The sequence below is a fragment of the Plantibacter sp. Mn2098 genome (assembly GCF_049319745.1).
GTDB lineage: Bacteria > Actinomycetota > Actinomycetes > Actinomycetales > Microbacteriaceae > Plantibacter.
Genome location: NZ_JBMOUH010000004.1, coordinates 288,358 through 333,728 on the forward strand (window position 1 = coordinate 288,358; position 45,371 = coordinate 333,728).

General features: G+C 68.9%; 36 protein-coding genes (1 of these 36 running past the window's edge). 20 read left to right on the forward strand and 16 right to left on the reverse strand.

The annotated features are described in order from the left end of the window. The 4 genes in view from ACL9RL_RS08585 to ACL9RL_RS08600 are tightly spaced (at most 1 nt apart) and all read left to right on the forward strand, a layout consistent with a single transcriptional unit that may run on beyond the window. A protein-coding gene (locus ACL9RL_RS08585) for a cysteine hydrolase family protein (RefSeq protein WP_422779810.1) crosses the window boundary here: on the forward strand, nucleotides 1-274 show its 3' end. Its footprint begins 455 nt before the window's first position; the window shows 274 of its 729 coding nt (coding positions 456-729); the start codon falls outside the window, past its left edge; its stop codon occupies nucleotides 272-274. Then, nucleotides 271-1,605: an NtaA/DmoA family FMN-dependent monooxygenase gene (locus tag ACL9RL_RS08590; RefSeq protein ID WP_422779811.1), complete on the forward strand. Its 1,335-nt coding sequence runs from the start codon at nucleotides 271-273 to the stop codon at nucleotides 1,603-1,605. Before ACL9RL_RS08585 ends, ACL9RL_RS08590 begins: the two co-directional genes overlap by 4 nt. Before the next feature lies 1 nt (nucleotide 1,606). Then, a complete protein-coding gene (locus tag ACL9RL_RS08595) occupies nucleotides 1,607-3,556 on the forward strand; it encodes an MFS transporter (protein WP_422779812.1) in 1,950 nt (649 codons plus the stop codon). Further along, nucleotides 3,553-4,083, forward strand: a complete 531-nt coding sequence (locus tag ACL9RL_RS08600) for a flavin reductase family protein (protein WP_422779813.1) — start codon at nucleotides 3,553-3,555, stop codon at nucleotides 4,081-4,083. The genes ACL9RL_RS08595 and ACL9RL_RS08600 overlap by 4 nt, the downstream gene beginning before the upstream one ends. A gap of 775 nt (nucleotides 4,084-4,858) precedes the next feature. On the opposite strand, the gene ACL9RL_RS08605 is transcribed toward ACL9RL_RS08600, so the two are convergent. Then, entirely contained in the window at nucleotides 4,859-5,737 is an 879-nt protein-coding gene (locus ACL9RL_RS08605) for an isocitrate lyase/PEP mutase family protein (RefSeq protein WP_422779814.1), read from the reverse strand. Between the two features lie 160 nt (nucleotides 5,738-5,897). Here ACL9RL_RS08605 and ACL9RL_RS08610 point away from each other — a divergent pair, with 160 nt between their 5' ends. Beyond that, the gene (locus ACL9RL_RS08610; protein WP_422779815.1) at nucleotides 5,898-6,536 is read left to right on the forward strand and encodes a hypothetical protein; all 639 of its coding nucleotides are present in this window, start codon (nucleotides 5,898-5,900) and stop codon (nucleotides 6,534-6,536) included. A gap of 168 nt (nucleotides 6,537-6,704) precedes the next feature. Here the strand turns inward: ACL9RL_RS08610 and ACL9RL_RS08615 are convergent, their stop codons facing one another. The 13 genes from ACL9RL_RS08615 to ACL9RL_RS08675 form a co-directional block, all read right to left on the reverse strand. Continuing rightward, complete coding sequence (locus tag ACL9RL_RS08615; RefSeq protein WP_422779856.1) at nucleotides 6,705-7,919, reverse strand: amidohydrolase family protein; 1,215 nt, start codon at nucleotides 7,917-7,919, stop codon at nucleotides 6,705-6,707. Nucleotides 7,920-8,014: 95 nt separating this feature from the next. Then, nucleotides 8,015-9,397, reverse strand: coding sequence for a formimidoylglutamate deiminase (locus tag ACL9RL_RS08620; protein ID WP_422779816.1), 1,383 nt, complete (start codon nucleotides 9,395-9,397; stop codon nucleotides 8,015-8,017). Beyond that, nucleotides 9,394-10,620 carry an allantoate amidohydrolase gene (locus ACL9RL_RS08625; RefSeq protein WP_422779817.1) on the reverse strand — a complete coding sequence of 409 codons (1,227 nt, stop codon included), beginning with the start codon at nucleotides 10,618-10,620 and terminating at the stop codon, nucleotides 9,394-9,396. The genes ACL9RL_RS08620 and ACL9RL_RS08625 overlap by 4 nt, the downstream gene beginning before the upstream one ends. Before the next feature lie 2 nt (nucleotides 10,621-10,622). Next, nucleotides 10,623-11,462: an enoyl-CoA hydratase-related protein gene (locus ACL9RL_RS08630; RefSeq protein ID WP_422779818.1), complete on the reverse strand. Its 840-nt coding sequence runs from the start codon at nucleotides 11,460-11,462 to the stop codon at nucleotides 10,623-10,625. Further along, a complete protein-coding gene (locus ACL9RL_RS08635) occupies nucleotides 11,459-12,382 on the reverse strand; it encodes a 3-hydroxyacyl-CoA dehydrogenase family protein (protein ID WP_422779819.1) in 924 nt (307 codons plus the stop codon). The genes ACL9RL_RS08630 and ACL9RL_RS08635 overlap by 4 nt, the downstream gene beginning before the upstream one ends. Then, the gene (locus ACL9RL_RS08640; RefSeq protein WP_422779820.1) at nucleotides 12,382-13,665 is read right to left on the reverse strand and encodes a CaiB/BaiF CoA transferase family protein; all 1,284 of its coding nucleotides are present in this window, start codon (nucleotides 13,663-13,665) and stop codon (nucleotides 12,382-12,384) included. The genes ACL9RL_RS08635 and ACL9RL_RS08640 overlap by 1 nt, the downstream gene beginning before the upstream one ends. Then, nucleotides 13,658-15,202, reverse strand: a complete 1,545-nt coding sequence (locus tag ACL9RL_RS08645) for an HAL/PAL/TAL family ammonia-lyase (protein WP_422779821.1) — start codon at nucleotides 15,200-15,202, stop codon at nucleotides 13,658-13,660. Before ACL9RL_RS08645 ends, ACL9RL_RS08640 begins: the two co-directional genes overlap by 8 nt. Before the next feature lie 2 nt (nucleotides 15,203-15,204). Beyond that, nucleotides 15,205-16,956, reverse strand: coding sequence for a urocanate hydratase (hutU, locus tag ACL9RL_RS08650; RefSeq protein ID WP_422779822.1), 1,752 nt, complete (start codon nucleotides 16,954-16,956; stop codon nucleotides 15,205-15,207). Between the two features lie 247 nt (nucleotides 16,957-17,203). After that, nucleotides 17,204-18,166 carry an ABC transporter substrate-binding protein gene (locus ACL9RL_RS08655; RefSeq protein WP_422779823.1) on the reverse strand — a complete coding sequence of 321 codons (963 nt, stop codon included), beginning with the start codon at nucleotides 18,164-18,166 and terminating at the stop codon, nucleotides 17,204-17,206. A 252-nt stretch (nucleotides 18,167-18,418) separates the two neighbouring features. Further along, complete coding sequence (locus ACL9RL_RS08660; RefSeq protein ID WP_422779824.1) at nucleotides 18,419-19,153, reverse strand: ABC transporter permease; 735 nt, start codon at nucleotides 19,151-19,153, stop codon at nucleotides 18,419-18,421. Next, complete coding sequence (locus ACL9RL_RS08665; RefSeq protein WP_422779825.1) at nucleotides 19,150-19,800, reverse strand: ABC transporter permease; 651 nt, start codon at nucleotides 19,798-19,800, stop codon at nucleotides 19,150-19,152. Before ACL9RL_RS08665 ends, ACL9RL_RS08660 begins: the two co-directional genes overlap by 4 nt. Continuing rightward, nucleotides 19,797-20,963 (reverse strand): ABC transporter ATP-binding protein, encoded by a 1,167-nt coding sequence (locus ACL9RL_RS08670; protein ID WP_422779826.1) that lies wholly within the window; start codon nucleotides 20,961-20,963, stop codon nucleotides 19,797-19,799. Before ACL9RL_RS08670 ends, ACL9RL_RS08665 begins: the two co-directional genes overlap by 4 nt. After that, on the reverse strand, nucleotides 20,960-21,736 hold the full coding sequence (locus ACL9RL_RS08675; protein ID WP_422779827.1) for an IclR family transcriptional regulator: 777 nt from the start codon (nucleotides 21,734-21,736) through the stop codon (nucleotides 20,960-20,962). The genes ACL9RL_RS08670 and ACL9RL_RS08675 overlap by 4 nt, the downstream gene beginning before the upstream one ends. Nucleotides 21,737-21,861: 125 nt before the next feature. On the opposite strand from ACL9RL_RS08675, the gene ACL9RL_RS08680 reads away from it, so the two are divergent. Further along, nucleotides 21,862-22,644, forward strand: a complete 783-nt coding sequence (locus ACL9RL_RS08680) for a HutD family protein (RefSeq protein WP_422779828.1) — start codon at nucleotides 21,862-21,864, stop codon at nucleotides 22,642-22,644. 230 nt (nucleotides 22,645-22,874) lie between these two features. Here ACL9RL_RS08680 and ACL9RL_RS08685 read toward each other — a convergent pair whose 3' ends face one another. After that, on the reverse strand, nucleotides 22,875-23,150 hold the full coding sequence (locus tag ACL9RL_RS08685) for a hypothetical protein (RefSeq protein WP_422779829.1): 276 nt from the start codon (nucleotides 23,148-23,150) through the stop codon (nucleotides 22,875-22,877). Between the two features lie 318 nt (nucleotides 23,151-23,468). Here ACL9RL_RS08685 and ACL9RL_RS08690 point away from each other — a divergent pair, with 318 nt between their 5' ends. The 8 genes from ACL9RL_RS08690 (at nucleotide 23,469) to ACL9RL_RS08725 (ending at nucleotide 37,597) form a co-directional block, all read left to right on the forward strand. Further along, nucleotides 23,469-24,938 (forward strand): ROK family transcriptional regulator, encoded by a 1,470-nt coding sequence (locus tag ACL9RL_RS08690; protein ID WP_422779830.1) that lies wholly within the window; start codon nucleotides 23,469-23,471, stop codon nucleotides 24,936-24,938. 578 nt (nucleotides 24,939-25,516) lie between these two features. After that, nucleotides 25,517-31,843: a ThuA domain-containing protein gene (locus tag ACL9RL_RS08695; RefSeq protein WP_422779831.1), complete on the forward strand. Its 6,327-nt coding sequence runs from the start codon at nucleotides 25,517-25,519 to the stop codon at nucleotides 31,841-31,843. A 276-nt stretch (nucleotides 31,844-32,119) separates the two neighbouring features. Continuing rightward, nucleotides 32,120-33,001 (forward strand): hypothetical protein, encoded by an 882-nt coding sequence (locus tag ACL9RL_RS08700; RefSeq protein WP_422779832.1) that lies wholly within the window; start codon nucleotides 32,120-32,122, stop codon nucleotides 32,999-33,001. Nucleotides 33,002-33,256: 255 nt separating this feature from the next. Beyond that, the gene (gene hemE / locus ACL9RL_RS08705) at nucleotides 33,257-34,387 is read left to right on the forward strand and encodes a uroporphyrinogen decarboxylase (RefSeq protein ID WP_422779833.1); all 1,131 of its coding nucleotides are present in this window, start codon (nucleotides 33,257-33,259) and stop codon (nucleotides 34,385-34,387) included. Next, a complete protein-coding gene (locus tag ACL9RL_RS08710) occupies nucleotides 34,372-36,063 on the forward strand; it encodes a protoporphyrinogen/coproporphyrinogen oxidase (protein WP_422779834.1) in 1,692 nt (563 codons plus the stop codon). The genes hemE and ACL9RL_RS08710 overlap by 16 nt, the downstream gene beginning before the upstream one ends. Nucleotides 36,064-36,481: 418 nt before the next feature. Then, nucleotides 36,482-36,925: a hypothetical protein gene (locus ACL9RL_RS08715; protein WP_422779835.1), complete on the forward strand. Its 444-nt coding sequence runs from the start codon at nucleotides 36,482-36,484 to the stop codon at nucleotides 36,923-36,925. Nucleotides 36,926-36,942: 17 nt separating this feature from the next. Further along, nucleotides 36,943-37,365, forward strand: coding sequence for a phage holin family protein (locus ACL9RL_RS08720; RefSeq protein WP_422779836.1), 423 nt, complete (start codon nucleotides 36,943-36,945; stop codon nucleotides 37,363-37,365). Continuing rightward, the gene (locus ACL9RL_RS08725; protein WP_422779837.1) at nucleotides 37,355-37,597 is read left to right on the forward strand and encodes a DUF3618 domain-containing protein; all 243 of its coding nucleotides are present in this window, start codon (nucleotides 37,355-37,357) and stop codon (nucleotides 37,595-37,597) included. Before ACL9RL_RS08720 ends, ACL9RL_RS08725 begins: the two co-directional genes overlap by 11 nt. A 163-nt stretch (nucleotides 37,598-37,760) precedes the next feature. Here the strand turns inward: ACL9RL_RS08725 and ACL9RL_RS08730 are convergent, their stop codons facing one another. Continuing rightward, a complete protein-coding gene (locus ACL9RL_RS08730; protein WP_422779838.1) occupies nucleotides 37,761-38,342 on the reverse strand; it encodes a GNAT family N-acetyltransferase in 582 nt (193 codons plus the stop codon). Between the two features lie 193 nt (nucleotides 38,343-38,535). Between ACL9RL_RS08730 and hemQ the strand changes: the two genes are divergently transcribed. From hemQ to hemL, 6 genes are all read left to right on the forward strand, one after another. Continuing rightward, nucleotides 38,536-39,270 carry a hydrogen peroxide-dependent heme synthase gene (gene hemQ / locus ACL9RL_RS08735; protein WP_422779839.1) on the forward strand — a complete coding sequence of 245 codons (735 nt, stop codon included), beginning with the start codon at nucleotides 38,536-38,538 and terminating at the stop codon, nucleotides 39,268-39,270. Continuing rightward, nucleotides 39,270-40,544, forward strand: coding sequence for a ferrochelatase (locus tag ACL9RL_RS08740; protein ID WP_422779840.1), 1,275 nt, complete (start codon nucleotides 39,270-39,272; stop codon nucleotides 40,542-40,544). Before hemQ ends, ACL9RL_RS08740 begins: the two co-directional genes overlap by 1 nt. Next, a complete protein-coding gene (gene hemC / locus ACL9RL_RS08745) occupies nucleotides 40,541-41,560 on the forward strand; it encodes a hydroxymethylbilane synthase (protein WP_422779841.1) in 1,020 nt (339 codons plus the stop codon). The genes ACL9RL_RS08740 and hemC overlap by 4 nt, the downstream gene beginning before the upstream one ends. Continuing rightward, nucleotides 41,560-42,363: a uroporphyrinogen-III synthase gene (locus tag ACL9RL_RS08750; protein WP_422779842.1), complete on the forward strand. Its 804-nt coding sequence runs from the start codon at nucleotides 41,560-41,562 to the stop codon at nucleotides 42,361-42,363. Before hemC ends, ACL9RL_RS08750 begins: the two co-directional genes overlap by 1 nt. Nucleotides 42,364-42,700: 337 nt before the next feature. Beyond that, nucleotides 42,701-43,771, forward strand: a complete 1,071-nt coding sequence (hemB, locus tag ACL9RL_RS08755) for a porphobilinogen synthase (RefSeq protein ID WP_422779857.1) — start codon at nucleotides 42,701-42,703, stop codon at nucleotides 43,769-43,771. Further along, nucleotides 43,768-45,165 carry a glutamate-1-semialdehyde 2,1-aminomutase gene (gene hemL, locus ACL9RL_RS08760; RefSeq protein WP_422779843.1) on the forward strand — a complete coding sequence of 466 codons (1,398 nt, stop codon included), beginning with the start codon at nucleotides 43,768-43,770 and terminating at the stop codon, nucleotides 45,163-45,165. The genes hemB and hemL overlap by 4 nt, the downstream gene beginning before the upstream one ends. The last annotated feature ends 206 nt before the right edge of the window (nucleotides 45,166-45,371 follow it).

Below are 45,371 nucleotides of genomic sequence, written 5' to 3' on the forward strand. Positions count from 1 at the left end.
GGTCGTCGGGCTCACGTCGGAGTGCTGCGTCTTCGCAACGGCACAGGACGCCATGCAACTGGATTGGCCGGTCGTCATCCCGCGCGATGCGACGGCCGCCTACGACCTCGACGTCAACGATGCGGCGCTCGTGCAGTTGGAACTCAACATCGCGGTCCTGTCCGACACCGCGGAGGTCGTCGGACTGTGGGAGCAGGCGGTGGCGGCCGGTGCGGTCAGTGCGGTCAGTGAGTCCAGTGCGGTCGAACTCGCCGGGGCAGAGGTCGGCGCATGAGCGGCATCCACCTCGCCTACGACCTCTCCTTCACCCACACCGAGGGCCGATGGAACCAGCCGGGCGCATGGGTCGGCAGCGACTTCCCCGACGTCAAGATGTTCCTCGAACTCGCCCGCACGGCGGAGCGTGCCGGTGTCGACATGCTGTTCTTCGGCGACGGCTCCGGCATCCCGAGCACTTGGCGGGGCAGCATCGAGCCCGCCGTGGAGTGGGGCATCCAATGGCCGAGGCAGGACATGTCGCCGATCATCGCCGCGATGTCCACCGTCACCGATCACATCGGATTCGGGCTGACGTACTCCTCGACGTTTATGCACCCCTTCTATGTGGCGCGGCTGCTCAACTCCCTCGACCACGTGTCCGGCGGTCGCATCGCGTTCAACGTCGTCGCCTCCAGCCGCGGGGCCGACGCCGCGAACTACGGCTACGCGCAGCTGGCGGACCACGACCAGCGGTACGAGCGCATGGAGGAGTTCATCGCCGTGTGCCGTGCGCTGTGGGACTCGGTGAGCCCCGACGCGATCGAACGGGACCGGGCCACCGGCCGGTTCGCCGACCCGGCCAAGGTCCACCCCATCGACCACACCGGCGAGTTCTTCACGGTGAAGGGGCCGCTGTCCGCTGTGCCCAGCCCGCAGCACCACCCAGTCGTTGTGCAGGCGGGGAACTCGCCCCGCGGCGTCGCGGCGTCTGCGACGTTCGCAGACCTCGTGTTCGGGTTCGGCGGGAGTCTCGCCGGGCAGCAACGGCACCGGGCGATGCTCGACGCCGCGCTCGTCGACGAGGGGCGCGACCCTGCCGCTGTCGGCATCCTCTGGGCGACCCAGGTCATCGTCGGCCGGACCGCGGCGGAGGCGATCACGCGCCGGGACACCGTCCTCGACTTCTGGACGCACGAGGCCGTCGGCACGATGCTCTCCCACAACGCCGGCTACGACTTCTCGACCCTCCCGGAATCGTTCCGCTTGGGTGAGCTGCGGGAGGAGATCATCGCGGCCAATGCGAGTCCGGCCGGGTTCATCGGCGCGCTCGTCACGGAGTTGGGCGCCGACACCGTCATCACCCGCGACGAATTCTTCGAGCACGGCTTCCTCGCTGCGAGTGGGCTCGACCACACCGTCATCGGCGATGCAGCGACCGTCGCGGAGACCCTGGAACAGAACCACGCCGACACCGGTGCGCGCGGCGGATTTATGCTCTCGTCGCCGCTCGCGATGCCGAGCGCGTACGCCGAGCTGAGTGAATTGCTCGTCCCTGAGCTGCGCCGCCGCGGGGCACTCGCACCGCGTTACCCGGGGTCAACGCTCCGGGAGAACCTGGCGGTGTGAGGTGACTGTCGACGGTTCCGGCGCGGGAGACGGGACCAGGCGGGACTGGTTCGCACTCGCGAGCCTGTGCCTCGGGTTCTTTATGCTGCTGCTCGACAGCACGATCACCTCCGTCGCCCTCCCCGCCATGATCGCCGACCTCCGCACAACGGAGACCATCGCGATCTGGGTCAACAGCGGCTACCTCATCGCCTACGCCGTCCCGCTGCTCATCGCCGGGCGGCTCGGCGACCGATTCGGGCATCGCCGGGTGTATCTCGTCGGTCTGGCGATGTTCACGATCGCGTCCGTGCTCTGCGCGTTCGCGCCATCGGTCGGGTTCCTGATCGGCTGGCGGGTGGCGCAGGGCATCGGCGCCGCACTCATGACCCCGCAGTGCCTGACCATCATCCGATCCCTGTTCCGGGCGCCGCGGTTGGCCGTCGCGCTCGGGGTGTGGGGAGCCGTCGGCGGTGCCGCCACGGTCGCCGGGCCCCTGCTCGGCGGGCTGCTCGTGGAGGTGTCCGGCTGGCCGGCGATCTTCCTCGTGAACCTGCCCATCGGCATCGTCGCATTCATCGCGGTGCTGCTGCTGGTGCCGGTCTCCGTGCGCCGGGCCGCCCGGATCTCCCTGTGGGCGATGATCGTGAGCGCCGTCGGGCTGCTCGCGGTCGTCCTCGGGATCCAGGGGGTCGATGCAGCGTCCGCCGCCGTCCTCGGGGTGCCCCGTTGGGTGCTCGTCGCGTCGGGCGTTGTGCTCGTCATCGGGGTCGTCCTGCTGCAGCGGCGGTCCGCGGACGCAGCGCTCGTGCCCGTTCGCCTGTTCGCGGGGCGGACGTTCGTCGCCGCGTCCGCAGGGGCCGCTGCGGCATCGTTCTGCGTCGGTTCTGCACCCGTTCCGCTCATGCTGTACCTGCAGGACGGGCGCGGCGTATCGGCGCTGACCGCGTCGCTGCTGATGGTGCCGATGGGGGCCGTGTGCCTCATCGCGGCGCCCGTGTCCGCGCGGCTCAACAACACGATCGGGCCGCGGATCGTCGCCGTGATCGGGGCACTCGCCTTGATCGTGTCGATCGGCGGAACCGCGGCGCTCGTCGCCCTGGGGGCGCCGCTGGCTGCGCTCGCCGCGAGCTTCGCGCTGTTCGGCATCGCGAACTCCTTCATCTGGTCGCCGTTCTCGATCGCCGCCGTCACGACCGTGCCCGGGGAACTCGTCGGCGCCGCGTCCGGGGTGTTCAACACGATGAAGCAGTTCGGCGCCGTGCTCGGCAGTGCTGCGACCGCCGTGGTGCTCGTCGCGACGTCGCCCTCGGTCGCGTTGGCGGTGTTGGCGGCGGCCGGGGTGTTCAGTCTCATCGCGGCGTCGATGCTGCGGTTCCCGGTGGCATCGTCGGTTGTTGTGCCGGCTGGGGCTGGGGCTGGGGCTGGGGCTGCCGCTGCGGCTGCGGCTGCGGCTGAGGCTGGGGCCGTGCCGTCTGTTGCCGTGCGGTCTGTCGCAGTGCCCGCCGTGCGGTTGTCCGGGACCATCGTCCACGGTGTCGGGGCGGGGCGCGGGTTCGGCTACCCCACCGCGAACCTGCGGTTCGCAGAGCATCCTGTCCTGCCGGTCGATGGCGTCTATCTCGGCTGGTTCCGGGCGGAGGCCTGGGTCGACGCGAAGGCCGCGCTCGTCTCCATCGGCTTCAACGACACGTTCGAAGGGCGCGAACACACGGTCGAGATCCACGTGCTCGACTTCCAGGGCGACCTCTACGGGCAACGCGTCGAGGTGACGACGGGGGAGTGCCTGCGACCGCAGCGGCGGTTCGCCGACGCCGACGAACTCATCACGGCGATGCGGGCGGACGAGAGCGCGGCGAGGGTGCTCATCGCATCGGCTGTCGGATCAGGTTTCGGGGCATCGGCAGGGCCAGCAATCGGGTCGGCTGTCGGATCAGGTTTCACTTCAGGATCGGGAAGGACCGACACATGACGATCACGCAGGAGTTCAGTTCTGAGCCGGAGGTCGTGCGGGCGGCATTCGCCGGGTTCCCGTCGGGGGTCGCGGCGCTCGCTGCGACGATCGACGGTGAGCCGTTCGTGATGGTGACGTCGTCGCTGTCGGTCGGGGTGTCGTTCGATCCGCCGATGGTGTCGTTCGCGGCGCAACGGACGTCGACGACGTGGCCCGTCCTCGCATCGGCGGACGTGATCGGCGTCTCCGTGCTCGGGACGGATCATGCCCAGAAGACGCGGCAGCTGGCATCGCGGGACAGGCAGCGGCGGTTCGACGGCGTCGAGACGGTGCAGGCGCCGTCCGGTGCGATCTTCCTGGGCGGGTCGCCCGTGTGGCTCGAGTGCACGATCGAACACAGCTATCCGGCCGGCGATCACGACCTCATCGTGTTGCGCGTCCGGTCGATCGTCAGCACCGACGCATCCGCGCCCCTCGTCTGGCATCAGCAGCGGCTGGTGCCTGTGCCGGTGCCCGTCGCTGTCTCGGCGCCACCCACCTCGTAACAGCTGTCCACAATTCCGGAACTCCTGGGCAGGAATGCGCATGGTCAGCCCGGAATGCGCTTGCGCGTCCGGATTCGGCCCAACAGTTCCGGAATTGTGCACACGCCACTGCGGCTCGGAGTTGCGAGATCCAGCCTGTGCACTTCGGTTCGCGATGCTGCGAACGTGTGAGACTGGGGGTGACGGAGCATTCAGGGCGTCAGGTCTGACCCTGTTCCCGGGCAAGAAAAAGGCCCAGATATGGAGTCTGGGCCTTCTTGCCTCCGGTTGAGGAAGCTTGGGAATCACGTACGGATTTCCCGGTGAAACTACCGGAAGCCTACGTGCTCGACTCCCCCAACGCAATACCAGATGGTCGTGGTCCGCCTTATGGTCGCCCACGGTACCGCTGTGATCGTCGTGGCAGACGAGCAGTGCACCAAGCGGAATCAGCCTTTCTGTCGCCTGACGTGACGAAAGGGGAACCCAATGGCACGCTGTGTCCATTGCGGTGCCGGATCTCACGCACGATTTGTGGTTGGGCTGGTCATCACGGTGACCGCGCACATCGCTATCGCGTTTGTGAAATTCCTGGTACTCGGGGCGTGAGCGCTCCGTGGGAGCCGCAGCCCCCTGCCCTCGGGTCGCGGCTCCCGGCCTCGGTCGCCGGCCGCCTCGTGTCCACAATTCCGGAACTCCTGCGCCGGAATGCGCATGGTCAGCCCGGAATGCGCTTGCGCGTCCGGATTCGGCCCAACAGTTCCGGAATTGATGGGACACGACCGGACCGGACGGATCAGCTCAGGAGGGAGTTGAGTTGGGCGTAGCTGAGCGACGGAGGTGTGGGGACTCCGGTCGCCGGAGCGATGGGGGAGGCCGGGAGGATGGGCGAGGCCGCGGTGTCTAGGGAGGCCGCAGCGATGGGGGAAGCTGCGGCGAGCATCGCGGCGGCCTGATCTGCGACGAGGCTGTAGGCGGCCTCCGCGATGGACGACCCCGCGCTGATGCGACTCGCGCCGGCCGCAGCGAGCTCCGGAACCGACAGTGTGCCCGGCCCGAATGCGACGTTCACCGGCACCCCGGCCTCGCCCGCGAGCGCGCGGATCGCGTCCGCCCGCAGCGCCCCGAGCACGAACACCCCGCTCGCGCCGGCCGCCGTGTAGGCGAGCGCACGGTCGACGGTCTCGGCCAGCCACCCTTCATCGCCGACCACCGCGAGACGGTGCGTGTCGATGCGCGCGTTGATGAACAGCGGAAGCCCCGCGTCATCGGCGGCCGTCCGCGCCGCCCTCAGCCGCTCGACCTGCTCCGCGACCGGTCGCATCGAGTCCTCGATGTTGACCCCGACCACTCCGGCGGCGATGAACCGTCCGACCGACTCCCCGACGACAGCCGGGTCGTCGCCGAAGCCGCGCTCGATGTCGGCCGTCACCGGCAGATCGACCGATCTCACGATCCGTGCAACCGCATCCGTCGCGAGATCGCGAGGCACGCCCTCGCCGTCGTGGAAGCCGAGCGACCAGGCGACGCCGGCGCTCGTCGTCGCGATCGCGCGGGCGCCAGCAGCGGCGACGACCCTGGCCGATGCGACATCCCACGCGTTCGGGAGGAGCACCGGGGTTCCGGAGACGTGGAGGTCGGCGAATGCGAGTGCGAGGGCGGCTTGGTTGCTCATCCGACAAGTGGATCACATGTGTCGAGGGCGGGGCATCCGTCTTGCGGCGGGGATGCGGCGGGAAGTCGAGAGGGTGCGCCCGGCGCGACGACCGCCTAGAGTCGGGGCAACGATCGACGCCGGGGCCGAGATGCGTCGACGAGGACGGGAGGGTCCGATGATGGCGACGGATGCAGTGAACAAGTACTGGTTATGGGGCGGCGGGCTGCTCGTCGGCTCGGCCGTAGTGAGCTTCGCCCCGACGTCGTTCCTGCCCTGGCTGGGGTATCTCGGGCAGCTCGCGCTCGTGGTGGGTGTGCTGCTCTTCGCGTTCGGCGGGGGCGTCTCACGGAACCTGTTCCACGGCGGGCGCCTGGGGACGGTGTCGCTCGTGCTGTATGCGGCGTGGGAGGTCGTGACGACGGTCATCCGGGAGATTCCGATTGGTACCGTCGCCGACAACACTCCAGGTGTGGTGTTCGGGACGGTGCAGAGCTTCGTCACGATCGCGATCAGCATCATCCTGGTCGTCCAGATCGGGCGGGCGGAGCATCTGCCGAAGCCGTGGCGATGGGCGCCGTTGTGGGCGATCGTTGCGCAGACCGCCGTCGGGTTGCTCACGTACACGGTGATCGGTTCCGCGCCGGCGAACGGCCCGGCCTTCCAGGCGGTGATCGCGTTGTCCGCCATCGTCGGCGCTGCGGTGCCGATCTTCCTCGGGATCCTCGGGATCGTGTTGGCATGGTCATGGCCGTCATCGGCATCGTCAGTCTCGTCTCCGTCGTCGGCCTCGACTTCGGCCGCGGCCAACTCCGCCTGAGCGGCATCCCCGCCTCCCAGCGCGGCTTCCAGAATTCAGGAACTTTCGCACGATTCAGGACGATCTGCGCCGATACGGGTCGACATCGTCCTGAATTCGCGAGAACTTCCTGAATTCTGGAGGAGGGGAGGGAGAGGGGAAGGAGAGGAGGGGAGAGGGGAGAGCGGGTCAGCGGAGGCGGCGGCCGGCGCGCCAGACGGCGTGGGTGAGCGGGACGCCGGGGCGATAGGCGAGATGCGTCGCGGAGGGGGCGTCGAGGACGTGGAGATCGGCTCGATGGCCGACGACGAGCGAACCGACAGCACCGTCACCGGACTCGCGACCCAGTGCGAGCGCACCGCCGTACGTCGCCGCCCGGACCGCCTCGCTGACGCTCAGGCCCATCTGCAGGACGGCCGTCGCGATGCAGAACGCCATCGACGTCGTGTACGAGGTGCCCGGGTTGCAGTTGGACGCGATCGCGAGCTGCACCCCGGCATCGAGCAGCCGCCGCGCCGGCGCGAGCGGCGCCCGGGTCGAGAGATCGCACGCCGGGAGGACTGTCGCGACGGTGCCGCGAGCAGGACCAGAGCCGGGAGCAGGACCAGTGCCGGGAGACACCGCTGCGTGGACGGCGCTGTCGCCGGGACCCGACCAGCCGGACCAGCTGGCGGCGAGGGCATCGAGGTCGGCGTCGTCGACGTAGTTGCAGTGGTCGACGCTCGCCGCACCGAACTCGACGGCCAGACGGATGCCCGGCCCGTGCCCCAGCTGATTGCCGTGCACGCGCAGTCCGAGGCCCGCATCGCGACTCGCCTCGAGCACTCGGCGGGACTGCGCGGCGTCGAAGGCCCCACGCTCGCAGAACACGTCGGCCCATCCGGCGTGCGGCGCGACGGCCGCGAGCATCGGCCCGCACACGAGATCGACGTACGCGTCCGCATCCATGCCGTCCGGCACGAGGTGCGCACCCAGGAACGTGACCTCGTCCACTAGTCCGGCCGCGATGACGGCACTGCGCCGTTCGTCCTCGACGGTGAGCCCGTACCCGGTCTTCGTCTCCAGGAACGTGGTGCCCTGCGACACCGCCTCCCGCACCCGCGCCTCGACGAGCGCCGTCAGCTGGGCGTCGTCCGCGAGTCGTGTGGCCCCGGTCGTTACCGCGATGCCGCCGGCCGCGTAGCTCTCACCGGCCATCCGCGCCTCGAATTCGGCGGTCCGGTCACCGGCGAACACCAGGTGGCTGTGCGAGTCCACCCAGCCGGGGAGCAGCGCGCGCCCCTCGATGTCGGTGCGAACGTCGGCAGCCGGGGCGTCGCCCGCCTGACCGATCCAGACGATCCGATCGCCCTCGACGACGAGCGCCGCATCGCGCAGGACGCGCTGTTCGGCGTCCTGCGTCATCAGCTCGCCGATGCCTGTGATGAGCTCGGTCCCGGCGCTCCCGGCGGTCCCGGCGGTCCCGGCCTCAGCCGCAGTGCCAGTGGTGCTGTCGTTCGTCACAGTGACTCCATTCCCGATGCGAGGAGGTCCGACGGCGCGCCGAGGCCCGTGTGCACACCGTTCCGTGCCCTCACGATGCCACCGATGACGACCGTCCGCACATCGCTCGCCGTCGCGGTCAGCGCGAGCTGCCCGGGGTCGCTGCCGGCGGTGCGGCTGGATGCCGGATCGAGCTCCATGAGGTCGCACGGTGCCCCGACGGCGATGGCGCCGACCAGGGGCCGTCCGACGCTGGTCGCGCCGCCGGTGCTCGCCGCGGCGAGGAGCTCAGCCGGGCTGAACCGGCCACGGCGGCCGGATCCGAGCCGTTCGCCGTGTTCGAGCGCCCGCATTTCGAGGAGCGGATCGACGACGGCGTGCTGGTCGGTCCCGAGTGCGATGACGGCTCCAGCATCGGCGAGGGCTCGTGCCGGACCGATCCCGTCGCCGAGGTCGGCTTCGGTCGTCGGACACATCACGATCGTGGATCCCGCTGCGCCGAGGAGTTCGATGTCGTGCGCGGTCAGGTGGGTGGCGTGCACGGCGGAGAGTCTTGGGCCGAGCAGTCCGTTGGCGTGCAGGAGCCCGGTCGGGGTGAGACCGGTCGCGGCGACGCACGCCTCGTTCTCGGCTGGTTGCTCCGAGAGATGTACGTGCAACGGAATATGCGGATCGAGCTCCGCCGCGACGATGGCGAGATCGGTTGCCGGCACGGCACGGACCGAGTGCAGTGCGGCGCCGACGATGACCGTTCGTGGGTCGTACTCGTCTGCGAACGCCGCTCGCAAGCGACGGCCGCGAGCGATCCAGGTCTCGATCGACCCGTCCCCGAACCGCTGCTGCTCGGCCGAGAGCGGGGTGCCGATGCCGCCGGCGAGGTACGCGGTGTCGAGGAGCGTGAGCCGGATTCCGGCTGCGACCGCGGCGTTCGCGAGGGCGCGTTCCATCGCGTGTTCCTGCTCGTACGGCCAACCGTCCGGGTGGTGGTGGACGTAGTGGAACTCGGCGACGCTCGTCCACCCTGCGGCGACCATCTCGGCGTACACGGCCGTCGCGACGCGCTCGTAGGACGCCGGTTCGAGTCTGGCGGCCTCGGCGTACATGAGGTCTCGCCAGGTCCAGAAACTGCCGCCGTCGGCGTGGGTGCGCCCTCGCAGGAGCCGATGGAACGCGTGCGAGTGTGCGTTGACGCCCGACGGGTACACCACGCCGCGCAGGATCGTGTCACCCGCCCGCGGTGCGGTTCCGGCCGTGACCGAGGCGATCGTGCCGTCGGCCCCGACCACGATGCGGACGTCCCGGGCGATGCCCGCCCGGCCGCCTGCGCCGTCCGGTCCGTCGAACCCGTCGATCCAGCACTGCGCAGCCCAGTAGGAGGCGAGCGAGGCGCCCCCGCTCACAGCAACCCCGCCAGCACGTCAGCGAGTACATCCGCCGAATCGTCGGCATCCGCCCGCTCCACATACTCCTCCGGCGAGTGCGAGATGCCGGAGGGGTTGCGCACGAAGAGCATCGCGCTCGGCACGGAGGCGGCGAGGATGCCCGCATCGTGCCCAGCGCCGCTGCGCAGCACTGGTGCGCCGGGGACGAGATCCGCCAGGCGACGACCGAGCGCCGGATCGAACCCGACCGTCGGGCTCCACGACTCCTCGAGCAGCTCTGCCGTGCATCCGTGCCGTTCCGCGCGCACCGCGGCCTCGCGGGCGATCGTCTGCACGAGGCTGCGTGTGACGGTGTCGTCGGGGTGCCGCACGTCTATCCACAGATCGACACGGGACGCGATGACGTTCGTGCCGCCCGGCACCGGTTCGAACCGTCCGACGGTCGCGCGCGCATCGTCGATCTGGCGGGCGAGTTCCGAGATCGCTCCCACGATGTCGGCCGCGGCGACGACGGGATCGGCCCGGTCCACCATCAGGGTCGTCCCCGCATGGTTGCCCTGGCCGCTGACGACGATCTTCCATCGGCCGTGGCCGAGGATGGATGAGCCGATGGCGACCGGCTTCCCCAGGTCGATCAGCCCCCGCCCCTGCTCCACGTGGAGTTCGACGAACTGGCCGATGCGCGCGAGCGCGGCAGGGTCGGCGCCGAGGTGCGCAGGATCCATGCCCGCAGCGGCATATGCTTCTGCGAGCGTCGTCCCGTCTCGATCGGTGAGGTTTCTCGCGCGGTCGGGATCGAGGAGTCCGGTCAGGAGCCGGGAGCCGAGGCAGGCGACGCCGAACCTCGATCCCTCCTCCTCAGGGAAGACGACGACGGCGAGGGAGCGCGACGGCGTGACGCCGCGCTCGCGCATCCGGTCGATCGCGGTGAGCGCGGATGCGACGCCGAGCGGGCCGTCGAACGCCCCGCCGCCAGGGACGGAGTCGAGGTGGCTGCCCGTGACGAGCGCCCCGTCCATCGGCGCACCCCACCAGGCCCAGATGACGCCGTTGCGGTCGACGTCGACGCCGAGTCCGCGGCGCTCGGCTTCGGCGATGAACCACTCGCGCAGTTCGAGTTCCGCGGCGGAGAACACCGGCCGCCTGTAGCCGCCCGTCGCGCCGTCGCGGCCGAGCGGTTCGATCGCGTCGAGCAGTGAACTGACGGTTGCGCCCGCAGTGGTGCGTGAGGTGCCTGGCATCGTCACTTCCCTTCGAATTCCGGGGTGGTCCGCTCGCTGAAGGCGCGCATGCCCTCCGCCCGGTCCGCACTCGCGGCGATGAGGGCGGAGAGGGTCCGTTCGTGCGCGACCCCTGCGGTGAGTCCGGTGTCGTAGGCGGAGAGGACGGCGTGCTTCGCCATGCGCGTGGCGAGTGGCGCTCCGGCCGCGATGCGTTCGGCGACCGTGTGCGCCTCTGCATCGAGGGCGTCCTCGGTCACGACCCGACTCACGAGCCCGCTCGCGAGCGCCTCGGCCGCGTCCAAGCGGCGACCGGTCAGCACGAGGTCCATCGCCATCGACTTCCCGACGGCGCGGACGATGCGCTGGGTTCCGCCGGCGCCCGGGATGATGCCGATGCCGGCTTCCGGGAACCCGAACCGGGCGCTGTCTGCTGCGACGACGACATCGCAGATGAGGGCGAGTTCCAGGCCGCCGCCGAGCGCGTAGCCTGACACGGCCGCGACGAGCGGCAGCTTCATCGCGGCGACGTCGTCCCACAGTTCGCTGAAGCCCGCCGTGTAGAGGTCGATCGCTCCGGCGTCGCTGAGGGCGCCGATGTCGGCCCCTGCTGCGAATGCCCTGCGGTCGCCGCGGAGCACAACGACGCGCGTCGTCCCGTCCTGCTCGAAGCCTCGCAGCGTCTGGACCAGGAGTTCGAGCAGCTCGCGGTTGAGGGCGTTGCGCTTCTCCGGCCGGTTGAGCGTGACGGTTGCGATGAGGCCGCTGTGCTCGACGAGCAGGAGCGGTGCGGCCGGCGCACCAGCACCAGCACGCGCATCTGCACCGGCATCTGCATCGGCACCGGGAATCTGCTCGCTCATCGTGCCCTCCGCTCGGTCAGGAGTCTGACGGTCTCATCGCGGTGTGCCACGGCCGCCGCGATGCCCTCTGGTGTCCACTCGTAGAAGCCGCGCCCCGCTTTGGTGCCGAGTGCCCCGTCGGCCACCCGGTCGCGCACGAGGTCGGGGACCCCCGCCGCAGTGCTGAGCTCCGGCATCAGGACGGCGGAGACCTTCTCGACCGTGTCGAGCCCCGCGAGATCCATCAACTGCAGCGGACCTGAGGCTGACCAGCGCGGCGCGAGCGTCGTCTCGACGGCCCGATCCACGTCCTCGATGGAGGCGACACCGGACTCGACGAGGGCGATCGCCTCGCGCAGCATCGCATACTGCAGGCGATTGACGACGAAGCCGGGCACGTCGCGGCGGACCTCGATGACGTCCTTCCGGATGGCGGCGCACAGCTCGCGCACGGCGGCCACGGTCGTGTCATCCGTCTGCTCGCCGCGCACGAGTTCGACGAGGGGCATCACGGCCGGCGGGTTGAACCAGTGGAGGCCGACGAATCGACCGGCGTGCCGCAGCCCGGAGGCGATGGAGGTGATCGGCACGCTCGACGTGTTGGTCGTGAGCAGGCAGTCGTCGGACACGACCGCTTCGATCTCGGCGAAGACCGACTGTTTGAGGACGAGGTCTTCGAGGACGTTCTCACTCACGATGGCGGCGCCGCCCACGGCGTCGGCGAGCACGGTCGTGGTCCTGACGCGTGCGACCGCGTCCCCGATCCGGCCCTGGATGTCCGTCAGCGCACGGTCGAGGGTCGCTTCGCTCCGCGAGTACAGCGAAACCGCGTAGCCGTGGGCAGCGAAGACGCCGGCGATCCCGGCGCCCATCGTCCCGGCGCCGATGACGGCGACCTGCCCGGCCCCCGTCTCGGCGACCTCGCCGATGCCCGCGCCCATCAGACGACCCCGCTCTCGCGCAGCGCCTGGATCTCGGCGGCGTCCAGCCCGAGGTCGTCGCGGAGGATCTGCTCCGTGTGCTGGCCGAGCGTCGGCGCGACGAGGTCGGGCGAGTCCGTCCGGCCGCTGAAGTGCACGGGTTGCGGCACGACCTGCACGGTCCCGGCGACGGGGTGCTCGACGGTCTTGACGAGTCCGCGGTGCGCGGCGTGATCGCTCGCGGCGACCTGCCCGATGTCCCAAATTGGCGCCGCGGGGACGCCGGCGGTCTCCAGGATGGTGACGATCTCGTCGACGCTGTGCGCACCTGTCCACTCCTCGATCACCGTGCGGAGGTCCTGCTGATGGGTGAGACGGTCCGGATCGGTCGCGAACCGTGGGTCCGCGATCAGCTCTGGCCGTCCCATCGCCGTGGTGAGGCGGACGAACAGCGGGTCGTTCGCGACCGCGATCACGACGTGCCCGTCGGCTGCCGCGTAGGCGTCCATCGGCGCGCTGATCGGGTGGCTGTTGCCGATGCGCGATGGTGCGCCGGCGCCTCCGAGGAGCTGCGACAGCGAGACCATCTGCAGGGAGAAGATCGAGTCGAGCATCGCGACGTCGACGTGCTGGCCCTCGCCCGTGATACCGCGCTGAAGGAGTGCCGCGAGGGCGCCCCAGGAGCCGTAGACGCCGGCGACGACGTCCCCGACGGCGTCCCCGATGCGCGTCGGCGGCCCATCGGCCCATCCCGTGACGCTCATGATGCCGCCCATCGCCTGCACGATGTGGTCGTAGGCGGCCCGGTGGGCGTACGGCCCGGTCTGGCCGAAGCCGGAGATGCTCACGTAGACGAGCCGCGGATTGAGTGCCTTGACGCTCTCGTAGTCGATCCCGAGGCGTGCCGTGACGCCAGGGCGGAAGTTCTCGACGAGGACGTCGGCCTGCTCGATGAGCCGCAACAGGAGCGCGTGGCCCTCCGGCGACTTGAGGTCGATCGTGATGCTCTTCTTGCCGCGGTTGAGGAGCATGAAGTAGGTGCTCTCGCCGTTCACGTGCGGTGTGAAGTCGCGGGAGTCGTCGCCGCGGCCGGGCAGCTCGACCTTCGTGACGTCCGCGCCGAGGTCGCCGAGCATCGCGGCGCACAGCGGTCCGGCCAGGACCCGGGCGAGGTCGAGGACCTTCACCCCGGCGAGGGGGCCGGCCGAGAGCCCGGGCGCGGCTGCCGAAGGCGCAGGCGCCGAGGGCGTGGGCGCCGAAGCGGACGCGGACGAAGCCGACGAGGCGGCGGTCGAATCAGACATGGGTGTTCTCTTCTCCGAGCTGGGTGCTGATGATCGAGTCGAGCGTGCCGTCCTCGATGAGGGCGAGGACGGCTTCGAGATCCGGGGACATCTCCCGATCGTCCTCGCGGACGGTCACAACCGCGCGGATCGCGTCGTACACCGCCCCGGTCCCGCGCCCGGGGCGCAACGGTGCGTGGAAGTCGATCGCCTGCGCGGCGCACAGGAGTTCGATCGCGAGGATGTTGGCGGCGTTGGCAGCAGCCGTGCGGGCCTGGATGGCAGCGGTCGTCCCCATGCTCACGTGGTCCTCCTGGCCCGCGCAGGTCGACACCGTGTGCACGGTCGCCGGCGCTGCGAGGGCCCGGTTCTCGCCCGCGAGCGCTGCGGCGACGTACGGGGGGATCATGAACCCGGACCCTGCTCCGCCGCCAGGCACGAGGAACGGCGGCAGCTCGCTCAGGTGACGGTTCGTGAGGCGATCCGAGCGGGCCTGCGACATCGTGCTCAGTTCCGCGATGGCGATGGCGAGCACGTCGAGGGCGACCGCGACGGGTGCGCCGTGGCCGTTGCCGCCGGGGAGCGCGATCAGTTCGCCGTCCTCGACGACGAACACGGGGTTGTCGGTCACCGAGTTGATCTCGATGTCGACGGTGCGCCAGGCAAAGTCCAGCGCATCGCGGACCGAGCCGTGCACCTGCGGAATGCACCGGAGGCTCAACGCGTCCTGCAGGCGGTGGTCGCGGTTGGCTGCGAGGATCTCGCTGCCGTCGAGCAGGCGGAGCAGCCGCGCGGCCGTGTCGATCTGGCCCGGGTGCGGCCGCATGCGCTGGAGCCTCGGGTCGTAGCCCTTGCTGTTGCCGCGGAGGGCTTCGAGGCTGAGCGCGCCTGCTGCATCGGCGATCGCCACGAGCTCCCTCGTCCGGTGGAGGGCGAGCGCGCCGAGGCCGGAGATCTCGTACGTCCCGCTCACGAGCGCGTGGCCCTCACGAGGGCCGGGGGTGAATGACTCGATGCCCGCGCGCCGGAGGGCCTCCGCGCCAGGCAGGAGCTCGCCCTCGAACCAGGACTTGCCGAGGCCGTAGAGGGAGAGGCCGATGTGGGCGGTCGCCGTGAGGTAGCCGACCGATCCCTGCGACGGCGCCCACGGCGTCACCCCGCGGTTGAGCAGTTCGGCGAGGGTGAGCACCAGGCGTGGGCTCACCCCGCTCGCTCCCTGCGCCAGCGCCGTGATCATCGTGGCGATGATCGCCCGGACGGCCTCCTCGTCGTGGGGCGCTCCGACGCCGCTCGCGTGGCTGCGGAGCATCCCGAGCTGGGCGTCCGCGATGCCGTCGGGGTCGACGGCGACCGAATACTGGTCGCCGACGCCCGTCGTCAGCCCGTAGACCGGCTGCCCGGAGGCGAGCACCTGACCCACGAGGTCGTGGGTCAGGAGCATGCCGTCGAGGGCCTCCTGTGCGATCTCGACCCGCGCACCCCTGGCGATCGCGACGATGTCGTCGATCGAGGTGTGGCCTGGGCCGATCGTCACGGTGGGGTCGGAGCGCGTCGCCATGGTCAGGCCTGTGCCGCTGCGAACGCCGCCGCGGAGATCCGCTCGTCGGCTTCACGAGCCGCCGCAGCCGCGGCGGCGTGCGCCGCCGCGAGCTCCTTCGCCTCGGCGAGCATCGGGATCCGGACGCCGCGCTCCTCGGCGACCTCGATCGCCCGGTCGTACCCGGCGTCGACGTGACGGATGACGCCCATGCCGGGGTCGTTCGTCAGCAGACGAGAGAGCTTCTCCGCTGCGAGCGGCGTGCCATCGGCGACCGACACCTGTCCCGCGTGGATCGAACGGCCGATGCCGACACCGCCGCCGTGGTGCAGCGACACCCAGGTGGCCCCGGACGCCGTGTTGAGCAGGGCGTTCAGGATGGGCCAGTCGGCGATCGCGTCGGAGCCGTCCGCCATCGACTCGGTCTCGCGGTACGGCGATGCGACGGAGCCGGAGTCGAGGTGGTCCCGACCGATCACGATGGGCGCCTTGAGCTTGCCCTCGGCGACGAGTTCGTTGAAGCGGACGCCGGCCTTCGCGCGGTCGCCGTAGCCGAGCCAGCAGATGCGGGCGGGCAGCCCCTCGAACTCGACGTGCTCCTGGGCTGCGCGGATCCAACGAGCAAGGCCCTCGTTCTCGGGGAACAGCTCGATCATCGCCTCGTCGGTCACCCGGATGTCCTCCGGGTCTCCGGACAGTGCGACCCAGCGGAACGGCCCGAGGCCCTCGCAGAAGAGCGGACGGATGTAGGCCGGGACGAAGCCGGGGAACGCGAACGCACGGTCGTAACCGCCCTGGCGGGCCTCGTCGCGGATCGAGTTGCCGTAGTCGAAGACCTCTGAACCGGCGTCCTGGAAGCCGACCATCGCCTCGACGTGGCGCGCCATCGACTCGCGGGACTTGAGCGTGAAGCCCTCTGGATCGCGCTCTGCCTCTGCGCGCCAGTCCTCGACCGAGATGCCGACGGGCAGGTAGGACAGTGGGTCGTGCGCGGAGGTCTGGTCGGTCACGATGTCGACGGGGACGCCGCGTTCGAGGAGCAGCGGGAGGACCTCTGCAGAATTGCCGACGAGGCCGACCGAGAGCGCCTCACCCGCTGCCTTGGCGGCGAGGACACGTTCGAGGGCGACGTCGATGTCGGTCTCGACGGCGTCGAGGTAGCGCTTCGAGAGGCGGCGGCGAAGACGCGTCTCGTCGACGTCGACGATGAGGACGGCTCCGCCGTTGAGCGTCACGGCGAGCGGCTGGGCGCCGCCCATGCCGCCGCAGCCGCCCGTGACGGTGAGCGTGCCGGCGAGGGTCCCGTTGAACCGCTTCTTCGCGATCGCGCCGAAGGTCTCGTAGGTGCCCTGGAGGATGCCCTGCGTGCCGATGTAGATCCATGAGCCGGCGGTCATCTGGCCGTACATCATGAGGCCCTGGGCTTCGAGGCGGCGGAACTCCGGCCAGGTGGCCCAGTCGCCGACGAGGTTGGAGTTCGCGAGGAGCACACGCGGCGCCCACACGTTCGTGCGGAAGACGCCGACGGGCTTGCCGGACTGGACGAGGAGGGTCTCGTCGTCGGCGAGGTCGGTGAGGGAGGCGACGATGGCGTCGAAGCTCGCCCAGTTGCGGGCGGCCTTGCCCGTTCCGCCGTAGACGACGAGGTCCTCAGGGCGTTCGGCGACCTCTGGGTCGAGGTTGTTCATGAGCATCCGGAGCGGTGCTTCGGTCTGCCAGCTCTTGGCGGTGAGTTCTGTTCCTCTGGCAGCGCGCACGGCGCGTGATCCGGTCATGGTGTGGTTCCTTTCGGTGATGCGGTGAGCGCGGTGCTTGGTGGTGCGGCCCGGCGGTCCCGGTCCCTGAGCTTGTCGGCCCCGGTCCCTGAGCCTGTCGAAGGTGGTCCCTGAGCCTGTCGAAGGTGGTCCCTGAGCCTGTCGAAGGGCGCTTCGACAAGCTCAGCGACCGGGCGAATACGTTCTGGTCCCGGTCCCTGAGCCTGTCGAAGGGTCCACCCCGACAAGCCCAGCGACCGACGTCCGACTACCCGATCTTGTTCGCCTTCAACCAGTCGGCTGCGACGGCGTCGATGCTGTCCTGCTTGGCGAGGCGGCCGTTCATCTCGATGAGCGCCTTCGTCGTGAGCGCTGCCGAGACACTGTCGAGGACCTTCGTGAGCTTGTCGTTGACCTGGTCGGTCGCGACGATGGGCACGATGTTCTGCGCCGGGAACAGGTTCTTGTCGTCCTTCAGGGCGACGAGGTCGTTCTCGGCGATCGCCGGGTCGGTCGAGGTGAGGTCTGCGACCTGGATCTGGCCGTTGAGCAGCGCGGTGAGCGTCAGCGGTCCGGCGACGTCGAGGGTCTTGAACTCCTTGAATTCGAGGCCGTAGACCTCCTTGAGCCCTGCGACGCCCTCGTGACGCGTCTTCCACTCCGGCGGGCCGCCGAGCACGATGTCGCCGGCGACCGGGATGAGGTCGGAGACGGTCTTGAGGTTGTACTTCTCGGCGGTCTCCTTGGTCACGGCGAGGGTGTCTGAGTCCTGCGCGTCCGAGGGAGTCAGCATCGAGATGCCCTTCGGCAGGGCCTTCTTGAGGCCGGCCGCGACTTCTTCCGGTGTGGTGGCTTCGACGGTCTTGTCGAGGTAGCTGAGGGTGGCGCCGGCGTATTCGGGGAGCAGGTTGATGCTGCCGTCGAGCAGTGCCGGCATGTAGACCTCGCGGCTGCCGATGTTGAGTTTCGTCGTCGCGGTGACCCCGGCGGCGTTGAGCGCCTGCGCGTAGATGGTTGCGAGGAGCTGGCTCTCGGGGAAGTCGGCCGAGCCGACGATGACGCTCGATGCGCCGGAGGTGCCGGCCGGCTTGTCCGCGGAGAGCGGGTCGCCGCCGCCAGAGCAGGCGGTGAGGGCGAGGGCCGTCGTCGCGGCGAGGGCGATCGTGGTGAGCGCCGTGCGGCGGGTGATGCGGCCGGAGAGTCGGCCGGTGGTGCGGGAGGGGCTGTTCATGGTGGAGTCCTTTGGCTTTCTGACGCGGCTTCGGTGGGGTGCCTGGTCGCGTGGGTGGGAAGGATCATGGAGCCGTGCTGGTGGTGCGGTGGTGCGGTGTTGCTGGTGTGGTGCTGGTGTGGTGCAAGTGGTGGAGCGATGGTGGAGGTGCGTCGGGTGCTGCTGGTTCAGGGGCCGGACGTTCAGGGAGCGGAAGCTCGGGGATCGGACGTTCGGGGCGGGGAGAAGCGGGCGTTCTGCGGGCCGGACTCGTCAGACCGCGGCCGGTGTCGGCACGGTCGCGGTGGCCGGGGCCGTCGCGATGGCCGAACTCCGCGTCAGGCGGCGGGTGAGCCCCGGCGACACCGTCAGCCGGGCGATGAGCCCGATGCCGAGGTCGACGATGAGCGCGAGGAGCGCGACGAGCACGGCGCCGACGAGCATCTGGTCGTAGTCGTTCTGGGCGCGGCCGTCGATGATGAGCCGGCCGAGACCGCCGAGCGAGACGTAGGCGGCGATCGTCGCGGTCGAGATGACCTGGAGCGTCGCGCCACGCAGCCCGGAGAGGATGAGCGGCAGCGCACACGGCACCTGCACGGAGAAGAGCACCTTGAGCGGGCGGAAGCCCATCCCGACGGCCGCATCGACGGCGCCCGGGTCGACGGCGCGGATGCCGGCGTAGGTGTTCGTCATGATCGGCGGCACGGCGAGGAGCACGAGGACGATGAGGCTCGGGACGATGAAAGCGAGGTCCGAGGCGAAGACGGGCGCGATCACGATCACGAGGAGGATCACGAGACCGAGGGTCGGCAGGGCGCGGAGCGCGTTCGCAACACCGGCGATGAGGAACGTGCCCTTGCCGGTGTGGCCCACGTACAGGCCGATCGGGATGCCGATGAGCGCCGCGACGAACAGGGCGAGGCCCGTGTAGATCAGGTGCTGCACGAGGAGCACCTGGATCGCATCGGTGCCGGTCCAGTGCGTCGGGTCGAGGAGCCAGTCGATCATGCCGCCACCACCTTCGGGGTCCAGGGCGTGAGCCACTTGTTGAGCAGGACCACGATGCCGTCGAGCAGGACCGCCAGGATGAGGCAGAGCACGATGCCGACGATGATCGGGGTCAGGAACCGCAGCTGGGCGCCCTGGGTGAAGAGGAGGCCGAGCTGCTGGGTGCCGATGAGGGCCGCGATGGCGACGACGCTCACGTTGGAGACGACGGCCACCCGGAGCCCCGCCGCGATGACGGGTACGGCGACCGGGAGTTCGACCGAGACGAGTCGCTGGAAGCCGCGGTACCCCATCGCCGTCGCCGCCTGCACGGTCTCAGGCGGAACGGAGTCGAGCCCGTCGGAGACGGTGCGGACGAGGAGCGCGACCGTGTACACCGTCAGCGCCACGACGACGTTGATCGGGTCGAGGATCTTCGTCCCCAGCAGCGGCGGGAGGAGCACGAAGAGGGCGAGCGACGGGACCGTGTAGAGGAGCCCGGTCGTGCCCAGGATGACCGACTTGAACACCCCGCTGCGCTGGGCGAACCAGCCGAGCGGCAGGGAGATCGCGAGGCCGAGCACCACGGGGATGATCGACAGCACGACGTGCCAGCCGAAGAGGACGGCGATGTCGCCGGACTGACGGGCGATCCAGTCGAAGTTCATGATGCTGCCCGGGGGGATGCCGACTGGGTGTCGCTCTGCTGCCTGGCGGTCGGGATGGCGCCCGTCTGCAGGCTGCCGCGGTTCTCGTCGAGCGAGGAGACGACATCGGCGCCTGTGACGGAACCGACGAGCTGGCCGTTCTCGTCCACGAGGACGCCGCGTCGGCTGGGGGCGCTGAGGGCGGCATCGAGGATCTGGCGCATCGTTCCGGTGGTCGGCGCGACCGTGCCGCTGAGGTTGAGGTCGCCCGTGCGGACGGGGCCAGTGAGGGTGTGCGGTTCGACCCAGCCGATCGGGCGACCGCCGTCGTCGAGGACGAGGAGCCAGGCGTCGGTCGTCGCCGCGAGCGCTTCCTCGGCGCTCGCGCCGAGCGTCACGACCGGCTCAGGGCGGATGCGGAGGCCGGGAGCCGCCGTGGTGAAGCCGAGCGAGCGGTAGCCGCGGTCGCGCCCAACGAAGTCCGCGACGAAGTCGTCCGCCGGATCCGTCAGGAGCTCCTCAGGGGTCGCGAGCTGCGCGAGCTTGCCGCCCGTGCGCATCACGGCCACCTGATCGCCGAGCTTGAGTGCCTCGTCGATGTCGTGGGTGACCATGATGATGGTCTTGCCGATCTCCCGCTGCAGGCGCAGGAACTCGTCCTGCAACTGTGCGCGGACGACGGGGTCCACGGCGCTGAACGGTTCGTCCATCAACATAAACGCCGGGTCGGATGCGAGCGCGCGGGCGACACCGACACGCTGCTGCTGCCCGCCGGAGAGCTGCCAGGGGTAGCGCTTCGCGAACGTCGCGGGCAGGCCGACGCGTTCGATGAGTTCGAGGGCGATGCTCCGCGACGCCTTCGCCGACTTCCCGGCGAGGCGGGGCGTCGCGGCCACGTTGTCGAGGATCGTGCGGTGCGGGAAGAGGCCGGCGTGCTGGATGACGTAGCCGATGCGGCGGCGCAGGAGCGCTTCGTCCATCCCGTTCGTCGATTCGCCGTCGAGGCTGATGGTGCCCGACGTCGGGCGGATGAGGCGGTTGATCATCCGGAGGGACGTGGTCTTGCCGCAGCCGGACGGGCCGACGAGGACCGTGAGTTTGCCGGTCGGGGCGACCATCGTGAGGCCGTCGACGGCGTTCGTGCCGTCCGGGTAGGTTTTCGTGACGTTCTCGAAGGTGATCATGAGGCGAGCTCCTCGTTGCGGGGGTCGGTGGAGTCTGCGGGGGAGATGGTGCTGGTGGGGGCGTCGGTGCTTGTGGCAACGCCCCCGGGGGCACTGCTGGGAACACTGCCAGGAGCACTGCCAGGAGCACTGCCGGGGGCGGCGATGATCGAGCCGGCCTCGGTGAGGAGGAGCTCGCCGATGCGGGCGATCTGCTCGTCGTCGATGCGGTAGCTGGGGACGACGCTCGACAGTGCTGCGACGATGCGGTGGCCCACCATCACGGGGACGGCGATCGCCGTGACATCGGATTCGACGCCCTGGCGGACGATCGAGTAGCCGGCCTCGTCGACGTCGCCGGTGAGGACGGTGCCGGCCGCGGAGCCGTGCAGGGGGATCGAGCGGCCCACCCAGCTGGCGTGGCGGACGGAGTGGGTGCCTTCCACGATCGCGATGTAGAGGGCGGTTTCGCCTGCGCCGCGGATCGAGAGGTAGCAGGACTCGCCCGTGGCTTCGACCATGCGGCGCATGGCGTCGCTCGCGAGGGAGACGAGGGATTCGTTGGCGAGGGCGAGGGCGCCCAGCTGGACGATGCGGGCGCCGGGCGTGTACCGTCCGTCGCCTTCGCGGCGGATGAACTCCTGGGCTTCGAGCGTGCGCAGCAGGCGGAGTGCCGTGCTCGCGGAGAGGTCGGCGTCCCGTGCTGCATCAGCGAGTGAGACGGAGCCCCGATCGCACACGATGCCCAGTAGGGAGAGTGCTCGGTCGACCGTGCGGGTTGACGATTCTGCCATGTCGTACCTCCTGTCGTCATTGACATTAGAGAGGGAATGTTTCATCGCTCAGCGGCGAATGTTTCCACTAAGTAAAACGTGCATGTCACTAGATAGCAACCATGAATTCGTCGTATGGTCCCCATATGGCCGTTGTCGTGCGTGAGTTCTCGTCCCTCGTCCCCGTCCCGTGGGTCAATGGAGCCGGGGTGACGACGACCCTTGCCGCAGGGTCTGCTGGTGACATCTCCGTTGGGCGTGCGGTACTGGGTCGGAGTGGGGGCGCTGGTGCCGGGGGTGCTGAGGTTGGCGCTGCTGGCGCTGCTGGTGCTGGCGCATCGGCGCTCGCCGAGGCGGATTGGCGGGTGAGCATGGCGGAGTTGAACGGTCCGTCGACGTTCTCGCCGTTCCCCGGGTTCGATCGCATCTTCACGGTCATCGAGGACGGCGTCGTCGAGTTGGCGATCGTCGATCCCGTCGAGGAGTCCGCTGGCGAGGCTGGCGGGCGTGGTGAGCACGGCGAAGCGCCCGCCGCCGGGCCCGAGGTGTTGCGTCTGTCGAGGTTCGATGAGGCGCGGTTCGCTGGGGAGGCATCGGTCGCGTGCATCCCGCCGACCGGCCGCACGCTCGACCTCAACCTGTTCACGAGGCGGGGCGTGTGCACCGGGGCGGTGACGGTGTCGAGGGTGTCCGACATCGCGCGGGTGAGTTCGCACCCGCGTCTGGTGGTGGTCCTGGAGGGCGGCGTGCTGGCATCGGACGTTCCCCTGTTCGAGGCGCCCGCATCGAGTTCCGACGGTGCCGCCGTCCTGAGCGATGCCGTCCGCGCCATCGGCGACGTCGTCTGGATTCCATCGGGCGAGGCCGTACGGCTGACCGGCGCACTGCATGTCGCCGTCATCGAGCTCAGCGCACTCGCCGCCCGCTGACCCCGCCTGCTCCGTCCCGTCCCGTCCCGCCCAGCCCCGTCCCGCCCAGCCCCGTCCCGCCCTGTCCCGATCCCGCCCCGCCGCTCCCCGCTCGTCTCTTCCACAATTCAGGAAGATTCACGGAATTCAGGACGATTTCGGTGCATTTCCGCCTGAATGCTGCAGAAGTTCCTGAATTCAGAAAACGCCCGGCGTGTGTGTGGGGTGCGCGGGAGGTGTCGATGCGGTGACTAATCGACCGATGTCGGCCCGTCGGTCTGCTTGGGCGTCGCGGGAGTGGCGGGGGCGGCAGGAGCCGTGTCGGAGGCAGAGGCGGATGCTGCACGGGCAGAAGCAGGGGCTGCGAGGGAGGCAGCCGCCGAAGTGTCCGCGGAGGACGCGGCGGCTTCGCGCGCCCGACCGATGCGCAGCATCCGTCGCACCCAGATCGTGGCTCCAACGATGATCGCGACCACAACGATCACCTGCAGCGCAACCATCACCTGCCACATCGCGAACGCGTTCATCAGTCGCCCCCCACCTTTCGGTGTCGACAGCCTACGGCGTCGCGCATCCGCCGGCCATCCTCGCTGTTCGCAATTCCGGAACTCTGGGGCGGGAATGCGCTTGGCGGGCGCGGATAGCGCTTACCCAGGCGGATCGGCGCAGGAGTTCCGGAATTGTGGACAAAGAAGGACACAGAGGGTCATGCAAGGCGGCTCACAGCCGCGTCCAAGGATTTGTTGTTAGACCGTTGATAATATGAACCGGCCCGCCGAACGTTGGCGGACTCAACGATCGATGGAGCCTCTGGTCCATCGCGAAGGTGGTGTGCAGTGGTCGCGATGGACGATGTGCAACAGCGCGCCCGCAGAACGGCGGCAACCGCGAATCCCGGCGCGAGAGCGACCGCGAGCACGGGACAAGCCGGCGGAACAATGCCCGGAACGACGACCGGAACGACCGGCGGAACGCCTCCCGTCCAGAGCGGCGCCGCAACGCGCGCCGGCTCCCGCGGCAACAACCTCGACGACGTCCGCCGCAACAACCTCTCCGCCGTCCTCGGACTCGTGCACACGACCGGGCCCGTGAGCCGTGCGCAACTGACGGCGTCGACCGGCCTCAATCGATCGACCGTCGGCGCGCTCGTCGGTGAACTCGTGAGCCTCGGCCTCGTCACCGAACGCGAACCGGACACCACCAAGCAGGTCGGGCGTCCGAGCCTCGTCATCGCGCCGGGGCAGCGCACGGTCGCGCTCGCGGTCAACCCGGAGCTCGACGCCGTGACGATCGGCCTCGTCGGCCTCGGAGGCCAAGTTCTCAAGCGCATCCGCTACGACACGCTGCACGTGCCGACGGCCCCGGAGGTCGTCAACATCGTCTCCGCGGTCGTCGCCGGCATGCGCGACGAGCTCGAATCCAATTACGCGACCGTCGGCGTCGGCCTCGCGGTCCCCGGTCTCGTCCGGGCGGGCGACGGCCTGGTCAAGCTCGCCCCGCACCTCGGCTGGCAGAACGAACCGCTCGCCGAGATGCTCCAGGACGCCCTGCGGCTCCCCGTCTTCGCCGCGAACGACGCCGCGGTCGGCGCCCTCGCGGAGAGCCTGTTCGGTGCGGGCAGAGGCGTGTCGGACCTCATCTACCTCAACGGCGGAGCGAGCGGCATCGGCGGGGGAGTGGTGAGCCGCGGCGCGCTCCTCACCGGCGAGAGCGGGTACGCGGGAGAACTCGGCCACACGCTCGTCAACAGCGTCGGCGTGCCGTGCCACTGCGGCTCCACCGGCTGCCTCGAGACCGAGGTCCGCCGAGCCCCGCTGCTCGAAGCGCTCGGGCTGCCGGCATCGCGCGCCGAGGAACTCGAAGCAGTCCTCATCAGCAGGTTCTCCGGACGCGGAGGCGATGCCGATGCTGACGCCCGAGTCGATGCCGATGCCGCAGCAGGGCCAGCGGAAGCGGCTACAGCTGCAGAGACAACAGCCAGCAGCACCGCATCCGCACCGCACACCACCGACCCGGCCCTCCAGTCCATCGTCGACGCGCAGATCGACTTCCTGGCGATCGCCGTGCGCAATGCGGTCAACCTCTGCAATCCGGAGCTGCTGGTGCTGGGCGGCTTCCTCGGGTCGCTCTCGGCCGTCGCCTCCGACCGTCTTGAGCGGGCCGTCGCGCGCACGGCGGCGCCGGGCGGTTGGCCGGTCACGCGCATCTCGCGCTCGTCGCTCGGCGTTGACCGCTTGATGATCGGCGCTGCGGAGCTCGCCTTTGCACCAGTGCTGTCGGATCCGGCCGGCACGATGGCGGCACTCGCCGTCTGAAGCATCCCAGGGTCCGCGATGGCGTGACTCGAGTGTCATGCGAAGCCCCGCCCGACCGCTGCGCCGGTAATTCGATGGTCCGGGAACGTATTCCCCACATCGACGAAAGCCACACCTGACGGGTAAAGCTTTTCCGGCATTTCTCGCGTTACACGCGCTATCGCCACAAACTCGGATATTCAACCGATTTCACGCACATCTGATTCCACTATTGTGTTTCGGCAAACAAACCGCTATGCAACTATCGTCGGGTTTGTTTCGCGGCAAAAACGTTGATTTTCCGGCACTCTCAAGATCAACTCTTCTCGCACGCACCCCGAGAGTGCAACGCTTCATCACGATTCGACCCATTTAGCTTGACTTGCAACAAACAACGCTCATAGGATCGCCGCAATTGTCTGGTCAGCGTCGACCGTGATGCGTGCACTCCACGTGTCCGATGGCGTCCGGCCAGGCGGAGCAATCACATCCGCGTGTCGCAGACGCGCTCGGTATCGAGGAGTGGAACCACGTTGAACCAAGCTCAACCCCAACGCAGGCTGAGGAAGCGCATCGTCGCCTCCTTTGCGGCGGTGGCCATGATCGCCACTGGCGTCTTGGCCAGTGCAGGACCGGCACTCGCCGCTCCTGCACTGACCTCGACACAGTTGGCCGCATCGGGCCAAACCGCCGCTCAAGTCGGCTCAGACCGAACCAGCCAGACCCAGCTCGCCAATCAACAACTCGCGAAGGCAGCGGCTCTCCCCGCCGTCCTGCCAGCACCCGATTTCAAAGTCCTCATCTTCTCCAAGACGGCAGGCTTCCGTCACGGGGCGATCCCGGCCGGCATCGCAGCCGTCGAGAAGCTCGGTGCGGAGAACAACTTCGAGGTCGACACCACGGAGGACGGCGCATCGTTCACCGAGGAGAACCTCGCCCAGTACGACGCCGTCATCTGGATGTCCACCACGGGTGACGTCCTGAACGACGAGCAGCAGGCAGCGTTCCAGAAGTACATCGCCAACGGTGGCGGGTACGCGGGCGTCCACGCCGCATCGGACACCGAATACGACTGGCCCTGGTACGGCGAGCTCGTCGGCGCCTACTTCAGCGGTCACCCTGCAGAGCAGAACGCGACCATCAAGGTCGAGGACCACGCCCACCCGTCGTCCGAGTTCCTCGGCGACACCTGGGACCGTTACGACGAGTGGTACAACTTCCGCACGAACCCGCGCGGCAAGGTCCACGTGCTCATGTCGCTCGACGAGAAGAGCTACACCGGCGGCACGATGGGCATCGACCACCCGACCGCGTGGTGCCAGAACTTCGACGGCGGACGCTCCTGGTACACCGGCGGCGGCCACACCGACGCCTCCTACACGGACCCGACGTTCCTCAAGCACCTGCTCGGCGGCATCAAGACCGCAGCCGGCGCCGAGAGCGGCGACTGCAACGCGACCCAGAGCGACAGCTACGAGCTCGTCCCGCTCGACACCAACACCGGCAACCCGATGGCACTCGACATCGCGCCGGACTCCACGGTGTTCTACGCGGAGCGCAACGGCCGTGTGCAGCGCATCGACCCGGTCTCGCAGGAGACCACGACGGCGCTCTCGCTCAACGTGACGATGGCGAACGAGGACGGCCTCCTCGGCATCGTGCTCGACCCCGAATTCACGACGAACAACTGGATCTACCTGTACTGGGCGCCGACCAACGTCGGTTCGGACGGTCCGCACAACCGCATCTCGCGCTTCACCTACAACCCGGGCACGAAGACCTTCGACCCGGGCAGCGAGAAGGCGCTCCTCAAGGTCACGACGCAGCGCAACACCTGCTGCCACGCCGGCGGCGACATGCTGTTCGACAACGACGGCAACCTCGTCCTGTCGCTCGGTGACAACACGAACCCGTTCGAGTCGGACGGCTACACGCCGATCGACGAGCGCTCCGGCCGTCAGGACTACGACGCCCAGCGCTCCTCGGCCAACACGAACGACCTCCGCGGCAAGATCCTCAAGATCAAGCCGACCGCAGACGGCGGCTACACGATCCCGTCCGGCAACCTGTTCGATGGCGACACGAGCGGCAAGACCCGCCCGGAGATCTTCGCGATGGGCTTCCGCAACCCGTTCCGGATCGGTCTCGACCCGTACACGGGCAACCTCCTCGTCGCGGACTACGGTCCTGACGCCGGTCAGGCGAGCTCGACTCGCGGCCCGGGCGGCACCGTCGAGTGGAACATCATCAAGCAGCCGGGCAACTACGGTTGGCCGTACTGCGTCGGCATCAAGTGCTACAACGACTACAACTTCTCCACCGGTGCATCGGGTGCGAAGTTCGACCCGAAGCTGCTCGTGAACGACAGCCCCAACAACACGGGTCTGCGGAACCTGCCGCCGGTCGTCGAGCCGGAGTGGTGGACCGAGAACGGGTCGACCGCCATCTACCAGGAGATCGGCAACAGCGGTGCGCCCATGGGCGGGCCGGTGTACAAGTACGACAAGGACAACCCGTCCGACACCAAGTGGCCGGCGTACTGGGACGGCAAGGCGATGTTCGCCGAGTGGAACTCCGGACGCATGTTCTCGTTCCAGCTCAACGAGGACACCGACGCGAACACCGCACGCCACACGAAGATCCAGGACATCAACCGGATCCTCCCGGAGATCTTCGACCCGTCGAAGGGCTTCGCGAGGTCCATGGACTTCGAGTTCGGTCCTGACGGCGCCCTGTACGTGATCGACTGGGGTTCGGACTTCGGCGGCAACACCGCCGACTCCGGCGTCTACCGCGTCGACTACGTCCAGGCGAACCCGTCGCCCATCGCCCGAGCATCCGCTGACGTCACGAACGGCCCCGGCCCGACACTCGACGTCCAGTTCTCCTCGGAGGGCACCCGTCACCCCATCGCCAAGCCGTTCACGATCGAGTGGGACTTCGGCGACGGAACACCGACGACCTCGACGCCGAACCCTGCGCACACCTACACGCAGAACGGCGACTACACCGCCCGCCTCACGGCGACGGACGAGGACGGCAAGACGGCCATCGCCAACGTGCGCATCGTCGTCGGCAACGCCATCCCGAAGGTCACGATCGACTTCCCTGAGAACGGTGGATTCTTCACCTGGGGCGACGACGTGTCCTACAAGGTGACCGTCACCGACGATGACGCCAACGGTCCGATCAACTGCGAGAACGTGAAACTCGTCCCCGCGCTCGGACATGACTCCCACAACCACGACTTCGGAGAGATCCACGGTTGTGAGGGGAGCTTCCCGACGGCTCGCGACGCAGGCCACGGCCTCGAGGCGAACCTGTTCTGGGTGGTCAACGCCAACTACACCGACGACGGAGGCGCCATCGGCGTCCCGCAGACCGGGTATGCGACGACGGTCCTCAACTCCACCCACATGGAGGCCGAGTACTTCAAGCAGACCGGACGCGTCGGCGGCACAGGCGGCCCGGACGACGGTGTGAAGATCGAGAACACGAGCGATTCGGCCGGCGGAGGCAAGAACCTCGGCTTCATCGACCCGAACGACTGGTGGTCGTACTCGCCCATCAACCTGAAGGGCATGGACGGCGTCACCCTCCGCATCGCGAAGGGCTTCGGCGGCACCGGAACGATCGAGGCGCGTTGGAACGACCCGACAGGGCCTGTCCTCGGCACGGTCGACTTCGAACCGACGCTGAAGAACGGTTCGCCGGACTGGCAGACGTACTCCAACTTCACGTTGGACTTCGACAAGCCGCTCCCCACCGAGACGGGCACGCTCTACTTCGTGCTCACGAAGGGTGGCGCGAACGTCAACTACATGAACTGGATCGGTACGGGCGTCGACTCGAACTCGCCGCCGGTCGTGCAGCTGAACGCAGCGCCGAAGTCCGGCATCGCACCGCTCGTCGTCACCGCGACGGCCGATGCGACCGACCCTGAGGGCGAAGCGCTCAGCTACAAGTGGGAGACGGGCCTCGGCGAAGGATTCGTCGACGGCACGGCGACCAAGCAGGTCACCTACAACCAGCCGGGCAGCTACGAACTGCGCGTGCGGGTGGCCGATGAGCGTGGTGCGTACACGGAGAAGCGTCAGACGATCACCGTGACCGTCCCGGGTGACACGATGTGCCTGAACGGCCGCTCGGACGGCTTCGACGGCACAACGATCGACACCAAGCGCTGGAACCGCATCGTGCGGCCGAACCAGGACGCCCGCGTCCAGGGCGGCAGCCTCGTGATCCCTGCGTCGAAGACCGACATCTACGGAAGCGGTCCAGGCACCACGCCGAACATCATCCTGCAGGACCTCCCGGGCGGTGCCTGGCAGGCGACCACGAAGGTGACGTTCGAAGCGAGGACGCAGTACCAGCAGGCCGGTCTCATCGTCTACGGCGATGACGACAACTACGCGAAGTTCGTGCTCCAGGGCCGGGGAACCGGTTCGAGCGCCGACCAGCGCCTGTTCCAGTTCATCCGTGAGGAAGCCGGCAACCCCAACGAGGTCGCGGCGTCCAACACCGCCAACCTCGGCGAGGCGTTCCCGGACACCTTCTTCGTGCGGATGACGAGTGACGGTACGAACCTCAACGCCTCCTACTCGGCCGACGGCAGCACCTTCGTGTCGATGCCGCAGACGAAGGCGCTCGCCGGAATCACCAACCCGAAGATCGGTCTGCTGGCATTCGCCAACGACGGATCGCCGGCGGCCGTGATCGACGCGAAGTTCGACTGGTTCCAGATCACGCCCGATGACACCGCTGTCGCGGACTCGCCTGACGACGAGTTCACCGGCACGGCACTCAACGGGTGCCGCTGGAGCGTCGTGAACGAGCAGCCGGGCGGATATCGCGTATCCGACGGGGCACTCCGCATCGACACCACACCGAATGACATCTACGGAGCAGACACGGGTGTGCCGAACTTCATCGTTCAGCAGCAGCCGGCCGGCGACGAGTGGACCGTCGAAACCAAGATCGACGCCTCCGCGTTCGACCGCCAGTACCAGCAGGGTGGCCTCATCCTGTACGGCGATGACGACAACTACGTGAAGCTCGACATCGTGTCGACCAATGCGGCGGGGTCTGCCATCACCAGGAACCTGGAGCTCCGGAACGAGATCGGCGGTGTGGTCCAGAACCCGCAGCCGAACGCTCCGGCGCCGGCGAACGGCATCGTGCACCTGCGGCTCGCGAAGTCGGGCAACACGTACACGGGCTGGTACAGCGCTGACGGTGCCACCTGGACCCAGATCACCGAGACGGTGACCAACGCGGGTCTCGGCGGCGCACGCATCGGCCTGTACGCACTCGGCAACGCCAACCAGGGTCAGGTCTCCCGCACGGGCGTGTTCGATTACTTCCGGGTGATCGGCTCCACCGTTCCCGAGACGCCGATCACCGTCAGCGCGACCGTCTCCCCGGTCACGCCGAACGGCGTCGGCTCCTGGTACACCCAGAACGTCACCGTCCAGGTGGCGTACGAGGGCGGCGGAACCAGCAGCGTCTACCGCGAATACAACGTGGACGGCGCAGGCTGGCTCGAGTACACGAGTCCGGTCGTCGTGACGACCGACGGTGCGCACACGGTCCAGTACCGCGCGTCGTCCACCGGTCACACGACGGTCTCGGATGCCGTCAGTTTCAAGATCGACAAGACGGCGCCGACAGCTGACGCCTCGCTCGCCGTGACGGAAACGGGCCGGACGGTCACGATCACCGCGAGCGATGCGACGAGCACCGTCGCGGGCATCGAGTACCGCATCGGCGAGGGCGAATGGGCGGCCTACACGGCGCCGGTCGCCATCGACGGAACGGCGCAGACGGTCCAGTACCGGGCGACCGATGGTGCTGGAAACGTGAGCCTCACCGGATCCCTCGTGGTTCCGGCGGCTCCCGTCGACCCGACCGAGCCGACGATCACCGTCCAGGTGACCCTCGACCCGGCGGCCCCCAACGGCCTCGCCGGTTGGTACACGAAGGCGGTCACCCTGACCGCGACGGGTGCCAGCACGGACGCTTCGGGAACCGTTGTGGTCGAGTACTCCACGGACGGCGAGAACTTCTCGCCGCTCGGAACGTCAGCGGAGCTGTCAGCCGAGGGCGTCTCGACCGTGTGGGTGCGCGCCGTCGACGGTGACGGACACACGTCGGAGACCGTGCAGCACACGATCAAGCTGGACACGGTCGTTCCGACCGCTGCTGGTGAGGTCGCAGGCCGCACCGTCACGCTGACCGGTGCAGACGGGGCAGAGGACGCATCCAGCGGCCTCGACCGTGTCGAGTACCGACTGAGCGGCGACGCCGCAGACGTGTGGCGGACCTACGCCGACGCGTTCGCGGTCGCAGGGCTCGCCGCTGAGACGGTCAGCTTCCGGGCCGTCGACGTCGCAGGCAACATCGGTGAGGTCGGGTCGGTCCAGGTCGAGAAGGTCGACCAGCCGGTCGTCCCGACGATCGTGCTCGACTCGTCGAGCGTCCGTCAGGGCGGTCTCATCCGGGTCAGCGGCACGGGCTTCGAGCCGGGTCAGTCGGTCGATGTCTGGCTGTTCTCCGACCCGACGAAGGTCGGCTCGCTGACGGCTGACGCGCAGGGCGGCATCAACGGCACTGTCCAGGTGCCGGCCGCCTTCACCCCCGGCGCGCACCACGTGGTGGTTCTCGACGGTGAGACCGAGCTTGCTCGGGCCGCTGTCACGGTCACTGTAGCGGTCGTCGACCCGGGTCCGGGAACCGGTGGTCCTGGCACGCCGGGCACCGGCAGCGGTTCCGGTGGTTCCGGCTCCGGCCAGGCCGGTGGATCGCTCAGCTCGACGGGTGCTGAGGGCGTGGACGTCCTCGTGCCGCTCGCCATCATCCTGCTGTTCGGTGGACTCGGGGCTCGTCTCCTCGTCCGTCGTCGGCGGGGAGAGGCTTCGGCCGAGTAGTCCGGTCGGTCCGTCGGGTCGCCTCACGGCGGCCCGGCGGGCCTTCCGCTCCTCCGGTCCCACCGGTCCCTGAGCCTGTCGAAGGGCCCCGCTCCACCCGGCCCGCCGGTCCCTGAGCCTGTCGAAAGGCCCTGCCCCACCGGTCCCTGAGCTTGTCGAAGGGCCCACATCCACAACTCAGCACCACGCAGTACGCACCACGCACCACCAGAACCACCGATGTCCCGAACCGGCGACGGCCCGGGACATCCCCGAACACCTCTCGGAAAGGCAATCATGTCCGGCACTTCTGCATCCGACACCGCTGCATCGCGAGCGGTGAACCACGCGGCATCCCGCGTCCCCACTTCTTCCGCCGGCTCACCCGTCGGCTTCGCTGTTCCCCGGGGCGACGTCGCCCCCTTCGCGCCCGCCCGATCCGCATCCACCTTGGCCGTCGTTCACACGGCCCTGCGGGTGCGAGCCCTGTTCGCGATGCTGTTCGGCCTGGTGGTCCTGTTCGCCGGTGTGTTCGGGGCTGCCGGTGCAGCATCGGCGCACGGCGGGCCGTTCCAGTTGCTCGTCTCGCCCGACGGCGCCGGGGGTGTTGTGGTCAGCGCGCAGTACACCGCTGACCAGCACACCGTGAGCGAGATCATGGACCCCGTCGCGACGGCCGTCTCTCCTGATGGGCAGCGCGTCGGGCCGGTGTCGTTGATCTCGTCGTCGGAGGGCGAGGGGATCTGGGTGAGCGATCAGCCGTTCCTGCCGGAAGGCCAGTGGGCGGTGACGGTCGCGACGACGTTCCCGAGTTCTGCGACGGTCACGGTCGACATGACGGTCGCGCCGCTCGCTGCGCCCATCGAGTCGGGTGAGACGATCGCCGCGGTGGAGACGGCGAAGGCCGAGGCTGCCGCGCAGGCGGCGTCGGTGCGCATGATCGGTCTGTGGATTCTGGCTGCGGTCGTCGTCCTGGCGGTCGTCGGAGCGTTCATCTTCCGTCTGCGTCGTCGTCCGGCGGCTGCGGACGCCGTCGCCGGCTCAGCTGCAGACGCGACCGATGCCCCGGCTCACGCTGAATCCGACACGTCCCCCAACGCTTCGGCAGGCTCCGCAACGGACGCCGCAGATGGCCCGGGCACCCGCCCGCTCGCCGGTTCATCGTCCGCACGTCACTGACCCCATCGCCCTCACCCATCCCGGCGGTGTGTTCGCAATTCAGGAAGATTTCCGCGATTCAGGACGATTCCGCCTCACAAGCGCGGATTTCGTCCTGAATTCCGTGAATCGTCCTGAATTCTGCAGCCCCAGCCCCAGCCCCAGCACCGGAATTGCGGACGGGGTGCGGGGATGTGGTGGGGCGACGCACGGCGGCTGGCGATGCGCGGGAGCGCGGGACTCGGGCGACCCGCAGCGCGCGTCTGGGAGGATGGGATGGTGACCATCCCCGCTGAACACCCGCTTCCCGCCGCAGACCTGCTCCCCGCGACCCACCCGCTGCAGTCCGGCCTCACCGCCGACAGCCGCCTCATCACCGCGTATCGCGGCACCCGCCCGGACGTCACGCCCGTCTGGTTCATGCGTCAGGCCGGCCGTTCGCTGCCGGAGTACCGGGACCTGCGCGTCGGCACCGCGATGCTCGACGCCTGCCTCGACCCGGCCATGTCGAGCGAGATCACCCTGCAGCCCGTCCGCCGTCACGGCGTCGACGCCGCCATCTTCTTCAGCGACATCGTCGTCCCGCTCAAGCAGGCTGGCGTCGCGGTCGAGATCGTGCCCGGTCGCGGTCCGGTCATGGGCGAAGCGGTCCGCACGTCTGCGCAGGTGGACGCGCTCACCGCGATCGACCCGTCGATCCTCGATGAGACGCTCGCGCCGGTCAGCGAGGGCGTCGCGCTCACCGTCGCCGGGCTGCGTGAGATCGGCGATGGCCGGACGCCGCTCATCGGGTTCGCCGGCGCACCGTTCACCCTGGCCGCGTACCTCGTCGAGGGCGGTCCGTCGAAGGATCACCTCGCCGCCCGCACGCTCATGCACGCCGACCCGGAGGCGTGGGCGAAGCTCATGGCGTGGACGGCCGACATCACGGGCCGGTTCCTGCGCGCGCAGATCCTCGCGGGTGCTTCCGCGGCTCAGCTCTTCGATTCGTGGGCTGGTGCGCTGTCGCTCGAGGACTACGAGCGATACGTCGCCCCTGCGTCGGCCCGTGCCCTGTCGCATGTCGCCGATCTGCCCGTCCCCAAGGTTCACTTCGGCGTCGGCACCGGTGAACTCCTCGGTGCGATGCACGGCATCGGCGCTGATGTGGTCGGCATCGACTACCGTCTCGGCCTCGACGAGGGCATCCGTCGCCTCGGCGGCAACGTCCCCGTGCAGGGCAACATCGACCCGGCTCTCCTCGCCGCACCGTGGAACGTCCTCGAGGCGCACGTCCTCGACGTGCTGGAGCGGGGCAAGGCGGCGCCGTCGCACGTTCTGAACCTCGGTCACGGTGTCCCGCCGGAGACGGATCCGACGGTACTCACGCGCATCGTGTCGCTCGTGCACGAGTGGGACTGGCGCTGACGATGGCCCCCGCGAAGCGTCTCGTCGTCATCGGTGGCGGCATCGGCGGCCTGGTCGCGGCGCTCGACTGCGCGTCGGTCGGCATCGATGTGACCGTAGTCGAGTCGCGTCCGCAGCTCGGTGGTGCGGTCGCGAGTGCTGAGATCGCCGGATTGACGGTCGATGTCGGCGCCGAGAGTTTCGCGACGCGCGGCGGTTCGGTCGCGGAGTTGCTCGATGAGCTCGGCCTGGCCGATCAGGTGGTCCGCCCGAATCCGGCCGGCGCGTGGCTGCACATCGCCCTCCCGGGGGAGAAGCCGCGGACGCATCCGCTGCCGAAAGCCGGCATCCTCGGCATCCCGAGCAATCCGCTCGCGGACGACGTCCGGCAGATCATCGGGTCGAAGGGCGCGGTCCGCGCGTACCTCGATCGTGTCCGGCCCGTGTTGACGATCGGCCAGGAGGAGAACTTCGGTGCGCTCGTGCGCAAGCGGATGGGCGCTGCCGTGCACGATCTGCTCGTCGCGCCGGTCACGTCAGGGGTGTATTCGGCGATGCCGGACGACCTCGATGTGGAGCGTGCCGCCCCCGGGCTGAACGCGGCGATGACGCGCACGGGTGCATTGTCGCTCGCTGTCGCCGATCTGCGCGAGAGCGCGCCGGCCGGTGCAGCCGTCGGCGGGTTGCGGGGCGGGATGACCGTGCTGGTGAACACGCTGGCCGATGCGCTGCTCGCGAAGGGCTCGACGCTGGTGACTGGTGTCGCGGTGACGGGGCTGTCGCGGGTGCCGTTCGACATCGACGCCGACGGTGAGGGCGTCCCAGAGGGCGATGTCGGGCTGCCGCCGATGGGGGAGCGGGGTGCTGGTGCTGCTGGTGCGGCTGCGGGTGCTGCTGGTACTGCTGGTGCCGCGTCGTCGACTGGCGGGCCCGCGTGGTACATCGCGCTGACCGATGGTCGCATCCTCGAAGCCGACCTCGTGCTCGTCGCGACGCCTGAGACGTTCACGCGGAATCTCCTCGCCGATGCTTCGCCGGAGTTGGCGGTGCTCGCCGCCGATGACGAGCATGGCGTGCAGGGGCGTGTTGGTGCTGGTGGTGCTGGTGGTGCTGCTGCTGATGCTGCTGGCGCTGACACTGCGGCCGACGGCCTTCCCGATGCCGACCTCGCGCCGTCGCCGACCCCCGCGCCTGTGGAACTCGTCACGATCGTGATCGACGAGCCGGCGCTCGACGCCGCCCCGCGAGGCTCCGGGCTGCTGGTCGTCCCCGGTTCGCAGTTGCACGCGAAGGCCCTCACGCATGCGACGGCCAAGTGGTCGTGGCTCGCGGAGCAGGCTGGGCCGCATCGGCATGTCGTCCGGGTGTCGTTCGGGCGTCAGGGTGAGGCGAATGCGACGGGCGGACTCGACGACGACGAGCTGCTGACGATCGCGCTCGCCGATGCGTCGGCCATGCTCGGTGTCGAGCTGCGGCGGGAGAGCGTCGTCGGCTTCAACCGGGTGTCGTGGACGGGGACGCAGCCGACTGCTGCGCGAGGTCAGCGTGAGCGGGCGAACGCGGTGCGTGCACTCGTCGACGAGGTCCCTGATCTCGCGGTGACGGGCGGATGGCTCGCCGGAACTGGTCTCGCATCGGTCGTCCCGGATGCCCGCGTCGCCGCCAAGCGCATCCGTCACGCGGCCCTGACCCTCTAGCCGCCTGCCGGCCCGACCCTCTAGCCGCCTGCCGGCCCCGTCCTGTCCGTCCCCCGCCCGTCCCGTCCCGTCCCGTCCCATCCCGTCCCGACCAGCCCCGTCCTTCCGCCCTCAGCCCGCGAACTGTCACTCGTGGCTGCTCTGAGGTGCTTCAAACTGACCACTACTGACAGCTCGCGAGCTGTCAGCAGTGGTCAGTTCGGGCGGGTCGGATCCAGCCACTACTGACAGTTCGCGGGCAGAGGGCGGGACGGCGACGGAACCGGGAAGGAGCGGTTTCGGCGGGTCATATGCCGTGCGGGACATGTTTTTCTGTCAACCCCGGACGCAAAGGTGGCGTGAATCGCATCGCGGACTACGCTGGAACAGTTGCAACGGAACGATGCAGCGTCAGCAGCTTCAAGCGGATGGAGGCTCCATGAAGGGCAAGATCCTCTTCGTCGTCGGTGGACTCACGGGCTACGTGCTCGGAACGAGGGCCGGTCGCGAGCGGTACAAGCAGATCAAGACGCAGTGGTTGAAGGTGTGGAACGCAGCACCGGTGCAGAAGCAGGTCGGGAAGGTCGAAGACTTCGCCAAGGCCCGCCTCAACGAGGTGCCGTCCGTCCTGTGGAGCGGCGTCAAGGGCGTCGCCAAGGTCGTCGCGCAGCCGTCGCAGACTCCCGGCCAGAAGCTGGATCGTGTCATCGATGAGGCCGAGAACGCCGTCGAAGACGTGCAGGACGCCATCGATGACGCCATCGCGGAGCAGTCCAAGACCAAGCCGGCCGCCAAACCAGCGGCCAAGGCGGCGTCGAAGCCGACTGCCAAGCCGGCGGCGCGCACCACGCGCAGCGCAGCCAAGCCGAAGTCGGCAGAGTAGGCGGAGCGGAGCCCTTCGTGAGAGATCGCACAGCGGACAACCGCACACCTGACAAGAGCGATGAGTCGCTGCTGACCCTCATCGGTCAGTTGCCGGCCATCCTCAGCAACCTGGTCAAGGCGGAGATCAACAACGCCAAGACGCAGCTCGCCCACAAGGGCAAGTACGCGGGTATCGGTGCGGCGTTCTTCGCCGGTGCAGCCGTGTTCCTGTTCTTCGCCGTCGGTGTGCTCGTGGCCGTCGCGATCCTCGCGCTCGCGCTCGTGATGCCCGCGTGGCTCGCGGCGCTGATCGTGCTCGTGGCGTTCATCATCATCGCCGCGGTGCTCGTGCTCGTCGGTCTCCGCTTCTTCAAGAAGATCAACGAGGACCCGAGCCCGATCGACAACGTGAAGGAAGACATCAAAGCCGTGAAGGGGGTCGGTCAGTATGACCGCTGATCCGAACATCCCGACGCCCGAGGAAGCCCGTGCGGAACTCGTCGCGACGCTCAACGCCATCGAGGACAAGCTGAACGTGCCGAAGCAGGTGCAGAAGGCGACGGACAAGCTGACCGCGAAGGTGCTGACCGTCAAGGAGGAGCAGCCGGCCGTGTTCATCGCCGGAGTCGTCGGCATCGCCGCGATCGCCGGGCTCGCGGTCTGGGGCATCGTGAGGTCGTTCACGCGGTAGTCCGCGTACTTCGCGCTGCGTCTTCTCCCGTTCTCCAGCCTCGTTCCGGTCTGCACAATTCAGGATGATTCACTGAATTCAGGACGATTTCTGCCGGATTGCGACGGGATCGTCCTGAATCGTGAAGATGTTCCTGAATTGTGGGGCTCGCGCGTGGCGGGCGTCAGCGCTCGTCGGCCGGACGCAGCATCGGCAGGTGCAGGATGTCGTCCTCGATGTAGGTGGGGCCGCACCCGACGAAGCCGAACGTGGCGTACCAGCCGGAGAGACGCTCCTGGGCCTCGATGCGGATGGGGCGTAGGCGGTGCGCATCGACCGCGCGCTGCACGAGCACCCGGGCGATGCCACGACCGCGCGCAGACTCCGCGGTCGCGACCCTGCCGATCACGATGGCATCGGAAGCGTCGTCGAGCGGCGCATCGTCTCCGTGCACCGCATGCCTCCGCGTGCCGGCGTCGTCGAGCACCCGCAGGGTCGCGAGCACCTCGTCACCAGCCGCCGCCCAGGCCAGCCGGGTCGAGGGGACGAGATCGCGCCCGTCGAGGTCGGCGAAGAACGCCCGCTGCTCCAGGATGAACACGTCGACCCGGAGTTTCAGGATCCGGTAGAGCGTCGCCGCATCGATTTCCGTGGCGTGCGCCTCATGGAAGGTCACGATGTGGTCACTCTTGGCGTTCGTCTCCGTCGGGTTCTCGGTGACGATCGGGGTCTCCTCGGATGCTCCCGGGCGCGATGCGGTGCTCATCCTCCGACAGTACCCGCCCGATTCCTCCCGATCGACGGCGATGCGATGCCGCACGGACGCCGTACCGATCCCACTCCCACTCCCACGCCGCTCCGGCGACCACACCCAGAGGACGCTCACCGCCCCCGGAACCACAGCCAACCCACATCTGGTGCTTTTGCTCTCTCGCCAGGAGTGGGAGAGGATAGAAGGTATGACTCACCCGGCCTCTGCCGAGGCATCGCACCATTCGTCCGAACCCGACAACTCGACTGGCCCGTCAGGCTTCACCCTGTGGGCGGTCCTCCGCCGCGACCCCGTTGTCGCGGCGAGCCCAGGGGTGTCACCGCCGGACGAGCTGACTGCGGAGCTCGAGGCATCGATCGCGTCGATCACCGAACAGGGCGTGACCCTGCGCGGTCTCTACGACGTGTCCGGAATGCGTGCGGACGCCGACCTCATGATCTGGATCCACGGCGACACGGCCGAGGGCCTGCAGGCCGCGCTCCGCGAGCTGCGCCGCACAACAGCGCTCCGCACCCTGCTGCCGACGTGGAACGCGATGGCGGTGCACCGCGACGCAGAATTCAACCGTCAGCACGTGCCCGGCTTCCTCCGCGGCATCGAGCCGAAGGGCTGGCTGTGCCTGTACCCCTTCGTGCGCAGCTACGAGTGGTACCTGCTCCCCGAGGCGGAGCGTCGTGCGATGCTCGCCGATCACGGTCGGAAGGGTGCGGCGTTCACGGGCGTCCTCGCCAACACGGTCGCGTCGTTCGCGCTCGGCGACTACGAGTGGATGCTCCCGCTCGAAGCCGACGACGTCGTGGATCTCGTCGACCTCATGCGTGAACTCCGCAACACGGAGGCCCGCCGTCACGTCCGCGAGGAGGTCCCGTTCTTCACGGGCCGCCGCATCACAGCAGCAGAAGCGATCGAGGTGATCCGCTGATGGCGGCGATGAATCTGGGTTCGACCGGCGCCGATGGCGCACGCGGCGAGCACGCAGCACACGAGCACGCAACACACGAGCACACAGGCGAACGCCTCGTCGCCGGCGCCACCGATGCCGCTGCATCAGGCCCAGAGCACGTCACCGAGCCGGTCGCGTACGACGCCATCCTGCTCGCCGGCTTCGGCGGACCGGAGGGGCAGGACGACGTCATCCCGTTCCTCCGCAACGTCACGCGGGGTCGCGGCATCCCGGAGGAGCGCCTCGAAGAGGTCGCCCACCACTACCGCCACTTCGGCGGCGTGAGCCCCATCAACGACCAGAACCGCGCCCTCAAGGCCGCACTGGAGATCGAGCTCGCATCGCGCGGCATCGACCTGCCCGTCCTGTGGGGCAACCGCAACTGGGACCCGTACCTGCGCGACGCCCTCCGTGAGGCGGACGCTGCCGGCTACACCAAGCTCATCGCGATCGCCACGAGTGCGTACTCGTCGTTCTCCAGCTGCCGTCAGTACCGCGAGGACTTCGCGATCGCGCTGGACGAGACCGGACTGGGCGGCAAGATCCAGATCGACAAGGTGCGTCAGTTCTTCGACCACCCCGGCTTCGTCACGCCGTTCATCGACGGCGTCCGCGATGCCATCGCCACGTACCTGCGCGAGCAGCCGGAACTCGACGCCGCCACCGAGATCGAGGTGCTCTTCGCGACGCACTCGATCCCGACGGGCGACGCGGCGAAGTCCGGCCCCGACTTCCGGAACTTCGGCGAGCACGGCGCGTACGAGGCGCAGCACCTCGCCGTCGCGGAGGTCGTGATGGAAGCGGCCGTCCGCGACCTCGGTCTCGGCAGCGACGTCACCGTCCCGTGGCAGCTCGTCTACCAGTCGCGCTCCGGTCCGCCCAGCATGCCCTGGCTCGAACCGGACATCAACGATGCGATCGCCGAACTCCCCGCCAAGGGGCGCAAGGCCATCGTCATCGTGCCGCTCGGTTTTGTGAGCGACCACATGGAGGTCATGTGGGACCTCGACAACGAGGCGATCGAGACGGCCGGCGAGCACGGCCTGTCCGCGGTTCGTGTGCCGACGCCCGGCACGGCCGAAGCGTACGTCAAGGGGCTCGTCGACCTCGTTCTGGAGCGTCGTGACGGCGTCCCCGTCGAGGACCGACCGGCGATGACCGACCTCGGCCCCTGGTACGACGTGTGTCGGCCGGGTTGCTGTGAGAACGCACGGCTCGGGTTCAAACCCGCGCTCGCTGGGTTGGCGCCGTGACCCTTCGCATCGGAACCAGGGGGAGCACGCTCGCGCTCGCGCAGACCGGCCATGTGGCGGATGCGCTGCAGGCCGCGACGGGTGAGGACGTCGAGATCGTCACGGTCACGACGCACGGCGACACGAGCCGCGAGTCGTTGTCGACCATCGGCGGGACGGGCGTGTTCGTCAACGCGCTCCGCGACGCCCTGCTCGACGACGTGTGCGATCTCGTTGTGCACTCGCTCAAGGACCTGCCGACGGCATCGATCGAGGGATTCACGATCGCAGCCGTTCCGCCGCGTGAAGACCCTCGCGATGCGCTCTGCGCGACCGACGGCCGCGGCATCGACGACCTCCCGGCCGGCGCGCGCATCGGCACGGGTTCGCCGCGTCGCATCGCCCAGCTGCGGGCCGCCCGTCCGGACCTCGAGATCGTGGACATCCGCGGCAACATCGACTCGCGTCTGCGTCGTGTCGTCGACGGAGAGCTCGACGCGGTCGTCCTGGCTGCTGCCGGACTGACGCGGATCGACCGGCTCGATGCCGTCACCGGGCTGTTCGACATCGACTCCTGGCCGACTGCGCCCGGACAGGGCGCGCTCGCGATCGAATGCCTCGATCGTGAGGACTCGACGATCGTCGGCGCCGTCTCCACGCTCGAGCACGCACCGAGCCGCTGGCAGATCGCCGCCGAGCGCGCCGTCCTGCGCCGCCTCGAAGCTGGTTGCGCTGCACCCGTCGGTGCTGCTGCGTGGCTCGACGGTGACGAACTCGTCCTGCAGAGCGCCGTCTACTCGCTCGACGGCACCCGCTCCATCCGCAAGGAGAGCCGTGCGCGCGGCTTCGACGGCGATGGCCACGGTCGCGAACTCCTGCACGCAGCAGACGCACTCGGCATCGCTCTCGCCGATGAGCTCATCGGGGCCGGCGCCGCCGATCTCGCACCGCTCGGACCTCGCTCCGGTTCCGGCTTCGGCACTGGCCTCGGCTCTGGCTCTGGTTTCGGCACGCAGTCGGACGGCGGGTCCATCTGATGAACGACTGGACCACGCCCATCACCGTGCCCTCCGAGAGCAAACCGCTCGGCGGGTGGCGTGTGCTCGTCCCTCGCGGCGGGCCCTGGGGCGACAGCGTCGCCGGGACCGTCCGAGGCAAGGGCGGTTCGCCCGTCGTCGCACCCATGATCAATTTCGCGAGTACGGATGATCCGGACTCGCTCGCCGCTGCGCTCACGGCGCTCGAAGCCGGCGAGTTCGACTGGTTGACCGTCACGAGCGCGACGACCGTCGATGTGCTGTCCTCGCAGCGCATCCGCATCCCGGAGACCACGAAGGTCGCTGCTGTCGGCGAGACCACGGCCGCTGCGCTCATCGCGGTCGGGTACAGCGTGGATCTCGTGCCGGCGAAGGACAACTCCGCCAAGGGCATGGTTCAGGAACTCACCGCTCTCGAACCGGAGCCGCGTCGCATCCTGACACTGCGTTCCGCGATCGCGAAGCCGCTCCTCACCGAGGGGCTCATCGCGGCCGGGCATGATGTGCAGTCGGTCGTGGCGTATCGGACGGTCGGCATCACGGTCGCGGAGAAGATCGTGGCCGATGTCGCGAGCGGCAAGGTCGGTGCGATCCTCGTGACGTCCGGCAGCGTCGCCGAGCAGGTGCGGACGCAGTTCCCGGAGATCCCCGAGACGACCGTCATCGCCGCCATCGGTCCGCGTACGGCACGTGATGCCCGCGGGTACGGTCTGCGGGTCGATGTCGTCGCTGAGCAGCAGACGGTGGATTCGCTCATCGATGCGATCGTGCGTGTCGCCGAGGAGCGTCGAGCGCAGGGTTGACCCCGCCGACCGTCGGTCCCTGAGCCTGCCGGTCCCTGAGCTTGTCGAAGGGTGTGCGTTCCGGGCACTTCGACAGGCTCAGTGACCGGGTTTTTCTCGCGTGTGGTGACCGCGCCGGTCCCTGAGCTTGTCGAAGGGCGTGTGTTTCGGGCGCTTCGACAGGCTCAGTGACCGGGGTCTTCTTGCGTGTGGTGACCACGCCGGTCCCTGAGCTTGTCGAAGGGTGGGCGTTTCGGGCACTTCGACAAGCTCAGTGACCGGGGTCCTGCGCCGGTCCCTGAGCTTGTCGAAGGGCCCGAATCCCGCCACCGCTGCGCGAGCGTAGGCTGGAGGGGTGATCATTCCGCAGACCCGTCCCCGCCGACTCAGGCAGACTCCGGCCGTCCGCCGCCTCGTCTCCGAGACCAGACTCGATCCCGCGGAGCTCGTGCTCCCCATGTTCGTGCGTGAGGGTGCAACAGAACCGGTGGCGATCGGATCGATGCCCGGTGTGGTGCAGCACTCGCTCGACAGTGCGAAGCGTGCCGTCGCCGCTGCCGTCGATGCCGGTGTCGGCGGGATCATGCTGTTCGGCGTCCCGCTCGTCCGTGATGCGATCGGCTCGGGTGCAACCGACCCGGACGGCATCCTCAACGTCGCGACGCGTGAGCTCGCTGCGGAGTTCGGCGAGTCCATCGTGATCCAGACCGACCTCTGCCTCGACGAGTTCACCGACCACGGCCACTGCGGTGTCCTCGATGCACGTGGTCGCGTCGACAACGACGCCACACTCGTCCGCTACCGCGACATGGCGCTCGCGCAGGCGCAGGCCGGCTCGGCGGTCGTCGGCCTCTCCGGCATGATGGACGGCCAGGTGGCCGTCGTCCGCGAGGCGCTCGACGACGCCGGCTTCGAGGACACCATCGTCCTCGCATACTCCGCCAAGTACGCCTCCGCGTTCTACGGCCCGTTCCGTGAGGCCGTCGATTCGCAGTTGCAGGGTGACCGCCGCACCTATCAGCTCGACCCGGGCAACCGTCGTGAGGGCCTTCGAGAGGCGCTCATCGATGAAGCGGAGGGTGCCGACATCGTGATGGTGAAGCCGGCTGGCAGCTACCTGGACGTGCTCGCGGACGTCGCTGGAGCGGTCGACATCCCCGTGTGGGCGTATCAGGTGTCCGGTGAGTACGCCATGATCGAGGCCGCGGCGCAGCAGGGGTGGATCGATCGTCGTCGGGCCATCGAGGAGTCCGTGCTGTCCATCAAGCGTGCCGGAGCCGACGCCATCCTCACGTATTGGGCGACCGAGATCGCCGAGTGGGCGAACGAGGCGCGGGCGGCGCGACCGACGCGGGCTCAGGCCAGTGCAACGGCAGCAGCGACCGCATCAGCAGCATCAGCCGCATCAGCAACCGGGGGATCACGATGAACGACGCCGCTTTCGCACGCGCCCAGCGCTCCATCCCTGGCGGCGTCAATTCGCCGGTCCGCGCCTTCCGTTCCGTCGGCGGGACGCCGCGGTTCATGGTGTCGGCCACGGGGCCGTACATCACCGATTCCGAGGGTGTCGAGTACGTCGATCTCGTGAGCGCGTGGGGTCCTGCACTGCTCGGGCACGCGCATCCGGAGGTCGTTGCGGCGGTTCAGGCCGCGGCGGCTCGTGGGTTGTCGTTCGGTGCGTCGACGCCGGCCGAGACGGAACTCGCCGAGCTGGTCAAGGCTCGGGTCCAGGCGTCAGGTGTCGCTCCGATCGAGAAGTTGCGGCTCGTGTCGACCGGAACCGAAGCGACGATGACCGCCATCCGGCTGGCGCGTGGAGCGACGGGTCGGAAGCTCATCGTGAAGTTCGCCGGGCACTACCACGGGCACTCCGATGGACTGCTCGCCGAGGCCGGATCGGGTGTTGCGACGCTCGCCCTGCCCGGTTCCGCCGGTGTCACGCCGGAGACCGCCGGCCAGACGATCGTCGTCCCGTACAACGATCTGCGGGCGTTGCGTGCCGTGTTCGCTGAGCGCGGGGCGGACATCGCCGCCGTCATCACGGAGGCCGCGGCCGCCAACATGGGTGTGGTGCCGCCGGCTCCCGGATTCAACGCTGCGCTCATCACGCTCGCGCACGAGCACGGTGCACTCGTCATCATGGATGAGGTCCTCACCGGGTTCCGGGTGTCGTCCGCCGGTTGGTGGGGGCTGGAGAACCGTGGGCTCGCGAAGACGACGCTCGGCGTCGATGATTGGGAGTCCGGCAACCATGCCGTCGCGACGTCGACCGGCGCGATCAGCATCCCGCGCGGTGTGTATCAGCCGGACCTGTTCACGTTCGGGAAGGTCATCGGCGGTGGGATGCCGTTGGCGGCGCTCGGTGGGAGTGCCGAGCTGATGGATCTGCTCGCGCCGATCGGCCCCGTGTATCAGGCCGGCACGTTGTCGGGGAATCCCGTGGCGTTGGCTGCGGGCATCGAGACGTTGCGGTTGGCGGATCAGGAGGTCTACCGCACGGTGGATGCGGCTGCGTCGACCGTGTCCGAGGCGGTCTCCGATGCGCTCACCACCGCCGGTGTCGCGCACGTCGTGCAGCGGGCGGGAAACCTGTTCAGCTTCGTGTTCAGCGATCGGGCGCCGCTCGACTACGCGGATGTGTTGCAGCAGGACGCCTTCCGGTATCCGGCGTTCTTCCACACGATGCTCGATGCCGGGGTGTCGTTGCCGCCGAGTGTGTTCGAGGCGTGGTTCGTGTCGGCTGCGCATGATGATGCGGCGATCGGTCGCATCATCGATGCGTTGCCAGCTGCGGCGCGTGCCGCGGCGGCGGCGTTGCCGTAGGGGGTTGTCGGGCACTTCGACAAGCTCAGCGACCGGGGGTTGAGGTCCGGGCGAGGTCGGTCCCTGAGCTTGTCGAAGGGGCTGCGGTTTCGGGCACTTCGACAGGCTCAGTGACCGGGTTCTCGCGCCGGGGGGGGGAACCCGGTCCCTGAGCTTGTCGAAGGGCAGGGAGGGACGACGCCGGTCAGCCCGGGCGTTCTAGCCGT

What these genes read in the sequence shown, in the direction of transcription:
- hutU (WP_422779822.1), bottom strand. Translation starts at nt 16,956, where the DNA reads ATGACCGGATCACGCGCCGTGCGCGCTGCCAGAGGAACAGAACTCACC.
- ACL9RL_RS08670 (WP_422779826.1), bottom strand. Translation starts at nt 20,963, where the DNA reads ATGATCACCTTCGAGAACGTCACGAAAACCTACCCGGACGGCACGAAC.
- ACL9RL_RS08630 (WP_422779818.1), bottom strand. Translation starts at nt 11,462, where the DNA reads ATGAGCGAGCAGATTCCCGGTGCCGATGCAGATGCCGGTGCAGATGCG.
- ACL9RL_RS08625 (WP_422779817.1), bottom strand. Translation starts at nt 10,620, where the DNA reads ATGCCAGGCACCTCACGCACCACTGCGGGCGCAACCGTCAGTTCACTG.
- ACL9RL_RS08730 (WP_422779838.1), bottom strand. Translation starts at nt 38,342, where the DNA reads ATGAGCACCGCATCGCGCCCGGGAGCATCCGAGGAGACCCCGATCGTC.
- ACL9RL_RS08700 (WP_422779832.1), top strand. Translation starts at nt 32,120, where the DNA reads ATGTCCGGCACTTCTGCATCCGACACCGCTGCATCGCGAGCGGTGAAC.
- ACL9RL_RS08725 (WP_422779837.1), top strand. Translation starts at nt 37,355, where the DNA reads ATGACCGCTGATCCGAACATCCCGACGCCCGAGGAAGCCCGTGCGGAA.
- hemL (WP_422779843.1), top strand. Translation starts at nt 43,768, where the DNA reads ATGAACGACGCCGCTTTCGCACGCGCCCAGCGCTCCATCCCTGGCGGC.
- ACL9RL_RS08665 (WP_422779825.1), bottom strand. Translation starts at nt 19,800, where the DNA reads ATGAACTTCGACTGGATCGCCCGTCAGTCCGGCGACATCGCCGTCCTC.
- ACL9RL_RS08750 (WP_422779842.1), top strand. Translation starts at nt 41,560, where the DNA reads ATGAACGACTGGACCACGCCCATCACCGTGCCCTCCGAGAGCAAACCG.
- ACL9RL_RS08690 (WP_422779830.1), top strand. Translation starts at nt 23,469, where the DNA reads ATGGACGATGTGCAACAGCGCGCCCGCAGAACGGCGGCAACCGCGAAT.
- ACL9RL_RS08740 (WP_422779840.1), top strand. Translation starts at nt 39,270, where the DNA reads ATGGCGGCGATGAATCTGGGTTCGACCGGCGCCGATGGCGCACGCGGC.
- ACL9RL_RS08655 (WP_422779823.1), bottom strand. Translation starts at nt 18,166, where the DNA reads ATGAACAGCCCCTCCCGCACCACCGGCCGACTCTCCGGCCGCATCACC.
- ACL9RL_RS08685 (WP_422779829.1), bottom strand. Translation starts at nt 23,150, where the DNA reads ATGAACGCGTTCGCGATGTGGCAGGTGATGGTTGCGCTGCAGGTGATC.
- ACL9RL_RS08715 (WP_422779835.1), top strand. Translation starts at nt 36,482, where the DNA reads ATGAAGGGCAAGATCCTCTTCGTCGTCGGTGGACTCACGGGCTACGTG.
- ACL9RL_RS08600 (WP_422779813.1), top strand. Translation starts at nt 3,553, where the DNA reads ATGACGATCACGCAGGAGTTCAGTTCTGAGCCGGAGGTCGTGCGGGCG.
- ACL9RL_RS08615 (WP_422779856.1), bottom strand. Translation starts at nt 7,919, where the DNA reads ATGACGCAGGACGCCGAACAGCGCGTCCTGCGCGATGCGGCGCTCGTC.
- ACL9RL_RS08680 (WP_422779828.1), top strand. Translation starts at nt 21,862, where the DNA reads ATGGCCGTTGTCGTGCGTGAGTTCTCGTCCCTCGTCCCCGTCCCGTGG.
- ACL9RL_RS08640 (WP_422779820.1), bottom strand. Translation starts at nt 13,665, where the DNA reads ATGTCTGATTCGACCGCCGCCTCGTCGGCTTCGTCCGCGTCCGCTTCG.
- ACL9RL_RS08660 (WP_422779824.1), bottom strand. Translation starts at nt 19,153, where the DNA reads ATGATCGACTGGCTCCTCGACCCGACGCACTGGACCGGCACCGATGCG.
- ACL9RL_RS08645 (WP_422779821.1), bottom strand. Translation starts at nt 15,202, where the DNA reads ATGGCGACGCGCTCCGACCCCACCGTGACGATCGGCCCAGGCCACACC.
- hemE (WP_422779833.1), top strand. Translation starts at nt 33,257, where the DNA reads ATGGTGACCATCCCCGCTGAACACCCGCTTCCCGCCGCAGACCTGCTC.
- ACL9RL_RS08675 (WP_422779827.1), bottom strand. Translation starts at nt 21,736, where the DNA reads ATGGCAGAATCGTCAACCCGCACGGTCGACCGAGCACTCTCCCTACTG.
- ACL9RL_RS08590 (WP_422779811.1), top strand. Translation starts at nt 271, where the DNA reads ATGAGCGGCATCCACCTCGCCTACGACCTCTCCTTCACCCACACCGAG.
- hemQ (WP_422779839.1), top strand. Translation starts at nt 38,536, where the DNA reads ATGACTCACCCGGCCTCTGCCGAGGCATCGCACCATTCGTCCGAACCC.
- ACL9RL_RS08605 (WP_422779814.1), bottom strand. Translation starts at nt 5,737, where the DNA reads ATGAGCAACCAAGCCGCCCTCGCACTCGCATTCGCCGACCTCCACGTC.
- ACL9RL_RS08635 (WP_422779819.1), bottom strand. Translation starts at nt 12,382, where the DNA reads ATGGGCGCGGGCATCGGCGAGGTCGCCGAGACGGGGGCCGGGCAGGTC.
- ACL9RL_RS08695 (WP_422779831.1), top strand. Translation starts at nt 25,517, where the DNA reads ATGATCGCCACTGGCGTCTTGGCCAGTGCAGGACCGGCACTCGCCGCT.
- ACL9RL_RS08610 (WP_422779815.1), top strand. Translation starts at nt 5,898, where the DNA reads ATGGCGACGGATGCAGTGAACAAGTACTGGTTATGGGGCGGCGGGCTG.